Genomic DNA, 57340 nt, shown 5'->3' on the forward strand with positions numbered 1-57340 from the left:
ACTTACACGCATAATAATAAGCAGTATCAGATTCTTACATCAATGCTTGATGTAATGCGTTACCCATCAAAAGAAATAGCTGATTTGTACATGCATCGATGGGAAATAGAAATAGGATATCGAGAAATAAAACAAACGATGCTGCACTCAAACTATATCCTACGCTCAAAAAGGCCGGATATGATAAGGCAAGAGTTGTGGGGGTTACTAATTGCCTACAATATTATAAGAATAGCCATGCGTGAGGCCGCAGAGTTACTGGAAGTATGGCCAAATCAACTGAGTTTTTCTCATTGTTCAAGGCATATCAACGTATTTCTGTTAACTATCCCACTGACCAGTCCGGGAAATTTACCAAAACACTATGAGCATTTATTAGAAACGCTGACGCTATTTCAGTTACCAACAAGGCGTCATGAGCGCAGCTTTCCACGATGTGTGAAAAAGAAACCATCTAAATATCCCTATAAAAAAAAGCCAGTCAGTGTTAACTGACTGGCATTACACTTTTTAGTGCGCTTTTTTTTGCCTTTTTTTTGCCTTTTTTTTGTGAAAATTCCGCTGCAATGAAAAAATTATATTAAGTTTATGTTTTTTATCATTTAAGTATTTAATACTCGTTATCGCTGTCTTTTTATTTGTAACCCTTGCTGTTGCTCACTTCCTGCTTAGAACAAAATTAAATAAATCCCATATTTACGCTAATCCCCTAATATTATTTGATTATTTTTCAAACTAAAACTTGCTAGTTGTTCAATTATTAACTAATTGTTAATGGGCTGGACTAACAATAACTCACAGCTTTAGTTTTGAGAAAATATATTTATATATCCGGCAGCAATACAAAAATAAAAAATAACAAATTGGCATTTAAAGCTTATGTCTTTTTGTTTTGCACTCGCAACAGTATTAAAGGAGCTGTCACATGGGTAAATTGAGCTCTACCTTGTGGCTTATATTGTTTGTTTTTCCGCAGTTAGCATTGGCAAATAGCCAATATAATATGCGCAAAGGCGTAACCGATATAAGTAATAATGTTTATCAACTACACATGACCATATTTTTAATATGCTGTGTAATAGGCGTGATTGTATTTGCCGTTATGTTTTGGGCACTTATTCATCATCGTAAATCTAAAGGAGCAGTTGCTGCTCAATTTCACGAAAGTACCAAAGTAGAAATACTCTGGACAGCAATTCCATTTGTTATTTTAATAGCAATGGCAGTCCCCGCAACTAAAACATTAATAGCGATGGAAGATGCCAGTAAAGCGGATATCACTATTAAAGTAACTGGTTCACAATGGAAATGGCATTACGAATATATGGGGGAAGATGTTGAGTTTTACTCAATACTTGCCACACCGCAAAATGAAATTGCCAACCTAGCCGATAAAAACCCCAACTATTTACTTGAGGTAGATAAGCCTCTGGTATTACCGATCAATAAAAAAGTACGCTTTTTAATGACCTCCGACGATGTTATTCATTCTTGGTGGGTGCCCGATTTTGCTATTAAAAAAGATGCAAACCCGGGGTTTATTAACGAAACGTGGACCAACATAAACGAAGTCGGTATTTATCGCGGTCAGTGTGCTGAGCTATGCGGTAAAGATCATGGCTTTATGCCAGTGGTAGTAGAGGCTAAGTCAGAGGCCGATTTTAAAGTTTGGCTAGCAGATGCTAAACAAGCAAAGCAAAAAGCAGCAGCAGCAGATGCTGCATTACTTGACCAAACACTCCCTAAAGAAGAATTAATGACTTTGGGTGAGCAAGTGTATATGGCCAATTGTGCTGCATGTCATCAGCCCACAGGGTTAGGTTTGCCAGGCGTTTTTCCTGCACTTAAAGGCAGCCCGATAGTGCTTGGCGATATAAAAGACCACATTGATATTGTTATTCACGGAAGCCCCGGCACAGCCATGCAAGCCTTTGCTAAACAGCTCTCTATAAAGCAATTAGCAGCGGTAATTACTTATAAGCGTAATGCATGGGGTAATGATACCGGTGATGTAATTCAACCAAGTGAAATACAGGCAGCACTTGATGCCGATGGGGAGGCGAACTAATGAGTAGCATAGTAGAACAACCTGACATTAATGAAGCTCACCACGCTCATCATCCTGCTAAAGGCTTTAAGCGTTGGTTATATACCACTAATCATAAAGATATAGGTAGCTTGTACTTAATTTTTTCGCTAACTATGTTTTTTATTGGTGGTGCTATGGCTATGGTGATCCGCGCTGAGTTATTTCAGCCAGGATTGCAATTAGTGGATCCTCACTTTTTTAATCAAATGACCACGGTTCATGGGTTGATTATGGTATTTGGTGCCGTTATGCCGGCCTTTACTGGCTTAGCTAACTGGATGGTGCCATTAATGATTGGCGCGCCTGATATGGCCTTACCCCGAATGAATAACTGGAGTTTTTGGATTTTACCATTCGCGTTTTTAATTTTATTATCATCGCTATTAATGCCCGGTGGCGGTCCTGCGTTTGGTTGGACTTTTTATGCGCCGCTGTCCACAACCTACAGTAATGACAATACCGCCATGTTTGTATTTGCTGTGCATATTATGGGTATTAGCTCCATTATGGGGGCAATTAATGTAATTGTAACCATAGTTAACTTGCGTGCCCCAGGCATGACTTGGATGAAGGTCCCTATGTTTGTATGGACTTGGCTGATAACGGCATTTTTATTAATTGCGGTTATGCCGGTACTCGCAGGTGCAGTGACCATGGTGCTCACCGATAAATACTTTGCAACCAGCTTTTTTGATGCAGCTGGTGGCGGTGATCCGGTGATGTTTCAGCACATATTTTGGTTTTTTGGCCACCCCGAAGTATACATAATGATTTTGCCGGCTTTTGGCATTATTTCTACTATAGTTCCTACCTTTTCGCGTAAAAAACTTTTTGGTTATTCCTCCATGGTATATGCCACGGCGTCAATTGCGTTGTTGAGTTTTACAGTGTGGGCGCATCATATGTTTACTACCGGTATGCCGGTGGCTGGCGAGCTATTTTTTATGTACGCGACTATGCTGATATCGGTGCCCACTGGAGTAAAAATATTTAATTGGGTAGCCACTATGTGGCGCGGTTCAATTACGTTTGAAGTCCCCATGCTGTTTAGTATTGCTTTTATTGTGTTGTTTACCTTAGGTGGTTTTTCGGGATTGATGCTGGCCATTACACCGGCTGATTTTCAGTACCATGATACCTACTTTGTAGTGGCACATTTTCATTATGTACTGGTAACGGGAGCGGTGTTTTCTATTATGGCAGGCGCGTATTATTGGCTGCCTAAATGGACTGGCAATATGTATAACATAGCGCTGGCTAAATGGCATTTTTGGTTATCGCTGGTAAGCGTAAATGTATTGTTTTTTCCTATGCACTTTGTAGGGCTTGCAGGCATGCCACGCCGTATACCCGACTATGCGCTACAGTTTGCTGACTTTAACGCCATTATTAGTATTGGCGGCTTTGCCTTTGGATTATCGCAGTTGTTGTTTGTAGCTGTAGTGATTAAATGCGCACGCGGCGGCGACAAGGTTCCTGCAAAAGTGTGGGAAGGCGCAGAAGGACTGGAGTGGGAGGTAGATTCACCTGCTCCGTACCATACATTTTCAACACCACCGGAAATTAAATAATGATACACGCACCGCTACTTAAGCGCTTAGTTGTTATTTGCTTAGCCATGTTCGCATTTGCATTTGCGTTAGTGCCTTTGTATGACGTGTTTTGTGATATTACCGGCATTAACGGTAAGCCATCATTAGAGCAAGCAAAGCAAAGCACGCAAGTAATACAAAATCGCGAAATAAGTGTGAGCTTTACCACGCATGCACAAAGCGGTGCACCCTTTGCTGTGAAGTCTAAAGAGTACAGTGTTGCGGTAAAGCCCGGTGCTATGCGTGAGGTAATGTTTAGCGCCAAAAATAATAGTGACCAAGATAAAGTAATGCAGGCAGTGCCTTCGGTATCACCCGGTAGAGCAGCAAAATACTTACATAAAATAGCGTGTTTTTGTTTTGATCAACAGCCATTAAAAGCAGGTGAAGAACTAGAGTTTACGTTGCTTTTTTATGTTGATACCGCACTACCAAGTGACATTGAAGAGTTAACTTTATCTTATACGGTATTTGATATTAGTGAGCGGCTAGCAGCCAATAACAACTAGCCTAACTAGTGACAACCAGGAGCAAATAAAATGAAGCAAGAATATGAGCATTATTATGTACCAGATCAAAGCCCATGGCCGATTGTTGGCGCAGTAGCATTATTTTTTATTGCAGTAGGTGCAGCTCTAACCGTAATGAGTGCCGGTAAAGAAGGTGACAGTGGCATTTATATTTTGTACGCAGGTATAGCAGTACTGCTGTATATGTTGTTTAGCTGGTTTAAAAACGTGATTGATGAGGCCGGGAAAGGCTTATATTCGGCGCAAATGGATCGCTCTTTTCGACAAGGAATGAGTTGGTTTATTTTTTCTGAAGTAATGTTTTTTATGGCATTTTTTGGCGCACTTTTTTACGCCCGTATGCTTTCTGTGCCTTGGCTTGGTGGTGCCGATAACAATACCATGACTAACGAAGTGCTTTGGCCTACATTTGAAGCTGTGTGGCCATTAATTACCACGCCAGGGGGCGACACTACCCAAGCTATGGGATGGCAAGGTCTACCGCTGATTAACACCTTAATTTTATTGACCTCATCAGTTACTTTGCATTTTGCCCATGTGGCAATAGAAAGTGATAAACGCGGCCAGTTAAAAGTGTTTTTAGGACTGACTATTTTATTGGGTGCAGTTTTTTTAGGCCTACAAGTAGAAGAATATATTCATGCGTATAACGATTTAAACTTAACATTAGATGCCGGTATTTATGGCAGCACGTTCTTTTTACTTACGGGTTTTCATGGCATGCATGTGACCTTAGGAACTATTATTTTATTGGTAGTATTTTTACGAATTTTAAAAGGACACTTTACTAAAGATAAGCACTTTGCTTTTCAAGCGGCGGCTTGGTACTGGCATTTTGTTGATGTAGTTTGGTTATGCTTATTTATATTTGTGTATGTGCTGTAGTTATTAAAGGGGCGTTATTGCCGCTAATAAAGCCAAGTTTTAGTGCGGCAATAACAACTATTAATACCACCACAGAAAATAATACGCGACGACCTAAAAAGTGAGACATAGGTCGTCCTTGGGTTTTTCCAGAGACCATAATAAATAAAGCGCGAAACAAGTTAAAAAGTATAAATAATAACAACAATACAATAAGAATTTTAATCATCACTAGGTTGACCCTTTATGCAGTTAATTAGATGGCGTGAACAAAAGTTTAGCTCAATAATCACCATTTTTATGGTGGTGATTGTAGTTTTGGTGTGTGTGCGTTTAGGTTTTTGGCAGTTAGAACGTGCGACACACAAACAACAGCAGTTAGCTTCTATTGCAACGCTGCAAACGCGCGGTGTAATGAGCTGGCAGCAAATGCTTAAACTGCCTAGTAACTGGAATAAAACAGGATTGTTAGTTGAGTTAACAGGGCATTTTATTAACGATGAATATTGGCTTTTAGACAACCAAGTTTATAACGGGCAGGTGGGTTATGACTTACTGGCACTGTTAAAGCCAAATAACGAAACACATGCCATTTTGGTTAATTTAGGCTGGATAAAAGCTCCCCTATCGCGCGATACATTACCTAAAGTAACCCTACCTAAACACGCTTTTACGCTTACTGCTCAAATAAAAGAAAATAACCTCACTGCTTTTAGCCTCGAGAGTAAAACCAATAACATTGATTTACCAAAGCGAGTGCAAACAATTGAATTAAATAAGTTGAGCGAACAAAGCCAGCAATTATTAGTTAATTTTATGGCGTATCGCCAAGGTAGCGGCGATGCAATAGGTATACCTCACTATACCGCGGTTGTTATGAGCCCACAAAAACACCACGCTTATGCGGTGCAATGGTTTTTAATTGCGCTGGCGTGCGTTTTAGTGGCTATTTTTGCAAGTAAAAAAAGGACACATAATGAAAAATAACCCCCTTTTACTGTTTGTCATTTGCTGCGCTATTCCGCTAATTTTAGCGTACAGCGCGCTTAAATTAGATTGGTTACCTACCGCCATTACTAACAATGGTGAGTTTTTACAGCAACAGGTTAAATATGAAAGTTGGTCGCAAAACAATCATAAGCAATGGACTATTGCCCTAAATTACTCCAATGGATGTACTACGCCTTGTAGTGAGCAATTAGCCGCACTAAATAATTTATACATAGCGCTAGGCAAAAACCAGAATAAAGTAGATGTAGCCGTGATAGGCGAAGTAAAAGCTGCCAACTCCCCGTGGAAAAGTATAGATGCGCAACCAAACTTACAACCGGCTAGTTTGTATTTAATCGACCATATGGGGCTTGTAGTGCTTGAGTATCCATTTAAAACACAGCCACAGGAAAATAGATTAGTACAAAAAGGACTATTAAAAGATCTAAAAAAATTACTGAGTTATTCTCGTTCGAGCTAAGTAGGAAGATGCCATGTATAAAAATTATAAAAACTGGGTATTAGTAACGGGCTTATTGGCTTTGATAGTAGTGGCGTTGGGTGCTTATACTCGCTTAAGTGATGCCGGGTTGGGTTGCCCAGATTGGCCAGGATGTTATGGCTTTTTAACTGTACCCAAACATGAAGCCGATATAGCGCAAGCAGCACAAAGTTATCCCGATATGATGTTTGAAACCGCTAAAGCATGGAAAGAAATGATTCATCGCTACTTTGCCGGTACGCTAGGCTTGCTCATATTAGCCTTATTTGTATATGCTTTTTTAAAACGTCAATCGCCAACAACGCCAGTTAAATTACCATTACTACTGTTATTGTTAGTGATATTTCAGGCTGCATTAGGTATGTGGACGGTTACGATGAATTTACAGCCGTTAATAGTGATGGGCCACTTACTTGGTGGCTTTAGTATTTTAGCGCTGCTCACTTTATTATATTTACGATTAAACGCCAAGCCAATAATGGGGGGAGATGCAGGTGCAAGACGCTATTTTGGTTTAAGCTTAGTGGCGCTTAGCGTACTAATTATACAAATAGCGTTAGGAGGTTGGTTGGCTGCAAATTACGCTGCTCCGCATTGTAATGGCTTGCCTTTATGTAGTAATGCCCAGCCATTTTCGCTTAGTAGTGTGTTTCAGCTCCCGCTTGAGCATGGTAACTACGAGTTTGGCGTCCTGTCGCAGCAAGCACGTATGTCGATTCATTTATTACACCGTATTTGGGCATTAGTTACTTGCATAGTATTGGCATTAATTATGTGGCGAATATACAGCCGTGCCTACTCGCAAAAAATAAAAAGCTGCGCCGTTAGCGTGTTAGTTGTCTTATTTTGCCAAATTGCTTTAGGCCTCGCAGTGGTGCATTGGCATATTCCGTTAAGTATGGCACTGGCACATAACTTAATGGCTGCCATACTGTTATTAACTTTAATTAGATTATGCTATTACCTCAAAGCACGAACTTAAAAGCACGAACCTAAAATTACAAATAGAAAGGAGCGTTGTTATGGCACTTACAATAGATAAAAAAGCAATACAACCTATAAATACACTACCGCTAATTACACGTAGTTATAATTTACTACAAGATTATTTAGCCATTAGTAAATTTAAAGTAGTCGCTATGTTGGTACTGACCGCGTGGGTTGGTTTGGCGCTAGCACCCGATGTAGGCAGAGGCATGGGTGTACAGTTTATAAGCTTACTTGGCATAGGATTGCTTTCAGCAGCAGCAGCGGTAATTAACCATGTTGTTGATAGCGAAATAGACAGCAAAATGGCGCGTACTCGTCATCGCCCAGTAGCTAAAGGCCGCTTAAGTAAGGCACATGCACTGAGTTTTGCAGCAATAATAGGTGTGGCAGGTTTTATTATGCTAATGCTATGGGCAAATACACTTACCGCCATATTAACCTTATTTGCGCTGGTGGGTTATGCCTTTGTATACACCTCTTTTTTAAAGCGCGCTACACCACAAAATATTGTTATTGGTGGCCTTGCTGGCGCTATGCCACCCTTATTGGGTTGGGTGTCTGAAACAGGGCAAATGGCAGCTGCACCTTGGCTACTAGTGATGATTATTTTTACGTGGACCCCTCCGCACTTTTGGGCCTTAGCTATAGCTCGTAAGAGCGATTACGCACGGGCTAAAATTCCTATGTTACCGGTTACGCATGGTATCGATTTTTCTAAAACCTGTGTGGTTGCTTACTCTGTGTTACTGGCAATTGTGTGTATATTTCCTTATTTGATAGGAATGTCGGGGTTAATTTATTTAATCGGCGCATCTGGATTAAATGCAGTCTTTATTTATAAAGCGATTAAATTAAAACTAGCCGCTAACGACGACACTGCTATGGATTTATTTCGCTTTTCAATTATTCATTTAATGGTACTCTTTATCATATTATTTATAGATAAATGGCTACTATTATGAAGCAATTATGGCTAGGGTTAGTTATTGTTTTAACATTGTTTTTATCGGCGTGCTCAGATGATAATGCACCGCCAGACGTTAATGCATTAGTGTACGAAAATGCTAAACCTTTAGCCGACTTTAGTTTAGATGATCAACATGGCGAATTGGTTACTAAGCAGCAGCTTTTAGGGCAATGGAATTTAGTGTTTTTAGGTTACACCAGCTGCCCCGATATTTGCCCGTTAACACTGGCTAAACTAAATGCAGTGTATAAAAATTTACGCAGTGATTACCCAGTGCAAATTTGGTTTGTATCGGTAGATCCAAAACGAGATACCCCAGCAAAACGAAAAGACTATATTGATTACTTTAACCCCGATTTTTTAGCGGTTTCGGGGGAGCACAAACACCTTTTTCCTATGGTAAGAGGGTTAGGCTTAATTTACGCTATTAGTGATAGTAGCGAGTCAGAGTATGCAGTTGATCATAGTGCTTCAGTGGCTATGGTTGATGGCAATGGGGCGGTAAGAGCTATATTTAAACCTGAATTTAAACAAGGTAGCGTGCCGTTAATAAATTCCAAAGAGTTAACTCAAGAATTTAAACAAATAGCTGATTATTATAAAAACTAGTTATTTAAACAGTAAATTAAAAAAGGAGCCCTAGGCTCCTTTTTTACTGCTGTAATTTAAGCTATTCAATAACCCAAGGCTGCGAAAACCAAAAATAGCTACCAGCATTGTTAATTGCAGGGGCGGTACAATTAAAGCGCGAACGACCTTTATTGAGCGCTTTAGGTGAGGTGACTTCTACTGTGTTTTTATTTATCCAGGTTAAATTAGCCTGGCCAACACTCGATACATAACAAGCAAACTGACTTTTATGAAAATCCCCCATAGTAAACTCAATAGTGAGTTTGGGTGGGTTTTGCGCCGTTACACTGTCTTCATAAGTGAGCGCGGTTATATTAAATGCGCGAGAATTCAATTTAGTGATCAGCGTATCTAATTTACTATAAAAGCCCGAAGCCGGAAAACGCGGTAAGCGACTAAAGTTAGAATCTTTATTTACAGCGCCAGAATGCTGACCTATACCAATAAAACCAAGCTCGGTTACTAGGGCTTGTAACTTATTGTTAAACTCGCCATACGGATAAGCTAAATATTTATAATCATGGCCAATTTCTGTTTTTATACGCTGCTGTGAATGTAGGATGTCTTGTTTAATGCGGGCTTGCCATTGTGCATCGCTTTCGTTTGCAAGCATATGGTGTAAGTAATCGTGTTGGCCACTATGATTGGCAATAAGTGCGCCTTTTTTTGCTAGCTCTTGGAGTTTATCCCAGCCCATTACATAGCCTTTACCTTCGTCTATTAGCTTAGGATTGACAAAAATTGTGTACGGATAGCCAAACTTTTCTAAAATTGGCGCTGCTTGCTCGTAATTATTGTTGTAACCATCATCGAAAGTAATAGCGACGGTTTTATCTGGTAAAGTGTGTTTTTGCTGCAACGCAGTTATCAGCTCATCTAAAGGAATAACATTAAAGTTATGCTCTTTTAAATAACTTAAGTGCTCAGTAAAAGTGCTCGCGCTAACACTGGTTACCGCCGGAAGGGTTTCACTAACGTGATGATACTGTAAAATAACGGCTGCTTGAGCGCGCAGTGAAATACTAATAAGGATAAATAATACTAAATGAAACAATTTCTTATACATAATAAAGCACACCATAAAAGCTTGTTGTTGTTAGCGGGTCCGATGATATTATCAAATATTACCGTCCCACTGTTAGGAATTGTTGATACTGCAGTAATTGGCCACTTAGGGAGCGCTCATTATTTAGCCGGTATTGCGCTGGGATCTGCGGTTATATCAATATTATTTTGGCTCGCAGGCTTTTTAAGAATGAGCACCACAGGGTTAGTGGCACAAGCTTATGGGCAAAACGATTTAACCCAATTGGCGGCGTTATTAAAACGCAGCTTAGTGCTTTCTTGCTTTGTTGCCGTATTGCTTATCGCCTTATCGCCTTTAATAAAACACGCCATTGCATTTTTATCGGCGGCCAATAGCGACGTGCTTACGCAAGCGTATCAGTATTTTAGTATTCGTATTTTTAGTGCGCCTGCGGCCTTATGTAATTTAGTACTATTAGGCTGGATGCTAGGTATGCATTATGGCCGTGGGCCGTTTTATTTATTATTAGTGACTAATATTACCAATATAGTGCTCGATATATATTTTGTTGTATACCTAGATTGGGCGGTAGCAGGCGCTGCATGGGCGTCACTTATTGCCGATTACACCGCGTTAGTTTTTGCCGTGGTGTTAGTTATTAAATTAGCTAAAAAACGCGGCATAAAACTAAGCGTACCAGGTTGGTTTAGCATTACAAAAATGGCAAACCTACTAAGCTTAAACCGTGATATTTTTATTCGCTCATTTATTTTACAGCTCTGCTTTAGCTTTATGACCTTTTACGGCGCACGAATTGGCGAAACCACGCTAGCAGCAAATGCAGTATTACTTAACTTTTTAATGTTGGTAAGCTTTGCACTCGACGGCATTGCTTATGCCAGTGAGGCAAAAGTAGGGCATGCTAAAGGTCAACAAAGTGTAAAAAATATTGAGCTTTGGGTAAAAATAAGTGTGTTTTGGGGCGCGCTATTTGCCTTAGCATACAGTTTGTTTTTTGCTATATTTGGCCGCTATATTATTACGCTATTAACTAATGTGCCGGAAGTGATCACCACGGCTACGCTGTACTTGCCTTGGATTATAGCCTTGCCATTATTGGCAATGAGTTGCTTTTTATTTGATGGTGTATTTGTTGGACTTACCCGGGCAAAGGCAATGCGAAATAGTATGTTGCTCTCAGCAAGTGTTGGTTTTTTTGGTGTATTTGCAGTGTTTCATCAGTGGGAGAATAATGGTTTATGGTTAGCAATGAGCTGCTTTATGCTAATGCGAGGAGTAACATTAATAGTGAAATACCAAAAGTTAAAGGCAAATAATCAGTTATTAGATTAAGGTAATTTGGTGGCTTATTTCCATAGGTCGGGGTCGTGGTTTTTAGGCTCAATATTTTTAAGTACTTGTGAAAAGCGATTAGCAAAAATACCGCTGTAGCCCCAAGCAGCAAAAAACAAAGCTGGCACTAAAATAACAACGCCAATAATTTGCAAGCTGTAGTGACTGTAATAGCCTAAAAAAATAAATATCACGGCTAGCACAAACAGTGCTACGCCGCGAAAAAAACGCTTTAAGCTAAGCTTAGGGTTGCTCCCTAAGCTATATATAAGCGACTTTAGCATTAAAAATGCTTATTAATAGTAAGAATGATCGCCCGCTTGGTGCTCAGTAATATCGGCAACACCAGTGATCTCTTCAAACTTTTCGATCATCTCTTTTTCAATGCCTTCTTTTAATGTGACATCGATCATAGAACAACCATTACAACCACCGCCAAACTGTAATACAGCAATACCTGCAGCGGTAATTTCCACTAAGCTTACTTGGCCACCGTGGTTAGCAAGTTGTGGATTTACTTCGGTTTCTAGCATGTGTTGTACGCGTTCGTTTAGCGATGCATCACCGCTAATTTTACGCGCTTTAGCATTAGGTGCTTTTAGTGTTAACTGAGTACCCATTTTGTCGGTAACAAAATCAATTTCAGCGTCTTCTAAAAAGGGTGCACTTTCTGCATCTACAACGCCGTCAAAACCATTAAAGTTTAGGCGAATATCGCTGTCTTCTACAGCGTCTTCTGGACAATAAGAAACACCACATTCCGCTTGTGATGTACCAGGGTTTACAACAAAAACACGAATGTTGGTTTGTTGTGCTTGATCTGCTAATAGTTTAGCAAAATGCGCTTGTGCTGTTTCGGAAATTGAAATCATAAGACCGTCTATACTTGACTAAATTACTCGGATACTGCATATCATACCCCGCTCATCGTGTTGCGGCTAGTGTTGAGCGTAAAAAGTTGGCATCTATTTTAAGCAATGCTAGCGTGCAAACAACAAACATTTTATGAGTAAATTATATGCGTATAATAATAAAAATAACATTAATGATAATGGTGGCAATACTGAGTTTTTCAACTCAAGCTAAACCATTGTCTTACTACTTTGCAGAGGATGTTGAGTTTGATCCAAGTATACCCACTCCAGAGCAAGTGCTTGGTTATCAAGTAGGTGAGTGGCATGTAAGGCACGATCAGTTGGTGCGTTATATGGAAATACTAGCACAAAAAAGTGATCGAATTAATTTTGAAGTAATAGGGCGCACGCACGAACAGCGACCATTAGTGATGCTGACTATTACCGCCGCCAATAAATTAAAAAATATAGAGCAAATTCGCCAAGCCCATTTAGCGCGTTTAACGCCTAGCAACACGCAATCATCAGAGCAGCCTGGTGTTGTATGGATGGGGTACAGCGTACATGGCAATGAGTCGTCGGGCAGTAATTCTGCATTGCTGGTGGCGTATTACTTAGCCGCAGCGCAAGGTAATGAAATAAATGAGTTATTAAATAATACCGTTATTTTACTCGACCCTTCACTTAATCCCGATGGTTTAGCTCGTTTTGCTAATTGGGCTAATAGTAATCGTGGTATGAACTTATCGTCAGACCCCGTTACCCGAGAACACGTGGAAAGCTGGCCAAGTAGCCGCACTAATCATTACTGGTTTGACTTAAACCGCGACTGGTTATTACTACAACACCCAGAATCGCGTGCGCGTATTGCAAAGTTTCATCAGTGGAAACCAAATATTTTAACCGACTTTCATGAAATGGGGCCAAACAGCAGTTACTTTTTTCAGCCCGGTATTCCATCGCGCAAACACCCGATTACGCCTGATGAAAATGTCAGCTTAACTAAAGCAATTGCAAATTATCATGCTAAAACATTAGACGAAAATAATGCGCTATACTTCACCGAAGAAAGCTTTGATGACTTTTATTACGGTAAAGGCTCAACTTACCCAGACGTAAATGGTGGCGTAGGTATTTTATTTGAACAAGCCAGTTCGCGCGGGCATATTCAAGAAACCGTAAATGGGCCTCTCAGCTTTGCTTTTACTATTAAAAACCAGCTGCTTACTAGTTTATCAACATTTAAAGCCGCGATAGACAACCGCCAAGCCTTACTCGATTACCAAGCTAAGTTTTATAACCAGGCGATAGATTTAGCAGCCGATGAAAGCTTTCAAGGTTATGTAGTTGCAGGTGCAGCCGATAACACCCGAGTTAACGACTTTTTAAGCATACTGCAACAGCACCAAATTAACGCTTACCCTTTAACAAAAGAGCTAAAAGCAGGTGGTGAAACTTATTCTAGCAATAGCTATTTTGTGCCTTTAGCACAGCCACAATACCGTTTAGTTAAAGCTATTTTTAGCGAACAAAAAAACTTTGCCGATAACACTTTTTACGATGTATCTGGCTGGACACTAGCGCATGCATTTAATTTACCCTTTGCTAAAGTAACCAGTAGTTGGGGATTAAAAGTTGCTGATAACGCATGGCAACAAGCCGCTACACCGCGCTTTGCACAACTTAATGAAGGGTATGCATTTGGCTTTTCGTGGGATGATACCTTGGCGCCAAAAATGCTCAATAGTTTACTGCAGCAAGGGGTAAAAGCCCGTGTTGCATTAAATTCATTAACGGCTAAGTCAGTAAACAGCGAAGAAGTAAATTTTGCAGCGGGGAGTATTATTATTCCTGCAGGGTTACAAACAAATAGTGATTGGATAGCACAGCTTAATCAGGCGCAAAATGAGTTTGGCATTGCTATTAAGCCAATAACGTCAGGATTAACCAGTAAAGGTGCCGATTTAGGGTCACGCTCAATGGCGGTGCTTAGCGCTCCCAAAGTGCTGCTGTTAGGCGGTAAAGGGGTAAGCCAATATGAAGCTGGAGAAGTGTGGTACTACCTAGACCGTTTTGTAGGTGTTGCTCCAACCATTGTTGAGCTAGAGCGTTTGGGCTCAATTGAGCTAAGTAATTACAGCCATATTGTGCTGGCTCATGGTAACTACAGTGGTTTATCTGACGCTGATAAAGTGGCCATAAAAGGTTGGGTTAGAAAAGGCGGTGTTATTTGGGGTCACAAAGGCGGTGCTAAATTTTTAGCGGATCAGCAACTATTAAAAGCCAGCTACTTGTCTCGCAAAGAAGTAGCCAGTGCGTTTAAAACCGACGGTTTAAACTATGCTGATAAAGAGCATTTAGCTGGGCGTCAGCGTATTGCAGGCGCTATTTTTAATACCCATGTAGATTTAACTCACCCACTTACCTTTTCATTACCACGTAATACGCTACCTGTATTTAAAAATAGCACTTGGTTGCTGGAGACCTCAGAGGCACCGTTTGTTAATGTGCTTACCTATACTGAGCAGCCATTACTTGCGGGCTTTACCGATGCTGTAAATGTTACTCAAGTTGCCGGCGCAGCAGGCTTAATTGCGCACTCTTACGGGCGTGGAGCAGTAATTGGTATGACCGACGATCCGGTGTTTAGAGGTTATTGGTACGGTACGAGTAGGTTACTTAGTAACGCATTGTTTTTTGGCCACACGTTTCGGGTAAGTGGCGACTAACTATTAAAATTTTAAATAGGCGTTAAGCAAGTGGTAAAAGCCCACACTTGTTTAGCGCCTGCCTGTTTTAAAGCCTGGGTGGCTGCATTAAGTGTAGCGCCTGTGGTCATAATATCATCAACAATTGCCACCGTTTTACCACTCATATCTGCAGTACATATAAATGCGTCTTTTAAATTTTTAACCCGCTTAGCTTTAGTTAGCTTAGATTGTGCGTGCGTTTTTTTATTACGTAACAGCGAATCACTAAGTAAATTAAAAGATGATAAACACGGTTGCCATACTTGTGTTACTTGATTAAAACCGCGCTGAAAAAATCGACTTTTATGCAGTGGTAATATAATAAAGGTATCGGGCAGCGGGTAATCAGGAGTAAAAAAAGTACTCAATTGTTTAGTAATAACTTGTTGTAATGCATTTTTATAATGTATTTGATTATTAAACTTAAGTTGCTTCAGCCATTGCTCAAAAGGGGGCTGGTAAAACGCACAGGAAAATAACTTATCAAATTCGCAGTTAGGAAACATTTCAATAATATCAGGGCGATATAGCAAGTTTTTTTGCTCGCTTAAATCAAATAATGGTAAATCTTCTAAGCAATACTCACACAAGCCCAGCGCGGCTGGGACTGGGCCTTGGCAAAGTACGCAATGCGACTCAAACAGCCAATTTATAAATGCGTGCTTCATCGGATAAATATACTCATTACAATCGCCTAGTTAAACGCTATTATAAACTTCAGTTTGGTTAAGGTTTGGCAAATATGCAAAATGAATTAGTGTTACTACATGGTTGGGGTATGAACAAAGGTGTATGGCAATTAGTGCAGCCAGAGCTAGCATTTATTCATAATAACAACGTACGCAGTATTGATTTACCTGGCTACGGTAGTAGTAAAACATGCCCAAACCCTTATACCTTACACAGCGCTGCAGCACTTTTAAGTGAGCAGTTAAAACCACACTCTATTTTAATGGGTTGGTCTTTAGGTGGGTTATTTGCACTATATATTGCTAAACATTGGCCCGAAAAAGTAGCTAAAGTGATACTTGTTGCTGCTAGCCCCTTTTTTGCAGAGCAAGCGCCGTGGCCGGGTATAAAAGCACAGGTTTTAACGCAATTTAAAGAGCAGCTTGTTAATCATGGTGAAAAAACCATAGAGCGATTTTTAGCTATTCAGGCAATGGGCAGCGAATCGGCTCGTGATGACGTAAAACAACTTAAACAATTGCTAAATCAATATAAAGCCCCTGAAAATGAGGCTTTGACTGCGGGTTTAGATATTTTACAAAATGAAGATTTACGAGCGCTATTTACTCATTGCCCTGTGCCTATAAGCGCTATATTTGGTCGTTTAGATGCACTTGTTCCTTATAGAGCAATTGCCCAAATGGCAGCACTTAATACTGAGTTTGAGTATGAAGTATTAGATAAAGCGTCACATGCTCCTTTTATTTCTCATAAAAATGAATTTATATCTGCCGTTAAATCAATGCTTTAAAATAGAGCGACGAATAGCGCTGGTTAAAGCTTTATTTTGCGCATTAGTTGAGCGATAATTAAACAATATTTATTTTAATGGAGATTTAATATGCCAATAGGATCTGCATTTAATAGTGGCCTAGAAGGGTTTAACCGAGCTAGCCAAGGAATTGAAAGAGCCAGCGCAGAAATTAACCGTGCCAGTATTGAACAACAAGACGATGCGCAACTAGCACAGCAGCGCCAACTTACGGCTGCTCGCTCAGAAGAAGCGGTTACTGCGCCAGTAGCAAAACCTGCCCGTATTGATGAAGCTTTGGTAAACTTAAAAGTTGAAGAGTTTAACGCTAAAGCGAATACGCAATCGATTCAAACTGCCGATGATGTGCTCGGCACATTAATTGATATAAACGTTTAAATATTATGAATATTGTCACGCCATTCCCGTCTATTAATATAAACACCGCAAATGTTTATACCGAAACTGCACGGCGTGATAATCAGTTGCGAGAAGTTATTCCCCCGCCAGCATCAAGTACGGCTAGTAGCACCGAAAATAAAGCCCAAAGTGATGCCGAAAAAGCTAAATTACCGGGTAACAGTGACCCAGCTACTTACGACGCTAAAGGAAAGCTGATAGGTGAAAAGTCTGTTGAGGCACGTGACGAAAGTTCAGGCAATTCAGATAATGCTGAGCAAGAAAACGAGCAAGAAAAAAACCAAACAACAGAACAAGAAGCAGCAAAAGAAGAGCAGCAGTTAGCGCAACAAGCACTACAAATTAAAGAGCTTAAAGCGCGTGATACCGAAGTACGTGTGCACGAACAAGCGCATGCAGCAGTGGGTGGGCAACATGCGGGCTCGCCTAGTTATGAGTATCAGCGTGGCCCAGATGGCACTAATTACGCTGTGGGTGGCGAAGTGCAAATAGATGTGGGGGCTATAAGTGGCGATCCACAAGCAACCATAGAAAAAATGCAAACAGTACGTGCAGCAGCACTTGCCCCTGCTCAGCCATCGGGCGCAGATAGAGCAATTGCTGCCGATGCCACGCAAAAAATAGCCACCGCACAGGCTGAACTTGCAAGCCCAAAAAGTAATGAAGACGAAAAAACAACAAGTAAAGCAGCCGCTTCACTTTCAAGTAATGATAGCAGTGAAGAAAAAACAGCAAAAAGTGCAGAGCAAACTCGCGATACACAAGTTGAAGCACGCGCTGGGCGCATTGCTAATTTTTATCAAATGGCGACATCGCCCGCAAGCAACAGCGGTTTTTCAGCGCAAATATAGTTAACCTGAACTCTGGTTAAGAGATTTACTAACGTATTGAATTATAATTATAATTATATTTATATTTAACTTTATTTTCTCTAGCCAGAGATTTTCAGTGAAAATAAGGCGAGTTTACGCGTCAATAGCTGGCCTATTGCAAGTAAATTCAACGCAGTTAGCGCTGAAAATAACTGCTTGAGATAGGTTTATTATCCGGAGATCAGGTTAGTTATGTAGCTTAAGCAATACTGAGCTTAAAGCTCTTATCAAAATACCCAAATAAAAAAACCGCTAACGCGGTTTTTTTATTTTTAGCTAGATTTATTCGGAGCTATATAAGTATTACTTTTTCAGTTTAGCGTTAGCAAATGCATCAGCAAACGCATTGCCCATTAGCGCATTACCATTATCACGCTTTGGCTTAGCAGCTCTTGGCTGTGAGTTGTTGTTAGTGCGTGGCTTTTGCGCAGCAGGAGCTGCTGGCTTATTACTGGTATCAATGTCGTCATCTAGGCGCATGGTAAAGCTAATGCGTTTACGTGCGGCATCAACTTCAACTACTTTAACTTTTACAATGTCACCGGCTTTAACAACTTCACGCGGATCAGAGATAAACTTATTAGTAATTGATGAAATATGTACTAAACCATCTTGATGTACACCTACATCAACAAAAGCACCAAAATTAGCAACGTTAGATACAACACCTTCTAAAATCATTCCTGGTTTTAGATCGCTTATTTTTTCTACGCCGGCTTTAAATTCAGCAGTTTTAAACTCAGGGCGAGGGTCGCGCCCTGGCTTATCAAGCTCGCTAATAATATCGGTAACGGTAGGTAAACCAAATTTATCGTCAATGTAGTCGTTAGCGGCTAACTTATTTAAAAAGTCGCTGTTACCCATTAAGCTATTTACATCAATGCTATTGTGCTCACAAATACGCTTAACAACAGGGTAAGCCTCAGGGTGAACAGATGAGTTATCTAGCGGATCGCTGCCGTTGTTAATACGTAAAAACCCTGCGGCTTGTTCAAACGCTTTTGGCCCTAAACGCTCTACTTTTTTAAGCTCACTGCGTTTTGCAAACGAACCATTAGCATCGCGGTAGTTAACAATATTTTGCGCTAAGGTTTTGTTTAAACCAGAAACACGGGTTAGTAATGGCACCGAGGCCATATTTAAATCTACGCCTACAGAGTTTACACAGTCTTCTACTACTGAGATCAGGCTTTGCCCTAATTGGCTTTGCGATACATCGTGCTGATATTGACCTACACCTATGGCTTTAGGCTCAATTTTAACCAGCTCAGCTAGAGGGTCTTGTAAACGACGGGCAATAGAAACCGCGCCTCTTAGAGAAACGTCTAAATTAGGAAATTCATTAGCAGCAAGTTCTGAGGCAGAATAGACCGATGCACCCGCTTCGCTAACCATAATTTTATTAAGTTTAAGCTCGGCATTAGCTTTCATTAGTTCAGCAATTAACTTATCAGACTCGCGAGACGCGGTGCCATTACCAATCGCAATAAGCTCAACCTTATGTTGACGACAAAGTAGCTCTAAGGTGCGTACAGATTTTTCCCAGTGATTTTGTGGCGCATGTGGGAAAATAGTTTGTGTGGTTAAAAGTTTGCCAGTGCTATCTACAATCGCAATTTTACAACCGGTACGTAGACCAGGATCGAGCCCTAGAGTAGTACGCGGGCCAGCTGGTGCGGCCATGAGTAGGTCTTTTAAGTTTTTAGCAAATACATCAATTGCACCGGTTTCGGCTTTTTCGCGCATAGCCGCTAAAAATTCATTTTCTAAGTGTAAGCCTAGTTTAATTTTCCACGCCCACTGCACCACAGTTAATAGCCAGCTGCTAGCTGCTTGGTTTTTAATATCTAAGCGATAATGATCAGCTATCATTTGAGCACAAAGTTGCGCTGAACTTTCTGAGCTTGGTTCAGGATTAATATTAAGCTGTAAAATGCCTTCATTACGGGCTCTAAGCATAGCAAGCGCACGGTGCGAAGGTACTTTTTTAAGAGCCTCTTGATGCTCAAAGTAGTCACGATATTTAGCGCCAGCTTGTTCTTGGCCTTTAATTAAGCTGCTTTCAATAACCCCATTTTGACTAATGTAGCTTCTGAACTTCGCGAGTAACTTGGCGTCTTCGGCAAAACGCTCCATTAAAATAAACTTAGCACCTTCAAGGGCTGATTTTGTATCTGCTATGCCTTTATCGGCACTTACAAACTGCTCAGCTTGCTGCTCTGGATCTAGGTTGGCATCATTAAATAGTGCATTGGCAAGCGGCTCTAATCCCGCCTCTATTGCTATTTGCCCTTTGGTACGACGCTTTGCTTTATAAGGCAGGTATAAATCTTCAAGCTCAGTTTTACTTTGTGCAGCATTAATATCGGCGCTTAGCGCTGCAGTTAGTTTTTTTTGTGACTCTATAGTTGATAAAATAAAGCTACGGCGCTCTTCAAGCTCTCGTAAATACGACAACCTTTGCTCTAACAACCGCAGTTGCGTGTCGTCTAGTCCGCCGGTTACTTCTTTTCTGTAACGGGCAATAAAAGGAACCGTTGCGCCTTCATCAAGTAACTTTGTTGCTGCAACAACTTGTTGCTGTTGTGCGTTTAACTCACTGGCTAAACGTGCAGAGATATCGCTCATGCAAAAACCTTATAAAACAAAAATAAGACCAGTTAAATTAACTTAACTGGCGGGTCAATTGCTTGAATAATATCACAGGGGAGGGTAATAAAAAGGTCTTAAAGCAAGCTATTTTGCTTGCTTTAAGATGTAACAATCAAAGCGATAACTTTAATTGTTGTAAAGCGCTTTAATGGGGGTGATCTACGCTCTCTAGTACTTCACTAAATGAGTTAGCAATAGGGGTTATGTGCACAGGTATTTGCAGTGTTTTGGCAATTTCGCGAGCTGAAATTAAGCCACATATTTCATTATTAGCAGTAGTCACTAATAAAAACATAGCGCCACGGTGCTCCATTGTTTGTAGTGCATCGCCAATACATGCGTAGCTTAAGCTTTGCATGCTTACACCGAGTAAATTAGTTAACGGGGTCATTAAGTGGTGTAAGTTAACTTCGCTGCGCGGCAAGCCTATACGCTGGGCTATTATCATTGTTTTTGAGCTTTGTAAGTCTGCACTCGAAACAATGCCTATTAGCTTATGCTGCTCGTCGGTGACTAAAATAAAGTTTGAAGGTTGCACACTAAGTTGTTTTAGCGCTTGCTCAATGGTTGTTTCGAATGATGCACGCACTGGTATTTTATTCGTAAAGTTATTAATCATTTTAATAGCAGGAGAGGTTAAATCAATAAGCGGTTGTTCAACAGCAAACGTGTTAGCAATAACGCCATGAGAAATATCTTGAATACGAAGTTCTTTAAAGTTAGACATATTAGTCACCTTATTTAGTTATAAAATTTAATAGTTTGAAAAGTAAGTTATTAAATTAAATAGCTAGGTGGGCCTCGCTGATGCGCGCAGCTAAAAGGTTTGTCTAAAATAGTACTCTGGTAATAAGAGTAGGGGGCTTTAGGGAGTGGTTGCAGTACCCTAAGGCTAATAACATAGGCATGAGAATCAAAGTCTATGTCGGGATTTGTTTGATCAGGAGTGTCACAAGCAATAAAGTGAGGGGTAACTATACTTGAGTCTAGTTGGGTGTTTTTAGGGCTAGCATGCAAGGTCAAACTTACACTCATGAAGAGTGCAAACAATACGGCATTACTTAATATGCGCGATACTATGTTTGACATAAATACGACCTTAATTAACGAGTCTCAAATTAAAATTGTGTAACTTGAGTTAAATCAGTTATAGCTCATTGCATTAAGTTACACAATAAAAAGTTAATATGATCTGAATCAAAGCAGCTTAACTATTTTTTTGATAGCTAATGCTATTTACGTACCACTGTTTTTTGCCTTGAGGGGTGATAACGTCAAACTCGTCATCTACTTGTTTTTTTAACAACGCTCGCGCCATTGGTGAATCAATCGAAATATAGTCTTTACGCTCGTAAATTTCATCGGGACCGACAATTTTAAACTTTTTAGTCTCGCCTTGCTCATTTTCAATTTCAACCCAAGCACCAAAAAACACTTTGCCATCTTGCACAGGCGAATAATCAATAATTTTTAAGTCGGGTATGCGCTTACGTAAGTAGCGCACACGGCGGTCTATTTGCCGTAGAAGCCGTTTATTATTGATATTATAACCTTTTATCTGCATTTTCAGATCTATCTCCTAGGCTGGCCGCCCAGCTTACTATTTTGGTGACTTCAGGGCGTTTTACATTCCATAAATGGGTATGTTCTTGTTGTAATTGTAAGTAGCCTTCGCGGGTAATTAAGTTTGTTTTCACGCCATGTTCTTTTTTAATACTCATACAGAGCAAGGTATTAAAATAACCCAAACTTGTCGAGTGTATTATTAATAAAACACGCGCACAAATGAGTTTGAAATGTTCAGTAACAATCTAAGCGGCTAATAAATTGTTGCTTACAGGTTTTTTCATTTATATTAATGGGTAATAGATTATAAAAATAAGAAACACAATGGGACACGAAACGACAAAAGTATTGGTTGTAGATGATGACATGCGTTTACGCAGCTTACTGGAGCGCTATTTAGTAGAGCAAGGCTTTATTGTAAGAACAGCGGGTAATTCAGAGCAAATGGATCGGCTTATCGAACGTGAAAACTTTCATTTAATGGTGCTCGATTTAATGCTGCCGGGTGAAGATGGTTTGTCTATTTGTCGTCGTTTACGCCAAAAAGAAAACGACATTCCAATTGTTATGCTTACCGCTAAAGGTGATGAGGTTGACCGTATTATTGGCCTTGAATTGGGAGCAGACGACTACATTCCAAAACCATTTAATCCACGAGAGCTGTTAGCGCGAATAAAAGCTATTTTACGACGCCGTGCCAAAGAAGTGCCGGGCGCACCTGCTGCAGAAGAAAACTTGATTGAATTTGGGCGATTTTCGCTTAATTTAGCCACTCGCGAAATGAGCGAAGGCGATAAAACAATTTCCTTAACCAGTGGCGAGTTTGCAGTGCTTAAAGCGCTGGTCTTGCATCCACGTGAGCCGCTGAGCCGTGATAAATTGATGAACCTAGCGCGCGGGCGAGATTACAGCGCACTGGAGCGCAGTATTGATGTGCAAGTGTCGCGACTTCGCCGCATGATTGAGGTAGATGCCGCCAGCCCACGTTATATTCAAACCGTTTGGGGCTTAGGGTATGTATTTGTTCCCGATGGTGAAAAGTAATTTATATGGGACTATTTCCGCGTAGTGCATTTGGGCAAACCGTTTTTTTAGTGGCGGCTTTGCTGTTAATAAATCAAATAGTATCTTACGTAACGGTGAGCTTATACGTAGTAAAACCTACCATTGAGCAAGTTAATTTAATGCTGGCTAAGCAAATTAAAACCGTATTTATTGACTGGGAAGATGGTGTTGAAGTAACCAATGAAGTATCGGATAAGTTTTTTGAAATTACCGGTATTGAAGTCATGACTCAGCATGAAGCAATGCGCAGTGGTTTGGGGCAAAGTCGCGAATATTCGGTATTATCGCGTAGTATGTCTGAGCAGCTAAATGGTTCTGCGCGGGTGCGTATTAGCCAAACCGATCCACTCATATACTGGGTAGAAGCCCCGCAAGCATTAGGTTATTGGGTAAAAGTGCCGCTTAGTGGGTTTAAAGAAAATAACCTCGAGTTTTTAACCTTTTACTTATCAAGTATTGGTTTTTTAAGTGTATTAGGTGGTTGGTTATTTGCTAGGCACTTAAATAGGCCGCTAAAAGCATTGCAACAAGCGGCGGTTAAGGTAGGTAAAGGCGATTTTAGTACTAAGTTAGCCGAACAAGGATCGAGTGAAGTTATTGCTGTAACACGGGCATTTAATCAAATGTCGCGGGGTATTGCTGCGCTTGAAAATGATCGTCGGCTGTTAATGGCAGGGGTGTCTCATGATTTACGCACTCCACTAACCCGCATTCGTTTAGCCACCGAAATGATGGCAGATGAAGATGACTATTTGCGTGAAGGCATTATTTACGATATTGAAGACATGAACGGCATTATCGATCAGTTCATTGAATATTTACGCCATCACAAACGTGAAGAGCTAAGCTGTGAGGACATTAACGCGTTAGTGGCAGAGGTAGTGCACACTGAGCTTAAACACCAGCGAGTAATTACCTTTAAAGGTAATCCTAGTATTGGCAATATACCTATTAGTGCAGTGGCAATTAAGCGTGTAATAACCAATATGATTGAAAATGCGCTGCGTTACTCAGAAGGTGATATTGAAGTGCTCTGCTATTTTAATAGCAATAAAAAGTATGTTGTTATTGCGGTAAACGATAGTGGCCCGGGTATACCAGAGGGCGAACTGGAGTCGGTATTTGAGCCGTTTAAGCAAGGCGATACAGCACGTGGTAGCGAGGGCAGCGGTTTAGGGCTGGCTATTATTAAACGCATTATAGATATGCATGACGGTAAAGTTAAATTATCTAACCGGCCTGAGGGCGGGTTAAGTGCACAAATTTACTTACCAATTAAAGTATAATACCAACCCACTTTACTGCAGCGGGTTGGTATTAAGTTGTGCTGGCCAAAATTATAAATACGCAGTAAGCGATTAAAGTGCTTTAAAACGAATAGCCGTACCGCCACTGGTGGCCAGCTTAAGCGTTAATTTATCGCTTGCAGTAACAAGGCGTTTTTCGATAGTTAAATCGTACGGATTATTTTTCCATGCGGCATTCTTACCATCTTTATAAATATGTGCCTCAAACTGTTTGCCGTTATCTAAAAAGTCTAAACTAATCTCAATAGTACGCGCTTGCTCGTCAGTCACTGCGCCTAAATACCAGTCGTTGCCGGTATATTTGTCGCGCTTTCGCTCTTTTCGCGCAAATACAATAAAGTCACCTACTGCACCATCAAGGGCAATGCTTTGTTGCCAGTCGGTCGGTACGTCTTGAATAAATTGAAATGCATCGGGTTTAGCTAAATAATTTTTAGGTAGGTCGGCCGCCATTTGAATCGGACTATACAATACAACATACAATGCTAGTTGTTTAGCCAGCGTAGTTTGCGGGCGATTAGTATTAGCGCCTAAACCGTTAAAACTTAAATCGAAAATACCAGGAGTAAAATCCATAGGCCCAGCAAGCATGCGGGTAAATGCCAGCATAGCAATGTGCTCGGGTGGATTAGGAGGAGTACCCCATGCGTTAAACTCTTGTCCGCGTGCGCCTTCTCGAGTGATCCAGTTTGGATAAGTACGGCGCAGTCCGGTATCTTTAATCGGCTCGTGGGTGTTAATACTTATTTTATGTTTAGCAGCTAGCTTAACGTTATGTAAGTACTCGTTAACCATAAATTGGCCGTCGTGCCACTCATGGCGAGCTATACCGTTTTTGTCAATGCGCTTAATGTTTCCGCCATCGGCTACGTAACCGGTTTTAACTTGGCTAACGTTAGATTTTTCATACAATGCAAAGGCATCTGCCATTTGCTTGCGATAGTTACTGACGTTGCCGGATGTTTCGTGATGGCCAATGAGTTGCACGCCTGTTTGCTTAGAATATTTTGTTAGCGCTGCTATATCAAAATCATCGTAGGGCTGAGTAAAGCTAAACACATCACCATTAAAAAACCAGTCGCCATCCCAGCCTGTGTTCCAGCCTTCAACTAATACGCCATCAAAACCATATTTGGCGGCAAAGTCCATGTAGTATTTGGTATTTTTTGTAGTAGCGCCGTGCTTGTCGCCGCTGCCCCAAGTGTGTGTGTTTATATGCATACCCCACCAAATACCTATGTATTTACCTGGTTTTACCCACGACACGTCACCGAGTTTATTCGGCTCATTTAGATTTAAAATAATATCTGAGTTAACTAAATCAACGGCTTTTTCGCCAATTTGAATAGTGCGCCATGGAGTATTAAATGCGCCCTGTTTTTTAACGGCAACACCACTCGACCATGGCGTTAAATCGGCTTGAAAAACCCCAGGGCGGCGTTGATTAAGTACCATGGCGGCGTAATCAACAAGGGCGGCTTCATGAATACTAATATGCACACCATCTTGGTTTTTAAAGGTAAATGGGGTATGTACCAATGCGGCATCGTTTAATGGGGTGGTATTATATACATATTCGTAGCGATTCCAGCCGCGGGCAGGGATCCACCAAGCTGTAGCTGTGTGGCTGTTATTAACAGCAAACTCGGTAAGCTCTTTGGTTATTTCAATATTGTTAAGGCCTGCTTGTTTTGGTACTTCGTATCTAAAACCCACGCCACTATCAAACGCTTTAAAGCGCACGCTATAAGTACCGCCTTGAGGTTGTGGCTTAGCAAAGGTTACAGTTACCTCGTTATGCTGATCTACAACCGTTTGTCGCTCGCCCCAAGGTTGTTGCCACTGAGTGTTGGTACTTTGTTGTTGAACTTTGGTTATTTTAAAGCTGTTACTAAACGGTGCATGTTGTTTAAATTCAAACCCGAGAGCAGAATTATTAATGACTGTTTTATTTTTAAAACTAATAGAATAACTAGGTGTACTCTGCTCGTCTGAGATGATTATTTTTATATTACCGTCAGGCGATTGTACGGTAGCTGTTTGAGCAACCGTGATACTTGAAAAAGCCATGAGTAGCAGTGCCAATGTGCGCATAATAGTTCCTTGGGTTAGCGACGTGTTTGGCTATCAAGCATAAAGCGAGAGGGTGGTGAATACGACAGGTTGCATACGTATTCAGGGTGATAAAAAGTGAGCAGTGAGGTTGCTTGTACGCTAAGCAATAAAAAAGGGCTCTGTTGAGCCCTTAATTTAGTATTGCTTAGATTGCGAGATTATTTTTTATCAAAAGCGCGTTGCATAAAGTTTGGCGTAGCTAATGCACCGTGATGAATGCCGTTGTTGTAGTATTCGCTGTTCTTTGCAATATCGGCTGCTGCATCTTCTCTAAAGCCATTAAAGGCTGCAGATTTACGCGCTAAAGTTACTGACCATAAACCACTTGGGTATATAGGTTGCGGGAATGGCAGTGTTTGTAAGTCGTTAAAACCTACCGTTAGCATAGCTTCGCGCATTTCAACTAATAACGGCATATGCATAAGCGGTGATTCGCTTTGTTGTACTAAAATGCCACCTGGGCGAAGTGCGTTTAAGCAGCTAGTGTAAAATGCATGATTAAATAAACCTTCACCTGGGCCTACTGGGTCGGTGCCATCAACAATAACAACATCGATTGATTCGCTTGCGGCTTCGCGCATGTATTTAATGCCGTCGTCAAACATAACTGTTGCACGAGGATCGTTGTTAGATTCACACAGCTCTGGGAAGTATTTTAACGACATTTGCGTTACTACTTCGTCTATATCTATTTGCGTAACGCTCTCTACACCAGGGTGCTTTAACACTTCGCGTAAGGTACCGCAGTCGCCGCCGCCAATAATAACTACATTTTTAGGTGCTGGGTGCGCTAAAAGTGCAGGGTGGCTGATCATCTCATGATAAAAAAAGTTTTCGCGGCTACTTACCATAGTGCAACCGTCGATGATCATTAAATTACCAAAGTCGGTGGTTTCGAACATTTCTACTTTTTGAAAAGGAGACTGTTTTTCATCTAACTTTTTGTTAATACGTAATGAAAATGCGCTGCCATCGCGGTCGCTAATTTCAGTAAACCACTTACTTTGATCTAAATTTGCCATAGTTACTATTACACTTTTTTAAGTTGAGGATGAAAAAGGGGGCAATTTTGCCAGTGCTTGACGTTTTGCTCAATGACATTTTAACTGATTTAACCAATAAAGTTAGTTAGGAATGAGGGAAAGTTCAATTTTTGTTAGCCTAGAGGATAGCGACGTATTAAAATGCGTCATTGTATTTAATTGATTAAAGAAGAATTGCCATGACTTGGGGTTTAGAAACAGCACGTGCCACTTATAATGTTGCACATTGGAGTGAAGGCTATTTTGATATTAACGCACAAGGCGAGTTGGTGGCCTACCCAGATGGCGACCAAGCAAAGGCCGCAATTTCTTTAACGCAATTAACCGAACAATTTAAACAACAGGGTTTAACTTTACCAGTATTGGTGCGCTTTACCGATATATTACAAAACCGGGTAGATACGCTTACCAATGCCTTTACTCAAGCACGAGCAAATCGTGAGTATCAAGGCGAATATACCTGCGTTTATCCAATCAAAGTAAATCAGCAGCGCTCTGTAGTGAGTAAACTTTTAGCGCACCCTAGCGGGCTGGTTGGCCTTGAAGCTGGCTCTAAACCAGAGCTAATGGCTATTTTAGGGGTGGCAAAAGAGCCCATTACTATTGTGTGTAATGGCTATAAAGACAGTGAGTTTTTACGCTTAGCCTGTATTGGTCAGGCTATGGGTCACAAAGTTAAAATAGTGGTAGAGAAGCTCTCGGAGTTAACCACCTTACTGGAAGAAATTGATAATTTAGGCATTGAACCGGCTATTGGTATTCGTATTCGCCTAAACTCAGTGGGCAAAGGTAAATGGCAAAACACCGGTGGCGAAAAAGGTAAATTTGGTTTAACGGCAGGGCAAGTGCTTAGCGCTGTTGAAGTGTTAAAAAAACATAATAAATTGCACTTAATGCAAATGGTGCATTTTCATATTGGCTCTCAAATAGCCAATATTCGCGATATTCACCGCGCTTTGCGTGAATGTGCACGCCATTTTGCTGAACTTACTCAGTTAGGTGTACCACTTAATACCGTTGATGTAGGCGGTGGGTTAGGGGTTGATTACGAAGGTTCGGGTTCACGTAGTGCGTGTTCAATGAACTATACCGTTGCAGAATATGCCCGTAACGTAGTAAATGCGTTTTCTGAGGTGTGTGACCAACATCAATTAACTCATCCGGCCATTATTACTGAATCAGGGCGTGCGTTAACCGCGCACCACGCGGTATTAATTACCGATGTAATTGACGTTGAAAAAGCGCCTAATCACTTAAACCCAGAGGCGCCTGCGCAAAGCAGTACACTGGTATTAGATGAAATGTGGCAATGTTTACAGCGTTTAAGCCCGCGTATGGCGCTGGAAATTTATCACGACGCAATGCACTTATTTAGCGAAGCACACGATCAGTACGTACACGGTTTAGTGAGCATGCTAGAGTGGGCGAAAATAGAGCAACTTTACTTTACTATTTTACATCGGGTGCGCTCATCTTTGAGCAATAATGTGCGTGCGCATCGCGAAGTACTCGATGATTTAAACGAAAAATTAGCTGATAAATTATTTGTTAATTTTTCACTATTTCAATCGTTGCCAGATATATGGGGAATTGGCCAATTGTTCCCAGTAATGCCTATTGAAAACCTCACTCAACCGCTTACCCAGCGCGCTATTATTCAAGATATAACGTGTGATTCTGATGGGCAAATTCGCGAATATGTAGAAGGTGCAGGTATAGAAACAAGCTTACCTATACCTGAATATACACAAGGGCAGCAGTATCATATTGCAATGTTTATGGTTGGCGCTTATCAAGAAATTTTAGGTGACTTACACAACCTATTTGGCGACACCGACTCAGTGCATGTGGAGTTAAACGATGATGGTTATGTACTTACTAACGCCATTAAAGGTGACAGCGTTAAGGATGTATTAAAGTGTGTTGACTATGATAGCGCCATTTTAGCAGACAACTTTGCAGAGCAAATTAATAAGCTCGATGTGTCTGAGCCATGTAAAGCAGGCTATTTAGCAGAGCTTAATGCGGGACTAGAAGGCTATACCTATTTTGAGGACTAACCTCAGCCATTATTAATTAAGTATAAAAAGCGCAGTAATTAGCTGCTGCGCGCTATTTAAAGGAATAGAAACAATGTCAGTTATCCGCAGTGTATTTAGTATTTTGTTGTACTTTATAAATACTCTTATTTGGTTTGTGCCAATTTTTATTTGTGGTGTTATTAAGCTTATACCAATTAAGCCGCTACAAAAGTTAATGAGTTGGGCCGCCAAACAATTTGCCACTATTTGGGTTACCTTTAACAGCTTAAATCAAAAATTATTTACGCCAACTAAAATTAACGTTACTGGGCTTGAAGATATAAAGCTAAAAGATTGGTATTTAGTTATAGCTAATCATCAAAGCTGGGTTGATATTTTAGTATTGCAACGCGTATTAAATCGCAAAATACCCTTTTTAAATTTCTTTTTGAAAAAAGAGCTTATTTACGTGCCTATATTAGGTTTGTGCTGGTGGGCGCTTGATTTTCCGTTCATGACTCGTACGAGTAAAAGTCAGCTTAAAAAGAACCCTAAATTACGCGGTAAAGATTTAGAAACCACGCGTAAGGCCTGCGAAAAATTTAAAGAAATGCCAGTAAGTGTGGTTAATTTTGTAGAAGGTACGCGCTATACGAAGCAAAAGCACGCTCGCCAAAACAGCCCTTTTCCACATTTGTTAAAACCCAAAGCAGGAGGCGTTGCCTTTGTAATGCAAGCTATGGGAGAGCAAATTACTAAAGTAGTTAATGTGACTATTCATTATCCTGAGGGCATTCCGACCTTTATGGATTTTGCCAGCGGTAAAGTAAAAAATATAAACGTACATGTTGAAGTAAGACCGGTCAGTGACGAGCTAATTGGTGACTACACTAACGATCCCGACTTTAGAGTGCGCTTTCAAAGTGAGCTTAATCGGTTATGGAAAGAAAAAAACCAAACATTAATAAACCTTGAACAAAAATAAATGCATAAAAATATGAGCCTACAGTTACGCTAAAAACACTTAGCTATTCACGGTCAATACAGATTAACTTAGGTAGTGTTTTTTAATGTCACTTTGCTTGGCTCTGTTAATTTTACAGCGGGTATTACCCGCTGTAGTTACTATAATTGGTTATGCTGCAATGGCGCTTTTTACTCTAGCTAGCACTGTAATTTTAAACCTAACTCCCGCAAGGAAATAAAAATACCATGACCGATACCCACTTACAGAAGTTAATAGCGCCTTGGTTTGAAAAAGTGCCCGACGCTTTTTTTCTAAGCACTATTACTGCCGTCGCCATTGGGATATTTTCATTATTATTTGTGTACTTATTTACTCGTCGCTTAATGTTTCCTGCGATCCAAAAAATTGTTACTAAAATCTCACCTGAACGCATTGGCTTACTTGCACCTATGCTAAACAAGCTCAATAAGCGCATAGCTTGCTTACTTTGCTGTGCATTGTTTTTAGCCACATTTGATAGTGTGTACCCGGTGAATGAGATTGCAGAGGAAATTTTAAAAACCTTAGGCCAAGCGCTGCTCATTATTTATGCGGGCTTTATTTTTAGTAGCATAGTGAGTATTGCGGGCGCTATTTATAATCAATTAGATTTTGCCCGCGAAGTACCCATTCAGGGATTAATTCAGGTTGTTAAATTAATTACCTTTATTGTCAGTGTTATTTTAATTGTTAGTATAGTGCTAGAAAAATCACCTACTTATATTCTCTCGGGTTTTGGTGCTATTGCCGCCGTCACTTTATTAGTATTTAAAGACACCATATTGGGGTTTGTCGCAAGCATTCAAATTGCAGCCAATAGACTCGTTACGTATGGCGACTGGATCCAGGTAGATAATTATGGGGCCGACGGAGAAGTAATTGATTTAGGGTTAAACACAGTAAGAGTGCGTAACTGGGATAATACTGTAACTACTATTCCTACTTACATGTTAGTAGCAGGTTCATTTAAAAACTGGCGTAGTATGCAAGAGTCTGCCGGTAGGCGCATGAAGCGCTCGCTTAATATTGATATGAATAGTATTTTTTTAGTTGAAGATGATTTTCGCCAGCAAATAGAAGCGGCTATACCTTTGGCCGACTACATTCGTACGTCTTCACTGCCTGATCCTGTGTCTAATTTAGGTTTGTTTCGCCGTTATGCCGAAGGTTACCTAAAGCAACATAAAAAAATCAATACTTCACTGACCTTGCTAGTACGTGAGTTACAGCCGACAAACCACGGCTTACCGATTGAGTTTTATTGCTTTAGTAGCGATAAACGTTGGATATCGTATGAGCATTTACAAGCCGAAATAATGGATCATTTATTGGCTGTGTTACCTATTTTTGGCCTGCGTCCGTATCAAAGTGTGAGTGGCCAATTTAGCCCACCCACAGCCGTGCCTACAAGCGAAAAACCTAAAATTAAAGTGCCCAATAATACTGAGCCAACCCCGTAGCAATAAAGAGTATTAACAGCCACCAAATAGGTGGCTTTTTTAATCTTAGCCAAGCGAATGCTGCAATAACTAGCGCAATGTGCCAAAAATTGTGCACCGCCGATGTCCAAATAGGTGAATACAGCGCCGCGGCTAAAAACCCCACTACAGAGGCATTAAGTGCGGCAATAACACTGGCAAAGCGAGGCTTGTTGGCTAAGTTTAACCAACTTTTTTGAAACGCAAGTATGAGTAAAAACCCGGGCATAAATATAAGTACAGTGGCTACGATAGCGCCTAATAAAGGTTGTTCGGTACTTAGTTGTGCACCTAAGTAAGTAGCAATGGTAAACATAGGCCCAGGCACAGCTTGCGCGCTTGCATAGGCGCTCAAAAACTGATCGCTGCTTAGTGCAGGTACGCTTGCTTGCAATACAGGTAATACTACATGTCCACCACCAAACACCATGGCACCTGCTTGATAAAAGGGGGCAAACAAAGCTAATTCAGTAGTCAAAGGAATGAAACTGAGCGCTAGCAGCAGTGTAAATAACCCTAAAGCGAGCCAATTTATATTACTTTTTGACTTACTTTGCTGTGCGGGTTCAGGATTTAATTTTAATAATGGCCATATTGCACCCACAGCAGCCGCGGTAATTAAAATAGCTATTTGTGTGCCCAGCAGAGGAAAAAGTATTAAGGCTAACGTGCTTAGTACGGCTAATAGCTTTAGGGCTGCGCTAGTGCAAAAGCTTTTTGCCATACTTAATGTGGCATCGGCGACAATAACCACAGCAAACAGTTTTAACCCAGCAATAATGGCAAAATAAACAGCATCAAACTGATGCGCACTTATAGCCAATAGCAACATAATTAAAAATGATGGTAGGGTAAAACCAATAAAGGCAGCAATGCCACCAAGTACACCCGCGCGCTCTACCCCAATGGCAAAACTAACTTGACTAGAGCCAGGCCCAGGCAAGGCTTGGCTTAAGCTTATAAGCTGTGCATAACGGGTGTTAGTGAGCCAATTTAGGGTATCGACAAAATGGCGCTTAAAATAGCCTAAGTGAGCAGCAGGGCCACCAAAACTCATGCAGCCGAGTAAAAAAAACTGTCTAAAAATAGCAATTAACATTACGCCCCAATCCTCGTTATAAATTATAAAATTATCATCCAGTAGTATGACATATTTATGAACTCAGCTATCGATAGAATTTTTGTTGTTATACAGCATAAAACGCTAATTATAATAGATTCTTCATGGCTTGTTCATTCATATATTTGCATAATAGCGCAAAATACTAAATGGATAGGGCATAACATGACTTTAACTAAATCACTTTTAAGCGTAACGGTAGTGGCTGTATTACTTAGCGGTTGTGAAATGAATAACACAGGTAAAGGAGCGGCAATTGGCGCTGCAGCTGGTGGTGTATTAGGTAAGGCTACTGGTAATCATAAAGATAAGCGTATCTTTATTGGTGCTGCAATTGGTGCATTAGCTGGTGCTGCAGTAGGCGATTACATGGATAAACAAGAAACCGCTTTTCGTGACGAATTAGCGGGTTCTGGTGTTGAAGTGGTACGTGAAGGCGATAACTTACGTTTAGTTATGCCGTCAAATATTACCTTTGCAACCGATCAGTCGTATATTTCGTCGGGCTTTCACAATACGCTAAGTGCGATTGCTAAAGTGATGAACAAATACGAAAAAACTTATTTAAGCGTAGAAGGTCATACCGATAGCACAGGTAAAGATAGCTACAATATGAGCCTTTCACAGCAACGCGCTCAAAGTGTTAAAAACTATTTAGTTAATCAGCAAATTATGGCTGAACGAATTAGCACTACAGGTTATGGTGAAACACGTCCAATTTCATCAAACGATAGCGCAAATGGCCGTGCACAAAATCGTCGTGTAGAAATTCAAATAGTGCCTAACACGCAATAAGCACATAAAAATCTAGTCTTTATTGAACTGTAGTTCACATAAGCGCTGGTACAACGGGGAGCTTTGCAGTAATTGCTGATGGCTCCCTGTTGCTATTATTTCCCCGTGTTCCATTACCACAATCATATCTGCATGTTTTACCGTTGCCAGACGATGCGCAATGATCAGCGTTGTTCGGTTTTGCATTAAGTGCTCAAGTGCGGCTTGTACATGGTGCTCGCTTTGTGCATCGAGTGCGCTGGTGGCTTCATCGAGTAATAGTATTTCAGGGTCTTTTAAAATTGCTCGCGCGAGTACAATGCGTTGCTTTTGACCGCCCGATAGTCTCACTCCTTGTTCCCCTAAAAAGCTGTTATAGCCTTGTGGTAGCTGTTGAATAAACTCATCAGCATGGGCATGTTTAGCCGCCGCATAAACCTGCTCGTCGGTAGCATCTGGATTGCCGTAGCGAATGTTATGCATTACATCTGAGCTAAATAAAATAGGGTTTTGTGCCACCATGCCCATTTTATTACGCAGCGTATTGAGTGATAAATCTTTAATATTTACATCACGAAACTTAATAGCACCGCTGGCTGGATCGTAAAAGCGTTGTAGTAATTCAAATAAGGTGGTTTTCCCTGCACCAGAAGGACCCACAATTGCCACTGTTTGCCCTTGCTGTATGTTTAAACTCACATTATTAAGTGCGCTTACATCGGGACGAGATGGGTAATTAAAGCTAATGCTTTCAAGTGTAATGGCAGAGTGGTTAGTGCTACTTAGGAGCTTTTCGTCTTGTGGGGAAATAGGGTTTTCAATTTCGCTTTTTACAGCGAGTAATTCTAGTAGCCTTGCAGCAGCACCCGCTGCGCGCTGCAGCTCACCATAAACCTCTGCCACAGTTGCAACCGACATGGCCACCATAATAGCGTAAAACACAAAGGCACCTAGCTCACCTCCAGTCATAGTGCCGGCTAGTACATCGCTGCCGCCAACCCATAACATAGCGCTGATGGCACTAAAGGTTAAAAATATAACGGCGGCAATTAAAAACGAGCGTTGTTTTATACGGCTTTTAGCGACGTTAAAGGCTTTTTCGACCTCCAGAGCAAAAGCTTGCTGCTCTCGCTGTTCGTGGCTATAGCTTTGCACTACTTTAATATTTTGAATGATCTCACCGGCGTAAGTACTTATATCGGCAATAGCACTTTGGCTGCTACTGGCTAACTTTCTCACTTTGCGGCCAAATACCATCATGGGCACCAGTACTAAAGGTACACAAGCAACGACCACTAAGGTCAGTTTTAAATTGGTAAACAGCAGCATGGCTAAACCACCCACTAGCATTAATGCACTGCGTAGCGCCATTGAAAAAGAAGAGCCAATAATAGATTGCAGCAAAGTGGTGTCGGTGGTTAACCGCGACATTAATTCGCCAATGCGGTTTTCTTCAAAATAACTTGGGTGCAAAGTAACAATACGGTTAAACACCGCTTTACGAATATCGTTACTGACACGTTCACCAATCCACGACATTAAATAAAAACGACTAAAGGTGCCCACCGCTAATAAACTAATTAAGCCTATAAGTACCAACACAGCTTGCTGTAGCTGTGCTTGCGAGCCGGCAATAAAACCATGGTCAATGACAAATTTAACTCCTTGACCCAATGACAGGTTAACCCCAGCAGTAACGAGTAAAGCAATGAGCGCCGCAGTCACTACGCCTTTATAAGGTTTAATAAAAGCAAAGATAGGAATTAAACTACTAAAGGCGGCCTTTTCGGGCTTAGGCGTTGTTTTTGACATAGTGGATTCTTTTTAAAGGTTAAGGTATAGATATGGCACTAAGATAATAAAAATCAATAGTGTTAAAATCATCAATAAGGAAAGGTTATGACTACAACAACCGTAAGTGGAGAATTTAATGTAGATTTAGCTCCAATAGAAGGTTACGCAAGCGGCCAAAATGGCATTAACTTAGGCCGCATGTCGATAGATAAAACATTTAATGGCGCGCTTAGTGCCACCAGTCAAGGTGAAATGCTAAGTGCCATGACGCCCACGCAAGGCAGTGCGGGTTATGTTGCAATAGAACAAGTGATAGGCGAGCTTGACGGCAAAAAAGGCAGCTTTGTACTGCAGCATTTTGGCACTATGGATAAAGGCCAAGACAGTTTAATATTAACCGTTATTCCCGACTCAGGCACCGGTGAGCTGGTAGGGTTAACTGGCAGTATGAAAATTCGCATAGAGCAAGGTATTCATTATTACGATTTTGACTACAGCTTATAAACTGGATGATAGCTAATGCAAAAAATAGTTGAATTTAAAAAGCGCGGCTTTTTTAGTCACGGCATAGATGTAGATGCATTGAACACGCGTATCTATCAATTAAACTAACAAGGCTGGCGAGTTATAAACGTTACCACGGCAACGGGCTTTCAAGGGCAGATAACGGCGTATGCGTTGTTAATAGAAAACAATGAATTAGAAGGGTAGTGAATGCTTTTATCGGTGTGGTTGAGTTTAGCAGTTGTGTGCATGATGGGCGCGATGTCGCCAGGGCCTAGTTTGGCGGTGGTATTAAAGCATACCTTAAGTGGTGGCATGAAAAATGGCATGCTGGCGGCATTGAGTCATGGCTTAGGCGTGGGATTGTATGCAGCGGCATCCTTACTTGGGTTAGGGGCGTTGATGCTGCAGTTTCCTACTGTTTATCAAATGTTGGTGTATTTAGGGGCTGCCTATTTAGCGTATTTAGGGATTAAAATTTTACTTGCTAAAGCGCACGGTAGTGAACTGCAAGTGCAGCACAGTGAGGTAAGTAGTAAAACAGCCTTGCAAGATGGTTTTGCTATTGCGTTTTTGAATCCTAAGTTGGCGATTTTCTTTTTAGCATTATTTTCGCAGTTTATTGACCCACAAAACCTAACCTTAAGCATAGGGATAATTATGTGCCTAACGGTGCTGGTTATTGATACCGGCTGGTACTTGCTGGTGGCATTACTTACCGAGATGTCTAAAAACCGCTTTGGTTTTAACCAGCAAAATGTCTGGCTTGATAAGCTGTTAGGGCTAGTGTTTATTGCGTTGGCTATTCGCGTGGTAGTGAGCTTGTAGTCATCGTTTTTACTCAGTGAGCATAACAAAAGCCGAACATTAACTGTGCGGCTTTTTTAATAATGCATACGCTAAAACTGATAGCTTACAGACAACATGGTGGTGGCAATATTATCGCTATCGACAATTGGTGAATCTTCAATATCAGCGTCTAGCTGAGTATATTTAACGAGGCCATTCAGGTGCCAATTTTTATTCAGTTGATAACGTAATGACAGCCCCGCATTATAATTCACGGTTGAACCGAGTTGGTAAGGCGCATAGCGGGTTGACTCGCCGGCGGCTACACCGTAATAATAATTCGATACATTACTGCTATTAATTACCACGCCTATAAACGGGGTAAGTATTAACTCTTTGCTGAAGATTATGCTGTAGTTGTAGTCACCATTAAACTTCAGGCCATCGCTGTGGCCTAGTATATCATGCGTTACACTTGCATTGAGGCGGCCAAAATTTGCGGCGTAACTCACTTTCGTTCCCGCGTATAATGACATCTTGCGCTCATTAAGTGCTTTTATGGCTGGATTGTCGGAGTCTGATGAGTCAAAAAATTGCCCCGGTGCTAACGTGGCAGACCAGCTAAAGCCGTGTTGTTGCAGTAATGTATAGTCGAGTGTGTAGCCACGTAGCGTTAGCTTTTCACCTTGGTAGTTGATCATAGGTAACGCCATCACTTTCGTGTCGGTATTGGCATAGGGCGAATCAACGGCGATCACGCCGCCAGCCACAGACCATGGCGAGTCAGCATAAGCAGCTGAGGTTGTAACAAGTAAGGTGCTGAGCAATATGGGTAATGGTTGTTGCATATTTTAGTAGCTATAAAGTTGCCTAGTAATTTAATAAGTAAGTTTAACGGCAATCGAAAGCCAGTGTTGTAAGTTACTGTATAAAAGTTTGTCGTAATGTAAAGATGGTAAGCGATTTGGTTACGTGTATGCCTGCGCTGATGCAATGCAGCAGCGATAGCTGCTTGGGTGTGGTTGCATTTAAGCCAAGCTCGGCGAGCGCGCACTCACTGTTCACCGCCATTTTTTGAGCTAATTATATAAGGTCTAGCAAGACACCTTGATTGTAAGCATTTTTACACCATTGATATAGTAATGCTTTTCGCAAACTTGATTATCCCAGCCGCCACCACCAGAGTTACCACCACCAGGGCTACCACCACCAGAGCTACCACCACCAGGGCTTGGCGAAGAAGTGTTTGATGGGAGTGTATGATCTAAAGCATCTTGAAGGCATTGATCTACAGTATTACTCGTTGTTTTTTGAAGCTGATTTAATGCAATTCCATCTAAATAAGTTAAAAAGGGATTCACTGATACGCTTAGTGCGCCAAACTCTCTTATCCACTTTATTGAGAAAACTACGTCGTACAGCCCTGTACTACCTGTAGGAATATCTTGGTTTTGATTAAAACGCACGCTTGTATTAAAGTTTTTACTTACTTTTTTCCAAGTGCCTTGATATGAAATTCCGCCCACACCAATTGAAAAACCTTCGCTACTATATTCCTTGGCATGAAAAAAGCGTTCTGGATCCTCAAAATCTGCTTTAGCTTTATTGTTTAACTTATGCTGTAGTTCGGATGCAGTTCGCCCTTCAAATACTGCTTTTACTGCATCTGTTATATGAGGGGGACAGCTGTTTTCAGTATTTGAATGAATCATATTGAGTGGGAGGTGCTGGCTTACTTGTAGTGGTGATACATTTAGCTCTGCCTGCATTTCTTTTATAAATTTAGAGAAATTTTTGTCAGTTGTTTTTAACCTAGATATTGCGGTTTCATCATTGTTGCTCAAAGACGTTGGTTCTGCATATTTATTGAGGAGAGGCATATTTGAGCCTTGATGATGATGCCCAACCATAAATGCAAAATGCCCATTACCAAGTACATCTGCAACTATAACCTTTTTAGGATTTGAGTAGCATGCCTGATTATCAATTGTGATAATTTCGTTTGGGTCTGATGAGTAGCATTGAGTTAATGGGGGGTTATCTTTTGCCAACTGATAGGCTTCATCGTAATTACAACCCTCGCACATAAATAAAGTAACGTTGTTATTATTTGCTTCTGCAGCATTTGCAAACACAAATAAAAAAGTCAGAAATATGATTATATATTTCATTTATTTCCCTTAAGTATTAATTTTTGTCCCTATTTTAGCTAATTTAAAATTAGCACACCAAATACCAACAGTCAACAATGGTAATAAACACTATTTTAACATCAAGAGAAATAAAGGTTGTAGCGTTAAGGTTGATTGATGGGGGGTTAATGTAGTAGTAAATCCTCTTTGCATTTTTATAAAAAAACAACTTGAAAAATATTATTAATAGGAAAAGCTGAAATAAAAGAAATAATGACGATTGGTAGATGCTTTTAAGTAAAATTTTTTAAACAAAGTTGAGGGCGATCATACCTGATCGCCTAGCTATTTTAACTCAAAACACCTCATGTACTTTTTCTGCTTTACAAGTAATCACAGTTACGTTTTCGTAGCCAACACGAGTGAGTGCTTCGGCGCCAAGAGTAGCGCGGGCTGCACTGGCGCAGTGTAAATAAATTGGCCGTGTAGCGTCTTTTTCGATTTCCATTAATTTCATTTCGAGTAAACCACGAGGGATATTTATCGCGCCAACAGCCGCTTTATTTGCATGCTCTGCTGGTTCGCGTACATCGATAAGTAACCCTTTGTTGCCCTCAAGCTCTTGTTTTGCCTGTTGTGCACCAATACGGCGCTGATTAGGGATAATTGTTTTTAATAAGTCGGGAATGGATGTAAGCATTTGTTATTCCTTAACGCCAAGTTTGCGTAATAGTGTGATCATTGGGCACCAGCAGGTAAAAGCTGATTGCATTAGATTTAGTGCTATAAATACAGTAAACCATATCCAGCGTGGGTCATGAAAGCTTTGTAATAAAACAGAGATAATAATCATGATGCCAGCAATTAAGCGCAGTGCATTATTAAGCTTCATTATAGTCGGTCATTTTAATGAGTATGTATAGCTACTATATTAGGTTTTTATACATTAGCAAGATCTAATGTTAGACATGGCTGTTCTAGCAACCTATACTTACTAACAAATTAAGTATAAGAGCACAGTATGAATATTGACTTTACTGCCATGGCTGCCAACGTAGAAAAAGCAGAGAAATTATTAAAAATCTTAGCCAATAAAAATCGCTTAATGATTTTATGCTCCTTACAAGACACCGAAATGAACGTGTCGCAGTTAAATGAAGCTGTACCTCTTGCACAATCGGCACTCTCTCAGCATTTAGCTGCATTGCGTAAAGCAAATATAGTGGCTACTCGACGCGAAAGCCAAACAATTTATTATCGTGTTATTGATAAAGATGCTGTAACACTGCTGGCAACTTTATATGGGTTGTTTTGTAAGGAATAACACAATGAACGCTATAGATAACGCTGTAAAAAGCAGTTTAAGTGGCCGCGTACCAATTATTATTTTTGTGTTGTCGGTACTGTGTGGGTTATTTGCTTTACAGCAAACGCCGCGTGAGGAAGAGCCACAAATAGTGGTACCTATGCTCGACATTTATGTGTCGGCACCTAATGTAGAAGCCCCTGAAGTTGCTAGGTTAGTCACCGAGCCATTAGAAAAGTTATTGGCGCAACTTAGTGGTGTAAAACATATATATTCAACTACGCAAAGTAGTCGTGCTGTGGTTACTTTGCGCTTTGAGGTAGGGCACGATCGCGAACAAGCCATACTCGATACCTACGCCAAGCTCTATAGCTATCAACATACTATGACTCCTATTATTAAAAGCTGGCAAATACGCCCAGTAGAAGTAAATGATGTGCCTATTGTTATGCTTGGGTTATATAGCAAGGATCCTAAGCTTTATAGTGATTATGAATTAACCCGCTTTGCAAACGAAATAGCCAATAATTTACAACGAATTGAACACACGAGCGAAGTAAAAGTAATTGCGGGGCGTAACCGCGCCATTACCGTTAATTTAAATGCCACCGCTTTGGCTGCACACCAAACCACATTAAGTGATGTTTATTATGCGCTTAGTGTATCTAATCAACTCACCGAGGTAGGTAGCGTGGTAAATGCCCAGCAGCAAATAATTTTGCAAGCGGGCGATGTATTAAGAACTAAAACAGCGATAGAACAACTAGTCGTTAATGTTGTTAATGGTAAAAGTGTTTATTTAACCGATGTAGCCCAGGTTAGTGATGGCCCCGCTGAGGCGCAAAACTATCAATGGCTGGCGCAGTCAAATGAGCAACAGCATTACCCTATGGTAACGCTGAGTATTGCCAAACAAGCAGGCACTAATGCTGTAGCGGTGGCAAGCGATGTACATGCCATGATGGCAGAGCTAAAAACAAGGTTACTACCAGTAGAAATAACGTACTCAGTACTGCGAGATTACGGCCAAACCGCCGACGAAAAAGTAAATAATTTAGCCTCAAGCTTAGTGTTTGCAGTATTTACTGTGGTTATATTTGTGGGCGTATTTTTAGGTTGGCGCCCTGCAATAGTAGTTGGACTTGCTGTACCCATTTGTTATGGCATTACGCTCTCGCTTGATTTTGCCTTTGGCTACACAATTAACCGAGTGACCTTATTTGCGTTAATTTTATCTTTGGGGTTACTGGTTGATGATCCGATCACAGGTATAGATAACATCAGCCGTTTTATAAATAAAAAGGGTGATAAAAAACAGCAAATAGTGAATGCAATGAGTGAAATTCGCACTGCACTATTAATGTCGACCCTAACTATTATGGTGGCATTTATTCCACTGGCTTTTATTACTGGAATGATGGGGCCTTATATGGCGCCAATGGCATTTAACGTACCTGTGAGTGTTATGGTATCAACATTAGTGGCGTTTTTTGTAACCCCATGGCTTGCCATGAAATTACTAAAACCTAATAGTGAAGAGCCCGATCAAGCAAATAACAAAACGAGCCTTTACGAGCGCTTACTAACCCCCTTACTGGCCTCAAAACCACGTGCTAAATGGGTACTGTGGATCACGCTTGCGTTATTTATTATTAGCGCCATGTTACCTGTGATGCGATTAGTACCGCTGAAGTTATTACCGTTTGATAATAAAAATGAACTACAAGTACTTATTGATATGCCAGAGGGCACTAATTTAGAGCAAACAGCTGCTTTTACCCGACAAGTGCAAACGCTCACATGGCAATTAACCGAGGTAAGTGAAATAGCCACTTATGTAGGCCAGCCTTCAAGTATGGACTTTAATGGTATGGTACGCGGTTATTACCGACGAGAAGCACCGAACTTAGCTGAACTAAGAGTGCTACTACTAGATAAAACAGCGCGCGAGCATCAATCTCATGCGGTGGTAATGCGTTTGCGTAAACAGTTAGCACCATTAGTAAATAACGGCATAGTGATTAAAGTAGTTGAAGTGCCGCCAGGGCCGCCGGTGTTAAGTACTTTAGTGGCAGAAGTTTATCGAGATACATTTATAGATAGGCAAACGCATTATTTAGCCGCAGAGCAAGTTGCAACGCGCTTAAAACAAGAACCTCATGTGGTAGAGGTTGATACTTCAATGGTTGCAGCAGCCCCTTTGCAACGTTTTATTACTGATAAAACGAAAGCGGCGCATAGTGCTATATCTACCGAAAATATCACGCAAACACTTAGCATAGCGTCACAAGGGCAAACGGTTGGGCAGCTTTATGTCAGCAACGAAACTCAGCCTGTGCCAATAAAACTGCAGTTATCTTATAGCGAACGCAATCAATTTGCACAATTGCTAGCATTACAACTAAGGGGCGACAGAGACATAGCTAAAAATGCGAGTAAATTTGGCTTAAGTAGTGCGCCGCGGCCTTTAGTTGCGCTTTCTGAGCTTGGAGAGTTTACTCAATTAAATGTAGCGCAAACTATTATGCGCAAAGATCAGCGCGAAGTTATTTATGTTATGGCAGAGCTAAATGGGAGAACTCCCGCAGCAATAATTGCCGATGTAACTGCTGATTTAAATATATCAACAGACGATTTTGTAAAAACGCCTTGGTTAGCGCGGCACTTTTTTAATAATGGTGGCACTGCACCTTGGCAATTACCGCCAGGTACGCAAGTAACATTTAGCGGTGAAGGAGAGTGGCGTATTACCATAGATGTATTTAGAGATATGGGGATTGCCTTTGCATTTGCACTTAGCGCCATTTTTATTATTTTACGGCTACAAACACGCTCAGTAAGCTTGTCGCTTATTATTATGTCTGCAATACCACTCACTGTTATTGGTATTATGCCTGGTTTTTGGTTACTTAATCAGTTTGGTGAGCGCAGTATTGGCGGCGCTCCCGAGCCGGTTTTATTTACTGCCACTGCGATGATAGGCATGATTGCCTTGGCGGGTATTGTGGTGCGTAATTCACTTATTTTAGTTGAGTTTATTAATCAAGCACGCGCCCAAGGCATGGCAATAAAAGCAGCGTTAATTGCAGCAGGAACAGTGCGCATGCGCCCCGTGCTACTAACCGCAGGCACCACATTATTAGGTAACTTAGTGATTACACTGGATCCGGTATTTAGTGGCTTAGCAATTGCGATTATTTTTGGCATTGTGGCATCAACGTTGTTTTCATTATTTGTAGTGCCGCTTGTTTATTACTTAGTATTTGCAAACACAGAAACCACTGCGGGAGAAACGCATGCAAGGTAAATCAAAACTAGTTGGCTCGTTACTCGCTTTATTAGTGGTAATAGGCGCCGTATTGTATATGGCTGGCAGCTTTTCAAATAAGCAAGTTGCTGGTTTAAAAACGACCAATGCTAACAATTACCACGGTAAGCGGGAAACTGTTTTGCTGCAAAAAATATCCCGTAGTGAATGGGTGCCAGGCAGTATTATTGCGAAACAAAATACCCAAATTTCATCGCGAGTTATGGCGCAAATTGAGCGTTTAAATGTACGCGCAGGCGATAACGTAACCCAAGGTGATTTACTCATTACCTTACAACAAGATGACTTTAAAGCGCAATTAGCACAAAGTGAGGCGCAAATTAATGCTATTCAAGCCACATTAACCCAAGCTACAAAGCAACTTAAACGTATTGAAAATGTGTATGCGCAAGGCTTAGTATCGTTAAGTGAGTTAGATAATGCGAAGGCAAATTTTGATAGTTTATCGGCCAATTTAATTGCCGCTAAGCAGCAGCAAACACAAGCCAAAGTTGCGCTGAGTTACACTCGTATTACAGCGCCTATTTCGGGGGTTGTAGTAGAGCGGTTAGTCGAACCGGGTGATACAGCTACGCCTGGGCAGGCTTTATTAGGATTATATAATCCGCAGCAGCTACAAGTTGAGTTTAATGTGCGTGAAACGCAAGCGGTTAAATTGCAGTTGGGGCAAAATTTAACCATAAAGCTGCCTGCGCTTAATTTAACCTTGCCAGCCACAGTAGCCGAAATAGTTCCGGTTGCCGATAGCGCCTCACGTAGTTTGTTAATTCGCTTAGACTTTGACTCTTCTGTAGGGGTAATGCCCGGCTTGTATGCGCAATTAGAGTTAGTATTACCCGATGAACAAGGAATATTGCTAGATAGTAGCTGGATACATGAGTTTGGCCAATTAACTATGCTGTATGTGATTAATAGTGACAATGAGCAAATAGAACGCCGGTTTGTGCGCTTAGGTGAAATAATTGGCGCAAAGCAGCATGTAGTTACTGGGCTTAACCCCGGCGATATTCTAGCGGTAGATTACTTACCTAACTTAGCGCATACAGCTAGGTAACGCTTAGCTTGTTATTATTGATAGCTTTAGAGAGCCGTATTTACTACGGCTTTTTTGTGTTTCTAAATCGTATTAGCTCATTGGTTAGTCAGCTATTTGCGGTTAACTTAGCACCACTGCTTAAAATTACCGTGTAGGCTTTACCACTCCATGAACTTTTACTAGCGAGATTATTAATGAAGTCGTCGGCTGTTTTTGCATAACGTTTAGCTTTACGGTATTTCATGGCTAAATGCTCGGCGGCTTCTTTGCTAGTATGTTCATCGCCATTGCGGATAAAAGTGGCGTTGCTGTTGCTAATAAAGGTAATTAAATGCTGCACTTCTTGGTCGGGTTCTCGATTGGGTTCTTGATTAGGTAATTGGTTGGGGTGTGCAGCTAGGCTTATTTGGCTAAAAAAGGTGAATAATATGGTCAGTAGCCAAGCAGAATAAATACGAGTTTTTTTCATGTTATACATCATCAACTTTTAAAGTGGCTAAAATAGGGTTGTGATCAGAGCTGTTATATTCGCTTACTAAAGTATCAGAAATAACAACACCACGAGCCCACACTTGATCCAGGGCTAAACCAAATGCTTTTGTACGCTTGTCATCTACGTATATAGCTTCTTTAAGGCCCAGTTTAGTCAGCGCGTCATTAACTAGCTTTTGGCGTGCATCGCTCCATGCGTTTAAATCGCCCGCAAAAAGAATTGGCCCTTTGTGTTGTTGCATTATTTTTATACTGGCTTGTAACTGTTGCGCGTAGGCTTTAGTACCAAATGTAAAGTTAATGCCGTGCAAATTAACGCTCAATAAGCGTTGTTGGTTAGCCATTGCATATTCAACAATGTTAGTTGCTTTTGGGCTTCGTAACCATGGCTCTTTATGAATAAAAGTACAATGTACAGTTGCAGGCCAGCGGCTAAGCGTCATTACACCAGATTGTACATTGCCACTTTTATAACCGGGCGAAAAACGCCAAAAAGGTTTAAGGCTAGTAAGGCGTGTATCTACAATAGCCTCTTGTAATAAAACAATATCAGCACTTTCATTAAGGTGAGTTAAATCTTTATATAGGCCTTGGTTTTGTGCCTTATAAATATTCCATGAGAGTAACCTAGCTTGTTGAGGAACAATAAACTTACGGCTGTATGTTTTTTGCCTACTTGCCTGTAGTTGCTGATTACAACGCAGAGGAGTATATGCGGTTTCGGTTATACCTTGCGCTTCATCTGATGGGTTTAGTTGTGCTAGCGCCAAGCTAGAGTTTATAGTTAAAAAAGAGCATGCAGCAATAATGCAACGTATTAGCTTTTTGTGCATTTAATACCTTATTTAAAATTAGCCGTGAGCAATATCAATAGTGTGTACTTTGGGTGGTTTAAGCGTTAAAAGTTCATTTTTTAAGTGGTGTTTAAGTAGGGTAATACTTTGTGCTTGAAGTTTAAAGAGAGTTTTAATCACTGTGTTAATTATGTACTAGGCTTACATCCTTGTAAGCAACTACAATGCTATTGTTACTCGTAACGCAGTGCATCTATAGGGTTGAGCCTGGCGGCTTTAATGGCTGGGGCTAAACCAAACACTATGCCAATTAATGAAGTAAAACCAAACGACAACATTACCGCCCATGCCGGAATATACGCATCTGGCATGCTAGGAACCATAAACGAAATAAGCCCCGCTGCACCATAACCAATGGCAAGCCCAATCAACCCGCCAAATAGCGATAACACCACAGCCTCAACTAAAAACTGCAACATTATAAAGCCGGGTGTAGCGCCTAGCGCTTTAAGGGTGCCAATCACGCGGGTGCGCTCAGTTACCGACACTAACATAATATTCATTACACCTATGCCACCAACTAATAAGCTAATACCAACAATACCTGCGGTTATGGCAGTGGCACTACCGGTAAATTTATCTACTTGGGCGCGGGCTTTTTCAGCAGTTTCAAATTCAAAGTCATTGTCGTCGCCGTCTTTAAGTTTATGTAACTGGCGCAGTATACGAGTAATTTTTGCTAGTACCTGCTCTTCGTTAGCGTTGTCTTCAAGCCTAAACATAATTTGTACATTACTTTGCGTATTGCCTCCCTCTAACGCACTCATAGTGCTAATGGGAATATTAATATAATCGTCTTGATCAAAGCCCAAAAAGCTACCTTGTTTTTCGGCTACACCAATAATTCTAAACCATTCGCCACCTAGCTTTATGTATTCACCTACCGGATTGCTGGGTAAGTTTAATTTTTCGATAATTGACGGCCCAATAAAAGCTACGCGGCGGCGTTTTTCGTCGTCTTCAGCGCGAATAAAACGGCCTAGATCGGGGTAGGTACGGTATGCTTTTTGATAGTCTTGCTCAGTACCCATAACCCGCGATGAATGACTTTTATTACCATACTCAGCTCCGCCCGAAAAACGCCAAGTAAACATTAGTGCGGTGAGTGTTTCTGCTTCTTTTACTCGTGCTTTTAAGGTTAAAAAATCGTCGTAGCTAAGTTTTGCATTTTTACCAACCATTTCTAGCTCAATACTGGTATACGCCTTAATAGTAGTTACATCGGGCGACATATCAGCGAACTGATCGTTTATTTGCTTGGTAAAGCCTTGCATTACAGCAACCACAGTTACTACTGCGGCCACGCCAATAATAATACCTAAACAGGTGAGGGCAGAGCGCATAGCATTTGCTTTAATTGCCGAAAATGCGGCTTTAGTGCCTTCCATAGTGGCCAGTGCAAGTTTAAACATGCTGCCTTGCTCCTTGGTTTTTAGTTACGTCACTCACTACTTTACCATCCGCTAAGCGAATTACCCGCTGACAGTGGTCGGCAATTTCTTGCTCATGTGTAACCAAAATAATGGTATGCCCTTCGTTATGCAGCTCATCAAATAAGGCCATAATTTCGCGGGTGGTTTTACTGTCTAAGTTACCGGTTGGCTCATCACCTAATAATATATGCGGTTTAGTGACTAAAGCACGAGCAATAGCAACTCGTTGACGTTGCCCGCCCGACAGCTGGCTTGATAAGTGATTTACTTTGTCGGCTAAGCCCACGCGCTTTAGCGCCTCAAGGGCTTGTTGTTTGCGTTGTTTGCTAGGGGTAAAGCGGTAAACTAAAGGCTGCATTACATTTTCTAGCGCCGATGCGCGTGGTAATAAGTTAAAGCTTTGAAATATAAATCCGACGCTTTCGTTGCGTTGGTGCGCAAGCTCGGTTTCGGTCATACTTTTTACTAACTTATCTTTTAAATAATACTCGCCGCTGGTGGGGGTATCTAAGCAGCCTAACAAATTCATTAGGGTAGACTTGCCAGATCCTGAGGGGCCAATAATGGCCACATATTCATTGGGCATAATGCTAATGTTTACATCATCAAGTGCTTTAAATATCTCAGCGCCCATTTTGTATTGTTTATTAATATGCTCAAGCTTGATCACCGCAGTCATTAGTTGTTTTCCTTCGCAGCGGCTTTTACTTTTACTGTGTCGCCTTCTTTTAAAGTACTAATAGGGCGAGCCGGGCCAATAACTATTTTGTCACCTTCATTGAGCCCCTCGGTAATTGCTTGTTCAATATCTGATGATATACCAACAGCTACGGTTACTTTACTAACGCTGTTGTCGTTATTTAGGCGCCAAACAAAGGTGCTGTCGTCTTGTTTTTGAATTGCTTCTATTGGTAACTTTAAACCATTTTCGGCAATGCTGGTGGCAATTTCTGCTCTACAGCTCATTCCGGCATATAGTTGACGATCGGTAGCATCGAGTAATACTTTTACCTTAAATGATAACCCTTGTGAGCCAGGCTGATTTTTAGCCGAGGTACCAATGTTTATTACTGTGCCAGTAAAAGGATTGTTAGGATAAGCAGCGGCATAAATATTTGCTTTTTGGTGGAGTTTAATACTGGCTATGTCGGTTTCATCAACCCGCAACTCAGCTAAAATAGCACTGGGGTCAGCAACCAGCATTAAATCAGAGCCTATTATATTGGTCGTTCCGGCAATAACCGTTTCGCCTTCTTTAATATTAACCGAAGCCAATAGGCCACTCATAGGCGCTTTAAAAACACTTTTATTTAACCGATCTTGGGCAATTTGCAACGACGCATGAGCTTGGTTAAACGACTCTTTACGAGATTCAATATCTATTTTAGCTAAGTCGCGGGCACTTGCTAGGTTTTCATAGGCTTCTTCATTGCCCAAACCGACATCGTAAAGCTCTTTTTGTCTTTTTAGTTGGCGCTCAAAGTTAACTAAGCGAATTTGGCTATGTTTAATTTCTATTTCGGTGGCACGTAGTAGTGCTTTATTGCGGGTTACTTCAGATTCAAATGCAGTGGTATCAAGGCGCATTAAAATATCGCCTTGTTTTACACTTTGGCCTTCTTCGACAAATACTTTATCTACTCGGCCGGTAACTTCAGAGCGCAGCTGAACTTGAGTATTAAATACTAAGTTACCAGACGCCATTATTGAGTCGGCAATATTGCCTAGTTCAACATGGGCGATATTTACCTCGGGCTGTTTTTTATCACCAGAAATTTGTTTTGATACAATTAACGCTATAAAAGCGGCAATAGCGAGTGTGATGATAATGGCTTTTTTCATTTTATCGGTCCGTGAGTGAAAATGTGCAGAGGCTAACTTGCCTCTGCATAATAATTAAAGTGCGGCTATAATCGCCCAAACACTAAAAATAATAATACTTGGTAAGGCTGCAAACAGCAGCGCTTTATTAGTTGAGAAATTAGTCCAGCATTTTAGCCCAACCATGCCCAGCGCAATGCTCCAAATAGTGAACAGGTTAATTGATTCTAGTAAGGTATAAAAAGTATGTGTGGCATCAAGCCCAACAATGAGCTGATTGATAGAAGCGTAACTAAACACCGCTTGTTGCGAAATTTGATCTGTGTTGGCCATTAATACTAAGGCGATAGTGCCAAGGCTTGAAATAACCGTAGGCATCATTGTCCATAATGAAAAGCCATACCAAGCACCGTAACTATGTTGTGAGTTAGGATCGAGTTTAGCTATCAGCATATAATAAAGTGCAACTAAAGCATTCATTATTACTATGCCAATAATACCGCCGATCATGCCAAACCACATTTGGTTTGGGGCATTTTGTTCAATCGCTTGACGAATCATTTTTTGCTCGCCAATAGTGGCATCAACACTTGAAACGGCTACTTGCTCATTAATTAAAAACTGTATATCAACACTATTATAAAAAACAAACATACTCGCGGCGGTGGCAACTGCTATACAAATAAGGGCCAACCATGACCAGCCTTTTGCTTGCTCTATACCATTAAACGCTTTACTTGGGCTGATATAAATATCGATTAGTGCGCTTAGCGCGTTAGGTGACTTCATTATTATTCCTTAATAACCTAATTTGGGGGGAATTACTGGCTATAGCATAAGGCAAAATGAAGATAAGGTGATTATTTTATTGTAACGGTTTGTTAACGTAGTTTGTTTAGTGGCCAGGTTATTTATGCTGCTAAAACTAAAAAAGAGCCTTTCGGCTCTTGGGTTGCAGCAATTACAGTGTAATTTTTAAAGTGTAAAGTCTACTGAATAAGCAACATAGGCTTTTACGTCAGAGCCATCTATATCGGTATCAGATAAACCAAAAGTGAAACCATCTTTAGATACTGCTATGCCATAATCAATAATATTGTCATCACCTATAAAATCACCAGAGTAGTGGCCTAAATGAAATGCTATTTCGGTGCCGTTATTGCCAACAGCAAAAGCATAATCTGCCGTTAGGTAAAGTGAGTCAGCAAAGTCTGTACCGTCACCACTTGCTGCAGAGGTTGCTAATACAGCAGCACCAAAGGTGAAGCCTTTTACACTTATACTGCCGTAAATCTCAGAAAAGTCAGCATCAGCCGTGGAAGCTGCATCTGGGTATGCATAATAAATGTAACCAACATCGTAGCTCACGCTTTCATTAATAGCGCCACCAAAGCCTGCATACAAGTCTAATTCATAGGTCATCTCATCGGCCCAAGAGGCATTTGATGCCCAAGCACCGGCATAAAAACCAGACTCGTTGGTGTAGTCAATGCCGCCTGAAATGGCAGCATCACCACTGGTTTGTTCTTGTCCGCGCCATAAATAGTTTGATGTTGCTGCCGCATTAGCGGTTACTTCAGCATAGGTTGCTGTTGATGCGACACTAACTAAAGAGAGTGCTGCTATTGTTATGACTTTTTGTAGTTTTAGCATGTTTTAGTTCCTGTTATATGATTGCATGCCAAAGCTTTAAGGCTTATAGCTTGGCAGCATTTTATTATTTAACAGAAAAGAAGATTGCACGGGGTATGCCAGCTTCACTTTATTGCAGTGAATATGGTTTTAGGTGTTTTAAAACAATAGCTTATAATTAGTAGAGGGAGAGGTGCAGAGATAAGATTTTAAGGGGGTTTACATTTGTGGTGCATAAATTAACCTAGCTGCACCAAATCGGCGCTGCTAGGTTAGTTATTAATAATTAACCAAAAATAGTACGCATTAAGCTAATTGTTTCGTTAACTCCACGACCTTTTTGTACTTCATTAATAATAGAATCACGTTTGCTACGAATATGCTCAGGAATATCGTCAGCTGCAAGTGCGCGGTCTACTAAAATTTCTGCAGATTCTTTACCTCTACGCTTAGTTTTACCTGTACCTGAAGTACTGCGCTTTGGCTTGCTTAGCAGCTTGATGTAATTAGAGCTATCGGCTGTTGTGGTGTCTGCATAGTAAAAAAAGCACGGAATAAGCGCTTTAATGCTTACCAGCTGCTCTTCTAATTCGTTGTCTGCTTTAGCCATTTTAAACCAAGACAGAGTTTGAATTTTCTGTACTATGTCTTGCCAGTAACGCTCAAAGTCAGTGTTTTTTAGCTTGCTAACACCCAGTGCGCCACATAAAGCATCTAATCTATTATTGCTAATAGGAGTAAATACGTCAGGACGACGCATCGCTAATAAGCGAGTCGCTGGAGCGAGCGTTGGCTTTTCGTTACCATCGCTAAAAGCTTTTAAGTAAGCAGCAACAAATTGCTGGTACTCATAATGAGTAATATTACCTTCCAACGGAATATTGCTAAGTGCATCATCAAACGCATCAGGCATATCAGCCAGTAGTTGATGAAACGCTTTAGCGCTTTTAGTTGATGCAAACCATTCAACATCAAAGTTGTAAGTGCTTGGATCAAGCGATGCCATGTGCTTACCACTAAACGCAAGTAAGTCTTCTGGGATCATATCTTTAAGTGATTGCGGGCGAATGCTTGCAATGTAGCTTGTTAAGCGAAGCTGCTCATCAAGTGCAATAAGATCTTTGTGCTGCTCAATAAATGTAGTTACTACAGGCCAAGGCGCTACACGTAACGTTTTAACTTGTAAAAAGCTAATAGCAGAAATAAGTTGGTCGTGCAGTTTTTTTAGTACTGGTAACTGTTGCGGCTCTAGCAAGTCGTAATTCATACGATCTTTGCTTGCGTTAAGCAGTTCATAGCACCAAAGTAAAAAATCATCTGGGTGGTTTTCTACTTTCACGGCCATTAGATTTAGGCTGAGTTCTGAGGATTGCTTCAGAATGTTTTGGTATATTTGGTTTTCTTGCTCGCCTAGCGACATTTGTGACGGTGAAATTAGCAGTTTTTTCATGCCTTGTAGAACCTCGAGTTAGATGCATTTTTTAGCTGGTCTATTTTAGCGCAAATCTTGCAATAACAACAGAGGCATATACAAGCCTTAAGAATACAACAGTTAAAGTGCTCATAATTATTAATTTATTAAAACAATAAAATAGTTAACTTAAGTGACGAAAACTCAATTAGTTTAGATTGTTTGAAAATCATACGACAGTGTGTTTTTCATGTCTTACTTGTTGAAAAGTAATGATTTGTTGTTTTTTATAAAGCGTTCATGTGTTGTTTGTTAATATTTAAATAGTGTTGATATTATTAGCGCGTAGATTCATCATTAAAAAATAAATTAGTTGAAAGTTATTTTTTTTAGTACTGACAATGATTTTAGTGATAACTCTCGCTATGATATGAGTATTATTTGCACATTTGAAAGGACGATCATGAAAACCTTATTTAAAATTATAGGTGTAATACTGCTGTTATGTATTGCACTTATCGTTGCAGCACCCTTTTTAATTCCTACTGATGCTATTTTTAATAAAGTCTCTGAGCAGGTAGAACAAACCACAGGACGTACATTAACTATTAAAGGCGATAAAACGCTGAGTGTATTTCCTGCATTAAAATTAGAACTTAATGATGTACATTTTGCCAACATGAAATCGGGCTCTCGCGCCGATATGGCAAGTATGCAGCAGCTTGCAGTACACATCCCTTGGCTATCGCTATTAGATGGTGAATTTAAACTCGATAAGTTTGTTATTAACGAGCCTGATATTTTATTAGAGACCGATAAAAACGGTAAAGCTAACTGGCAGCTATTTGATGCGGTAGCTGAGCAGCCTAAAGAGCAAACAGGATCTGCGGAAGCTATAAAATTACCTGAGAACTTTGACATTGAGCTAGGGGAGGTTGCCATTTATGGTGGTACCTTTACTTATTTAGATGGTAAAACCGGGGTTAAACAGCAAATAAGTGATTTAGAGCTGGCTATTTTACTTCCATCACTGCGTAAAACATTAGAAGTAAAAGGCGCAATAACTTACATGCAAGAGCGCTTTGAGCTTGATGTAAAACTAGATACGCCAGCAAAAGCGATCGAAGGCACTACTTTTAATATTCAGCAGAGTTTAGATTCACGTTTAGTTGATTTAACCTTTGAGGGAACTATTGCTAAACAAGGCCAAGATATAAAAGGTCAGTTAGCGCTAAGTGGAGACTCGGTAAAAAATATAGCCAAATGGCAAGGTGTAGAGTTAAACGCCAAAGATAACGCCTTTAATGCTTTTAGTGTAAATGGCAAAATGCATTTAGCGGGTGAGCAATTTAAGCTTGAAGAGCTTATTGCCACATTAGATGCACTGCAAATAAAAGGTAAAAGTGAGCTTAATTTAGGTAAACGACTTGCTGTAATGGCAAACATTGACTTAGGTATGCTTGACTTAAACCCATACTTACCAGAAGCCGTAGCTAAAAAAGAGCAGCCAACTACAGACGAAACTAAACCAGCAGAGCCTATTGTATGGGACGACACTAAAATAGACTTAAGTGCCTTAAATACGCTTGATGCTAATGTAGTAATACGCTCAAGCGGTTTAAAAGCTAACGATATTAAACTCGGTGCAAACCAATTTACAGTAGCGTTAAAAAATAGTGTCGCTAAATTAAGCTTAGATAACTTTGCAGCCTATGAGGGAACAGGGAAAGGGGCAATTAATATTAATGCCCAGCAAATACCTTATAAAATAACCACTAATTTTGATTTGGCAGGTATTGATGCACAACCGTTATTAACCGATGCCGCAGGATTTGATAAATTAATGGGTAATGGCTCATTAAATTGGAACTTAACCACAAATGGGCAAAGCCAAAAAGAGTTTGTTAACGCACTCAATGGTGAGTTAGGGTTTGAGTTTGCTAATGGCGCAGTACAAGGCGCAAATGTAGCTGAAATGATTCGCAAAGGTAAAGAGTTGCTTAAAGGTAATGTAGGGGCTGTATCAGAAGGACTAGATACTGGCTTTGATAAGTCACAGCAAACCGACTTCTCAGCATTAACGGGTAGCTTTAAGTTTACTAATGGGGTGGGCCATAATAACGACCTGTCGTTAATCAGCCCACTGATCCGTATTTCAGGCGAAGGTGATGTGGATTTACCTAATACTATTATTAATTACCGACTAGTAACCGGTATAGTCGGTTCTATTGAGGGGCAGGGTACAACCGATGATAGTACCGGCTTTAAAATACCACTGCGTATTAAAGGGCCATTCCATGATGTAGGCATTAAGCTTGATTTTGGTAATGCGCTTAAAGAAGAAGCAAAAGAAAAGCTCAAAGAAAAAGCAAAAGACAAACTTAAAGATAAATTGAAAGGTTTGTTTGGCTAAAACCCTGATAAATAATCTACAAGGCACTAAGATAGTGCCTTGTTTGTTTTGTAACCATATGTAAAATAGCTAGATAGCCGTAATTACTCAATATTAATTAGCTTTCCCTCATAATTAATTAAAAAATAACCTACCGCTCCCCCCGTAATGCTGGTACAATTGCCCGCCCTTAAGAGACAACTAGCTTGTTTTTTGAGTGGATTTCAATCGAAATGTCTTGATTTTAAACGAATTTAAGACAAGTTGTAATTACTACACCGGAGGTCATTAACATGATCCAAATGCAAACTCAGCTGGAAGTTGCTGATAACAGCGGCGCTCGCAAAGTGCAGTGTATAAAAGTCCTTGGTGGTTCTCACCGTCGCTATGCAGCGATTGGCGACATCATTAAAGTTTCTGTAAAAGAAGCTATTCCTCGCGGTAAAGTGAAGAAAGGTGATGTTAAAAACGCGGTAGTTGTGCGCACCAAAAAAGGCGTTCGTCGTCCAGACGGTTCTTTGATCCGTTTCGATAGCAATGCAGCTGTTATCTTAAATGATAACTTGCAGCCTATTGGTACTCGTATCTTCGGCCCTGTGACTCGTGAACTTCGTAATGATAAGTTCATGAAAATCGTTTCACTAGCCCCAGAAGTACTGTAAGGAGTCTATCATGGCAGCAAAAATCCGTCGTGATGACGAAGTAATCGTTCTAGCAGGTAAAGACAAAGGTAAGCGCGGAAAAGTGCTTTCAGTTGTTACTGAATCTGGAAGATTATTTGTCGAAGGCATAAACTTGATCAAAAAGCACCAAAAGCCGGTTCCACAATTGAACCAGCCTGGCGGTATTGTTGAGAAAGAAGCGTCTATCGACGTATCAAACGTTGCGATCTACAACTCGGAAACGAGTAAAGCAGATCGTGTAGGTTTCAAGATTGAAGATGGTAAGAAATTACGTATCTTTAAATCTACTGGTAAAACTATTTAATAGTTGGAGTAGAATGATGGCGAAACTGCATGAAGTATATAAAGACAAAGTAGTAGCTGAACTTCAAGAGAAGTTTGGTTTCAGCTCTGTCATGCAAGTCCCTCTGATCGAAAAGATCACATTGAATATGGGCGTGGGCGAAGCCCTAGCTGACAAGAAAATTCTAGATAACGCTGTTGCGGATCTAGCTGCAATCTCTGGTCAGAAACCTCTAATCACTAAAGCACGCAAATCTGTTGCTGGCTTCAAAGTGCGTGAAGGTTACCCGATAGGTTGTAAAGTAACCCTACGTGGCGAACGTATGTGGGACTTTTTTGAGCGTTTGGTATCAATCGCTATCCCACGTATTCGCGACTTCCGTGGCGTAAGTGCTAAGTCTTTTGATGGACGTGGTAACTACAGCATGGGCGTACGTGAACAAATCATCTTCCCAGAAATCGATTACGATAAAGTAGACCGTGTACGCGGTATGGATATTACTATCACTACTTCTGCGAAATCTGATGAGGAAGGCCGTGCGTTGTTAGAAGCGTTTAACTTCCCATTCAAGAAATAAGGGTAGGGTTATGGCAAAGAATTCTATGAAAGCGCGCGAAGCAAAGCGCACAAAACTAGTTTCTCAGTTCGCTGAAAAGCGCACAGCACTAAAAGCTATCATCAGTGATGTTAATACATCTGAAGATGATCGTTGGGACGCGGTACTTAAGCTACAAGCTTTACCACGTGATTCTAGCCCTGTACGTCAGCGTAATCGTTGTAACATTACGGGCCGCCCACATGGTTTCCTTCGCAAATTCGGCATGAGCCGTATTAAAGTTCGCGAAGCAGCTATGCGCGGTGAAATTCCTGGCCTTAAAAAAGCTAGCTGGTAAAAGAATCACGGGAGTAAGACTATGAGCTTGCAAGATCCTATCGCGGATTTGTTTACACGAATCCGTAACGGTCAGTCAGCGAAGAAAGTATCTGTAACGATGCCTAATTCAAAACTGAAAGTAGCAGTAGCTAAAGTATTAAAAAATGAAGGTTACATCGCTGATTTCGCAATCAATGGCGACGTAAAACCTGAGCTTTCTATCGAATTGAAGTACTTCGAAGGCAAAGCTGTTATTGAAAATATCCAGCGTGTTAGCCGCCCTGGTTTACGTATCTATAAGAGACGTGACGAATTACCAAAGGTAATGGGTGGTCTAGGTATCGCTATCGTATCAACTTCTAAAGGCCTAATGACAGACCGCGCAGCACGTAGTGCAGGCGTTGGTGGTGAAATCATTGGTTTTGTAGCTTAATCGGAGGGGAACTATGTCTCGCATAGCAAAGGCACCAATTAGTGTTCCTGCCGGTGTAGAAGTTACATTAAAAGGCCAGGAAATCA

At 40.8% G+C, this 57340-nt stretch carries 57 protein-coding genes and 1 pseudogene (1 of these 58 cut by a window edge); 33 read left to right on the forward strand and 25 right to left on the reverse strand.

Annotated features, from left to right (window positions below; translation table 11 throughout):
* The 5 genes from HC000_RS08820 to HC000_RS08840 form a co-directional block, all read left to right on the forward strand.
* Positions 1-495: transposase (locus tag HC000_RS08820; RefSeq protein ID WP_179807471.1), on the forward strand; the 495-nt coding region annotated here is incomplete at its 5' end.
* A 430-nt stretch (positions 496-925) separates the two neighbouring features.
* Positions 926-2068 carry a cytochrome c oxidase subunit II gene (gene coxB, locus HC000_RS08825; protein WP_011329500.1) on the forward strand — a complete coding sequence of 381 codons (1143 nt, stop codon included), beginning with the start codon at positions 926-928 and terminating at the stop codon, positions 2066-2068.
* Entirely contained in the window at positions 2068-3660 is a 1593-nt protein-coding gene (gene ctaD / locus HC000_RS08830) for a cytochrome c oxidase subunit I (protein WP_011329499.1), read from the forward strand. The genes coxB and ctaD overlap by 1 nt, the downstream gene beginning before the upstream one ends.
* The gene (locus HC000_RS08835; protein WP_086997121.1) at positions 3660-4190 is read left to right on the forward strand and encodes a cytochrome c oxidase assembly protein; all 531 of its coding nucleotides are present in this window, start codon (positions 3660-3662) and stop codon (positions 4188-4190) included. The genes ctaD and HC000_RS08835 overlap by 1 nt, the downstream gene beginning before the upstream one ends.
* Positions 4191-4220: 30 nt before the next feature.
* Entirely contained in the window at positions 4221-5096 is an 876-nt protein-coding gene (locus tag HC000_RS08840; protein ID WP_179807472.1) for a cytochrome c oxidase subunit 3, read from the forward strand.
* Here HC000_RS08840 and HC000_RS08845 read toward each other — a convergent pair.
* Positions 5074-5304: a DUF2909 family protein gene (locus HC000_RS08845; protein ID WP_179807496.1), complete on the reverse strand. Its 231-nt coding sequence runs from the start codon at positions 5302-5304 to the stop codon at positions 5074-5076. The two genes, HC000_RS08840 and HC000_RS08845, sit on opposite strands and share 23 nt — an antisense overlap.
* Positions 5305-5321: 17 nt before the next feature.
* Here HC000_RS08845 and HC000_RS08850 point away from each other — a divergent pair, with 17 nt between their 5' ends.
* Genes HC000_RS08850 through HC000_RS08870 form a run of 5 tightly spaced genes read left to right on the forward strand, consistent with a single transcriptional unit; the run spans position 5322 to position 9133 of the window.
* Positions 5322-6062, forward strand: coding sequence for an SURF1 family protein (locus tag HC000_RS08850; protein ID WP_179807473.1), 741 nt, complete (start codon positions 5322-5324; stop codon positions 6060-6062).
* Positions 6052-6546 (forward strand): hypothetical protein, encoded by a 495-nt coding sequence (locus tag HC000_RS08855; protein ID WP_011329495.1) that lies wholly within the window; start codon positions 6052-6054, stop codon positions 6544-6546. The genes HC000_RS08850 and HC000_RS08855 overlap by 11 nt, the downstream gene beginning before the upstream one ends.
* A 13-nt stretch (positions 6547-6559) precedes the next feature.
* Positions 6560-7549 (forward strand): COX15/CtaA family protein, encoded by a 990-nt coding sequence (locus HC000_RS08860; RefSeq protein WP_179807474.1) that lies wholly within the window; start codon positions 6560-6562, stop codon positions 7547-7549.
* A gap of 40 nt (positions 7550-7589) precedes the next feature.
* The gene (cyoE, locus tag HC000_RS08865) at positions 7590-8519 is read left to right on the forward strand and encodes a heme o synthase (protein ID WP_011329493.1); all 930 of its coding nucleotides are present in this window, start codon (positions 7590-7592) and stop codon (positions 8517-8519) included.
* Positions 8516-9133 (forward strand): SCO family protein, encoded by a 618-nt coding sequence (locus HC000_RS08870; protein ID WP_179807475.1) that lies wholly within the window; start codon positions 8516-8518, stop codon positions 9131-9133. Before cyoE ends, HC000_RS08870 begins: the two co-directional genes overlap by 4 nt.
* 61 nt (positions 9134-9194) lie before the next feature.
* Here the strand turns inward: HC000_RS08870 and HC000_RS08875 are convergent, their stop codons facing one another.
* Entirely contained in the window at positions 9195-10220 is a 1026-nt protein-coding gene (locus tag HC000_RS08875) for a polysaccharide deacetylase family protein (RefSeq protein ID WP_011329491.1), read from the reverse strand.
* Between the two features lie 42 nt (positions 10221-10262).
* Here HC000_RS08875 and HC000_RS08880 point away from each other — a divergent pair, with 42 nt between their 5' ends.
* Positions 10263-11534 (forward strand): MATE family efflux transporter, encoded by a 1272-nt coding sequence (locus HC000_RS08880; RefSeq protein ID WP_011329490.1) that lies wholly within the window; start codon positions 10263-10265, stop codon positions 11532-11534.
* A 14-nt stretch (positions 11535-11548) separates the two neighbouring features.
* On the opposite strand, the gene HC000_RS08885 is transcribed toward HC000_RS08880, so the two are convergent.
* Together HC000_RS08885 and nfuA are read right to left on the reverse strand one after the other, a co-directional pair.
* Positions 11549-11818 (reverse strand): hypothetical protein, encoded by a 270-nt coding sequence (locus HC000_RS08885; protein WP_011329489.1) that lies wholly within the window; start codon positions 11816-11818, stop codon positions 11549-11551.
* A 12-nt stretch (positions 11819-11830) separates the two neighbouring features.
* Positions 11831-12406, reverse strand: coding sequence for a Fe-S biogenesis protein NfuA (gene nfuA / locus HC000_RS08890; protein WP_011329488.1), 576 nt, complete (start codon positions 12404-12406; stop codon positions 11831-11833).
* 179 nt (positions 12407-12585) lie between these two features.
* On the opposite strand from nfuA, the gene HC000_RS08895 reads away from it, so the two are divergent.
* Positions 12586-15117 carry a M14 metallopeptidase family protein gene (locus HC000_RS08895; protein ID WP_179807497.1) on the forward strand — a complete coding sequence of 844 codons (2532 nt, stop codon included), beginning with the start codon at positions 12586-12588 and terminating at the stop codon, positions 15115-15117.
* 11 nt (positions 15118-15128) lie between these two features.
* Here HC000_RS08895 and HC000_RS08900 read toward each other — a convergent pair whose 3' ends face one another.
* The gene (locus HC000_RS08900; protein ID WP_011329486.1) at positions 15129-15806 is read right to left on the reverse strand and encodes a ComF family protein; all 678 of its coding nucleotides are present in this window, start codon (positions 15804-15806) and stop codon (positions 15129-15131) included.
* Between the two features lie 74 nt (positions 15807-15880).
* Between HC000_RS08900 and bioH the strand changes: the two genes are divergently transcribed.
* The 3 genes from bioH (at position 15881) to HC000_RS08915 (ending at position 17889) form a co-directional block, all read left to right on the forward strand.
* Positions 15881-16618: a pimeloyl-ACP methyl ester esterase BioH gene (gene bioH / locus HC000_RS08905; protein WP_011329485.1), complete on the forward strand. Its 738-nt coding sequence runs from the start codon at positions 15881-15883 to the stop codon at positions 16616-16618.
* A gap of 90 nt (positions 16619-16708) precedes the next feature.
* Positions 16709-17017 carry a hypothetical protein gene (locus tag HC000_RS08910; protein ID WP_011329484.1) on the forward strand — a complete coding sequence of 103 codons (309 nt, stop codon included), beginning with the start codon at positions 16709-16711 and terminating at the stop codon, positions 17015-17017.
* 5 nt (positions 17018-17022) lie between these two features.
* Positions 17023-17889, forward strand: a complete 867-nt coding sequence (locus tag HC000_RS08915; protein WP_179807477.1) for a putative metalloprotease CJM1_0395 family protein — start codon at positions 17023-17025, stop codon at positions 17887-17889.
* 324 nt (positions 17890-18213) lie between these two features.
* Here HC000_RS08915 and HC000_RS08920 read toward each other — a convergent pair whose 3' ends face one another.
* The 4 genes and pseudogenes from HC000_RS08920 to greB all read right to left on the reverse strand — a co-directional run bounded on the left by HC000_RS08920 (position 18214) and on the right by greB (position 22259).
* The gene (locus HC000_RS08920) at positions 18214-20538 is read right to left on the reverse strand and encodes a Tex family protein (protein ID WP_179807478.1); all 2325 of its coding nucleotides are present in this window, start codon (positions 20536-20538) and stop codon (positions 18214-18216) included.
* 169 nt (positions 20539-20707) lie between these two features.
* The gene (locus HC000_RS08925) at positions 20708-21289 is read right to left on the reverse strand and encodes a CBS domain-containing protein (RefSeq protein WP_179807479.1); all 582 of its coding nucleotides are present in this window, start codon (positions 21287-21289) and stop codon (positions 20708-20710) included.
* A 50-nt stretch (positions 21290-21339) separates the two neighbouring features.
* Positions 21340-21651, reverse strand: coding sequence for a hypothetical protein (locus HC000_RS08930; RefSeq protein ID WP_011329480.1), 312 nt, complete (start codon positions 21649-21651; stop codon positions 21340-21342).
* A gap of 118 nt (positions 21652-21769) precedes the next feature.
* A pseudogene (gene greB, locus HC000_RS08935) lies at positions 21770-22259 on the reverse strand (transcription elongation factor GreB).
* A gap of 193 nt (positions 22260-22452) precedes the next feature.
* Here greB and ompR point away from each other — a divergent pair.
* Both ompR and envZ read left to right on the forward strand, forming a co-directional pair.
* Positions 22453-23172, forward strand: coding sequence for a two-component system response regulator OmpR (gene ompR, locus HC000_RS08940; RefSeq protein ID WP_058374346.1), 720 nt, complete (start codon positions 22453-22455; stop codon positions 23170-23172).
* Between the two features lie 5 nt (positions 23173-23177).
* The gene (envZ, locus tag HC000_RS08945; RefSeq protein ID WP_086998926.1) at positions 23178-24479 is read left to right on the forward strand and encodes a two-component system sensor histidine kinase EnvZ; all 1302 of its coding nucleotides are present in this window, start codon (positions 23178-23180) and stop codon (positions 24477-24479) included.
* Between the two features lie 72 nt (positions 24480-24551).
* Here envZ and HC000_RS08950 read toward each other — a convergent pair whose 3' ends face one another.
* Both HC000_RS08950 and speE read right to left on the reverse strand, forming a co-directional pair.
* A complete protein-coding gene (locus HC000_RS08950; protein WP_179807480.1) occupies positions 24552-26594 on the reverse strand; it encodes a glycoside hydrolase family 97 protein in 2043 nt (680 codons plus the stop codon).
* A gap of 179 nt (positions 26595-26773) precedes the next feature.
* On the reverse strand, positions 26774-27637 hold the full coding sequence (gene speE / locus HC000_RS08955; RefSeq protein ID WP_011329475.1) for a polyamine aminopropyltransferase: 864 nt from the start codon (positions 27635-27637) through the stop codon (positions 26774-26776).
* Positions 27638-27837: 200 nt separating this feature from the next.
* Here speE and speA point away from each other — a divergent pair, with 200 nt between their 5' ends.
* The 3 genes from speA to HC000_RS08970 all read left to right on the forward strand — a co-directional run bounded on the left by speA (position 27838) and on the right by HC000_RS08970 (position 32145).
* Positions 27838-29718: a biosynthetic arginine decarboxylase gene (speA, locus tag HC000_RS08960; RefSeq protein WP_179807481.1), complete on the forward strand. Its 1881-nt coding sequence runs from the start codon at positions 27838-27840 to the stop codon at positions 29716-29718.
* Between the two features lie 73 nt (positions 29719-29791).
* Positions 29792-30664 carry an acyltransferase gene (locus HC000_RS08965; RefSeq protein ID WP_011329473.1) on the forward strand — a complete coding sequence of 291 codons (873 nt, stop codon included), beginning with the start codon at positions 29792-29794 and terminating at the stop codon, positions 30662-30664.
* Positions 30665-30891: 227 nt separating this feature from the next.
* A complete protein-coding gene (locus HC000_RS08970) occupies positions 30892-32145 on the forward strand; it encodes a mechanosensitive ion channel family protein (protein ID WP_011329472.1) in 1254 nt (417 codons plus the stop codon).
* Here HC000_RS08970 and chrA read toward each other — a convergent pair.
* Entirely contained in the window at positions 32111-33262 is a 1152-nt protein-coding gene (chrA, locus tag HC000_RS08975) for a chromate efflux transporter (RefSeq protein WP_179807482.1), read from the reverse strand. The two genes, HC000_RS08970 and chrA, sit on opposite strands and share 35 nt — an antisense overlap.
* Positions 33263-33448: 186 nt before the next feature.
* On the opposite strand from chrA, the gene HC000_RS08980 reads away from it, so the two are divergent.
* The gene (locus HC000_RS08980; protein WP_011329470.1) at positions 33449-34078 is read left to right on the forward strand and encodes an OmpA family protein; all 630 of its coding nucleotides are present in this window, start codon (positions 33449-33451) and stop codon (positions 34076-34078) included.
* A gap of 12 nt (positions 34079-34090) precedes the next feature.
* On the opposite strand, the gene HC000_RS08985 is transcribed toward HC000_RS08980, so the two are convergent.
* Complete coding sequence (locus tag HC000_RS08985) at positions 34091-35869, reverse strand: ABC transporter transmembrane domain-containing protein (protein ID WP_179807483.1); 1779 nt, start codon at positions 35867-35869, stop codon at positions 34091-34093.
* 87 nt (positions 35870-35956) lie between these two features.
* Here HC000_RS08985 and HC000_RS08990 point away from each other — a divergent pair, with 87 nt between their 5' ends.
* The gene (locus HC000_RS08990; RefSeq protein WP_179807484.1) at positions 35957-36355 is read left to right on the forward strand and encodes a DUF3224 domain-containing protein; all 399 of its coding nucleotides are present in this window, start codon (positions 35957-35959) and stop codon (positions 36353-36355) included.
* Between the two features lie 210 nt (positions 36356-36565).
* The gene (locus tag HC000_RS09000; protein WP_179807485.1) at positions 36566-37183 is read left to right on the forward strand and encodes a LysE family translocator; all 618 of its coding nucleotides are present in this window, start codon (positions 36566-36568) and stop codon (positions 37181-37183) included.
* A gap of 71 nt (positions 37184-37254) precedes the next feature.
* Here HC000_RS09000 and HC000_RS09005 read toward each other — a convergent pair whose 3' ends face one another.
* The 4 genes from HC000_RS09005 to HC000_RS09020 all read right to left on the reverse strand — a co-directional run bounded on the left by HC000_RS09005 (position 37255) and on the right by HC000_RS09020 (position 40168).
* Positions 37255-37992 (reverse strand): MipA/OmpV family protein, encoded by a 738-nt coding sequence (locus HC000_RS09005; protein WP_179807486.1) that lies wholly within the window; start codon positions 37990-37992, stop codon positions 37255-37257.
* 246 nt (positions 37993-38238) lie between these two features.
* Positions 38239-39315 (reverse strand): hypothetical protein, encoded by a 1077-nt coding sequence (locus HC000_RS09010; protein WP_179807487.1) that lies wholly within the window; start codon positions 39313-39315, stop codon positions 38239-38241.
* A 316-nt stretch (positions 39316-39631) separates the two neighbouring features.
* The gene (locus HC000_RS09015) at positions 39632-39976 is read right to left on the reverse strand and encodes a rhodanese-like domain-containing protein (RefSeq protein ID WP_179807488.1); all 345 of its coding nucleotides are present in this window, start codon (positions 39974-39976) and stop codon (positions 39632-39634) included.
* 3 nt (positions 39977-39979) lie between these two features.
* The gene (locus tag HC000_RS09020; protein WP_086998941.1) at positions 39980-40168 is read right to left on the reverse strand and encodes a DUF2892 domain-containing protein; all 189 of its coding nucleotides are present in this window, start codon (positions 40166-40168) and stop codon (positions 39980-39982) included.
* Positions 40169-40297: 129 nt separating this feature from the next.
* Between HC000_RS09020 and HC000_RS09025 the strand changes: the two genes are divergently transcribed.
* The 3 genes from HC000_RS09025 to HC000_RS09035 are packed head-to-tail and all read left to right on the forward strand — an operon-like array spanning position 40298 to position 44964.
* Positions 40298-40600 carry a metalloregulator ArsR/SmtB family transcription factor gene (locus tag HC000_RS09025; protein ID WP_011329463.1) on the forward strand — a complete coding sequence of 101 codons (303 nt, stop codon included), beginning with the start codon at positions 40298-40300 and terminating at the stop codon, positions 40598-40600.
* 4 nt (positions 40601-40604) lie between these two features.
* The gene (locus tag HC000_RS09030) at positions 40605-43889 is read left to right on the forward strand and encodes an efflux RND transporter permease subunit (RefSeq protein ID WP_179807489.1); all 3285 of its coding nucleotides are present in this window, start codon (positions 40605-40607) and stop codon (positions 43887-43889) included.
* Positions 43879-44964 (forward strand): efflux RND transporter periplasmic adaptor subunit, encoded by a 1086-nt coding sequence (locus tag HC000_RS09035; protein WP_179807490.1) that lies wholly within the window; start codon positions 43879-43881, stop codon positions 44962-44964. Before HC000_RS09030 ends, HC000_RS09035 begins: the two co-directional genes overlap by 11 nt.
* Before the next feature lie 88 nt (positions 44965-45052).
* Here the strand turns inward: HC000_RS09035 and HC000_RS09040 are convergent, their stop codons facing one another.
* From HC000_RS09040 to HC000_RS09075, 8 genes are all read right to left on the reverse strand, one after another.
* Positions 45053-45415, reverse strand: a complete 363-nt coding sequence (locus tag HC000_RS09040; protein WP_257025475.1) for a YfeK family protein — start codon at positions 45413-45415, stop codon at positions 45053-45055.
* Between the two features lies 1 nt (position 45416).
* Positions 45417-46271, reverse strand: a complete 855-nt coding sequence (locus HC000_RS09045) for an endonuclease/exonuclease/phosphatase family protein (protein WP_011329459.1) — start codon at positions 46269-46271, stop codon at positions 45417-45419.
* 194 nt (positions 46272-46465) lie between these two features.
* Positions 46466-47704 carry an ABC transporter permease gene (locus HC000_RS09050; protein ID WP_011329457.1) on the reverse strand — a complete coding sequence of 413 codons (1239 nt, stop codon included), beginning with the start codon at positions 47702-47704 and terminating at the stop codon, positions 46466-46468.
* Positions 47697-48404, reverse strand: coding sequence for an ABC transporter ATP-binding protein (locus tag HC000_RS09055; protein ID WP_179807492.1), 708 nt, complete (start codon positions 48402-48404; stop codon positions 47697-47699). The genes HC000_RS09050 and HC000_RS09055 overlap by 8 nt, the downstream gene beginning before the upstream one ends.
* Entirely contained in the window at positions 48404-49567 is a 1164-nt protein-coding gene (locus HC000_RS09060) for an efflux RND transporter periplasmic adaptor subunit (RefSeq protein ID WP_089368841.1), read from the reverse strand. The genes HC000_RS09055 and HC000_RS09060 overlap by 1 nt, the downstream gene beginning before the upstream one ends.
* Before the next feature lie 54 nt (positions 49568-49621).
* Complete coding sequence (locus HC000_RS09065) at positions 49622-50335, reverse strand: YIP1 family protein (RefSeq protein WP_011329454.1); 714 nt, start codon at positions 50333-50335, stop codon at positions 49622-49624.
* A gap of 186 nt (positions 50336-50521) precedes the next feature.
* Positions 50522-51199, reverse strand: coding sequence for a TorF family putative porin (locus HC000_RS09070; protein ID WP_179807493.1), 678 nt, complete (start codon positions 51197-51199; stop codon positions 50522-50524).
* Between the two features lie 265 nt (positions 51200-51464).
* Positions 51465-52628: a hypothetical protein gene (locus HC000_RS09075; RefSeq protein ID WP_086998963.1), complete on the reverse strand. Its 1164-nt coding sequence runs from the start codon at positions 52626-52628 to the stop codon at positions 51465-51467.
* Between the two features lie 424 nt (positions 52629-53052).
* Between HC000_RS09075 and HC000_RS09080 the strand changes: the two genes are divergently transcribed.
* The 7 genes from HC000_RS09080 to rplF all read left to right on the forward strand — a co-directional run.
* Complete coding sequence (locus HC000_RS09080) at positions 53053-55002, forward strand: AsmA family protein (protein WP_179807494.1); 1950 nt, start codon at positions 53053-53055, stop codon at positions 55000-55002.
* Positions 55003-55274: 272 nt separating this feature from the next.
* The gene (gene rplN / locus HC000_RS09085) at positions 55275-55643 is read left to right on the forward strand and encodes a 50S ribosomal protein L14 (RefSeq protein ID WP_011329449.1); all 369 of its coding nucleotides are present in this window, start codon (positions 55275-55277) and stop codon (positions 55641-55643) included.
* Between the two features lie 10 nt (positions 55644-55653).
* Entirely contained in the window at positions 55654-55968 is a 315-nt protein-coding gene (gene rplX, locus HC000_RS09090) for a 50S ribosomal protein L24 (RefSeq protein WP_011329448.1), read from the forward strand.
* Between the two features lie 16 nt (positions 55969-55984).
* Positions 55985-56524 (forward strand): 50S ribosomal protein L5, encoded by a 540-nt coding sequence (rplE, locus tag HC000_RS09095; protein ID WP_011329447.1) that lies wholly within the window; start codon positions 55985-55987, stop codon positions 56522-56524.
* A gap of 10 nt (positions 56525-56534) precedes the next feature.
* Positions 56535-56840, forward strand: coding sequence for a 30S ribosomal protein S14 (gene rpsN / locus HC000_RS09100; protein WP_179807495.1), 306 nt, complete (start codon positions 56535-56537; stop codon positions 56838-56840).
* 21 nt (positions 56841-56861) lie between these two features.
* A complete protein-coding gene (gene rpsH / locus HC000_RS09105) occupies positions 56862-57254 on the forward strand; it encodes a 30S ribosomal protein S8 (protein ID WP_011329445.1) in 393 nt (130 codons plus the stop codon).
* A 13-nt stretch (positions 57255-57267) separates the two neighbouring features.
* A protein-coding gene (gene rplF / locus HC000_RS09110) for a 50S ribosomal protein L6 (protein WP_011329444.1) crosses the window boundary here: on the forward strand, positions 57268-57340 show its 5' portion. The gene runs 461 nt beyond the window's last position; the window shows 73 of its 534 coding nt (coding positions 1-73); the start codon lies at positions 57268-57270; its stop codon lies off the right edge, out of view.

The organism is Pseudoalteromonas sp. MIP2626, from assembly GCF_013414205.1.
GTDB classification, from domain to species: domain Bacteria; phylum Pseudomonadota; class Gammaproteobacteria; order Enterobacterales; family Alteromonadaceae; genus Pseudoalteromonas; species Pseudoalteromonas nigrifaciens.

What these genes read in the sequence shown, in the direction of transcription:
- coxB (WP_011329500.1), top strand. Translation starts at nt 926, where the DNA reads ATGGGTAAATTGAGCTCTACCTTGTGGCTTATATTGTTTGTTTTTCCG.
- ctaD (WP_011329499.1), top strand. Translation starts at nt 2,068, where the DNA reads ATGAGTAGCATAGTAGAACAACCTGACATTAATGAAGCTCACCACGCT.
- HC000_RS08835 (WP_086997121.1), top strand. Translation starts at nt 3,660, where the DNA reads ATGATACACGCACCGCTACTTAAGCGCTTAGTTGTTATTTGCTTAGCC.
- HC000_RS08840 (WP_179807472.1), top strand. Translation starts at nt 4,221, where the DNA reads ATGAAGCAAGAATATGAGCATTATTATGTACCAGATCAAAGCCCATGG.
- HC000_RS08845 (WP_179807496.1), bottom strand. Translation starts at nt 5,304, where the DNA reads ATGATTAAAATTCTTATTGTATTGTTGTTATTATTTATACTTTTTAAC.
- HC000_RS08850 (WP_179807473.1), top strand. Translation starts at nt 5,322, where the DNA reads ATGCAGTTAATTAGATGGCGTGAACAAAAGTTTAGCTCAATAATCACC.
- HC000_RS08855 (WP_011329495.1), top strand. Translation starts at nt 6,052, where the DNA reads ATGAAAAATAACCCCCTTTTACTGTTTGTCATTTGCTGCGCTATTCCG.
- HC000_RS08860 (WP_179807474.1), top strand. Translation starts at nt 6,560, where the DNA reads ATGTATAAAAATTATAAAAACTGGGTATTAGTAACGGGCTTATTGGCT.
- cyoE (WP_011329493.1), top strand. Translation starts at nt 7,590, where the DNA reads ATGGCACTTACAATAGATAAAAAAGCAATACAACCTATAAATACACTA.
- HC000_RS08870 (WP_179807475.1), top strand. Translation starts at nt 8,516, where the DNA reads ATGAAGCAATTATGGCTAGGGTTAGTTATTGTTTTAACATTGTTTTTA.
- HC000_RS08875 (WP_011329491.1), bottom strand. Translation starts at nt 10,220, where the DNA reads ATGTATAAGAAATTGTTTCATTTAGTATTATTTATCCTTATTAGTATT.
- HC000_RS08880 (WP_011329490.1), top strand. Translation starts at nt 10,263, where the DNA reads ATGATATTATCAAATATTACCGTCCCACTGTTAGGAATTGTTGATACT.
- HC000_RS08885 (WP_011329489.1), bottom strand. Translation starts at nt 11,818, where the DNA reads ATGCTAAAGTCGCTTATATATAGCTTAGGGAGCAACCCTAAGCTTAGC.
- nfuA (WP_011329488.1), bottom strand. Translation starts at nt 12,406, where the DNA reads ATGATTTCAATTTCCGAAACAGCACAAGCGCATTTTGCTAAACTATTA.
- HC000_RS08895 (WP_179807497.1), top strand. Translation starts at nt 12,586, where the DNA reads ATGGTGGCAATACTGAGTTTTTCAACTCAAGCTAAACCATTGTCTTAC.
- HC000_RS08900 (WP_011329486.1), bottom strand. Translation starts at nt 15,806, where the DNA reads ATGAAGCACGCATTTATAAATTGGCTGTTTGAGTCGCATTGCGTACTT.
- bioH (WP_011329485.1), top strand. Translation starts at nt 15,881, where the DNA reads ATGCAAAATGAATTAGTGTTACTACATGGTTGGGGTATGAACAAAGGT.
- HC000_RS08910 (WP_011329484.1), top strand. Translation starts at nt 16,709, where the DNA reads ATGCCAATAGGATCTGCATTTAATAGTGGCCTAGAAGGGTTTAACCGA.
- HC000_RS08915 (WP_179807477.1), top strand. Translation starts at nt 17,023, where the DNA reads ATGAATATTGTCACGCCATTCCCGTCTATTAATATAAACACCGCAAAT.
- HC000_RS08920 (WP_179807478.1), bottom strand. Translation starts at nt 20,538, where the DNA reads ATGAGCGATATCTCTGCACGTTTAGCCAGTGAGTTAAACGCACAACAG.
- HC000_RS08925 (WP_179807479.1), bottom strand. Translation starts at nt 21,289, where the DNA reads ATGTCTAACTTTAAAGAACTTCGTATTCAAGATATTTCTCATGGCGTT.
- HC000_RS08930 (WP_011329480.1), bottom strand. Translation starts at nt 21,651, where the DNA reads ATGTCAAACATAGTATCGCGCATATTAAGTAATGCCGTATTGTTTGCA.
- ompR (WP_058374346.1), top strand. Translation starts at nt 22,453, where the DNA reads ATGGGACACGAAACGACAAAAGTATTGGTTGTAGATGATGACATGCGT.
- envZ (WP_086998926.1), top strand. Translation starts at nt 23,178, where the DNA reads ATGGGACTATTTCCGCGTAGTGCATTTGGGCAAACCGTTTTTTTAGTG.
- HC000_RS08950 (WP_179807480.1), bottom strand. Translation starts at nt 26,594, where the DNA reads ATGCGCACATTGGCACTGCTACTCATGGCTTTTTCAAGTATCACGGTT.
- speE (WP_011329475.1), bottom strand. Translation starts at nt 27,637, where the DNA reads ATGGCAAATTTAGATCAAAGTAAGTGGTTTACTGAAATTAGCGACCGC.
- speA (WP_179807481.1), top strand. Translation starts at nt 27,838, where the DNA reads ATGACTTGGGGTTTAGAAACAGCACGTGCCACTTATAATGTTGCACAT.
- HC000_RS08965 (WP_011329473.1), top strand. Translation starts at nt 29,792, where the DNA reads ATGTCAGTTATCCGCAGTGTATTTAGTATTTTGTTGTACTTTATAAAT.
- HC000_RS08970 (WP_011329472.1), top strand. Translation starts at nt 30,892, where the DNA reads ATGACCGATACCCACTTACAGAAGTTAATAGCGCCTTGGTTTGAAAAA.
- chrA (WP_179807482.1), bottom strand. Translation starts at nt 33,262, where the DNA reads ATGTTAATTGCTATTTTTAGACAGTTTTTTTTACTCGGCTGCATGAGT.
- HC000_RS08980 (WP_011329470.1), top strand. Translation starts at nt 33,449, where the DNA reads ATGACTTTAACTAAATCACTTTTAAGCGTAACGGTAGTGGCTGTATTA.
- HC000_RS08985 (WP_179807483.1), bottom strand. Translation starts at nt 35,869, where the DNA reads ATGTCAAAAACAACGCCTAAGCCCGAAAAGGCCGCCTTTAGTAGTTTA.
- HC000_RS08990 (WP_179807484.1), top strand. Translation starts at nt 35,957, where the DNA reads ATGACTACAACAACCGTAAGTGGAGAATTTAATGTAGATTTAGCTCCA.
- HC000_RS09000 (WP_179807485.1), top strand. Translation starts at nt 36,566, where the DNA reads ATGCTTTTATCGGTGTGGTTGAGTTTAGCAGTTGTGTGCATGATGGGC.
- HC000_RS09005 (WP_179807486.1), bottom strand. Translation starts at nt 37,992, where the DNA reads ATGCAACAACCATTACCCATATTGCTCAGCACCTTACTTGTTACAACC.
- HC000_RS09010 (WP_179807487.1), bottom strand. Translation starts at nt 39,315, where the DNA reads ATGAAATATATAATCATATTTCTGACTTTTTTATTTGTGTTTGCAAAT.
- HC000_RS09015 (WP_179807488.1), bottom strand. Translation starts at nt 39,976, where the DNA reads ATGCTTACATCCATTCCCGACTTATTAAAAACAATTATCCCTAATCAG.
- HC000_RS09020 (WP_086998941.1), bottom strand. Translation starts at nt 40,168, where the DNA reads ATGAAGCTTAATAATGCACTGCGCTTAATTGCTGGCATCATGATTATT.
- HC000_RS09025 (WP_011329463.1), top strand. Translation starts at nt 40,298, where the DNA reads ATGAATATTGACTTTACTGCCATGGCTGCCAACGTAGAAAAAGCAGAG.
- HC000_RS09030 (WP_179807489.1), top strand. Translation starts at nt 40,605, where the DNA reads ATGAACGCTATAGATAACGCTGTAAAAAGCAGTTTAAGTGGCCGCGTA.
- HC000_RS09035 (WP_179807490.1), top strand. Translation starts at nt 43,879, where the DNA reads ATGCAAGGTAAATCAAAACTAGTTGGCTCGTTACTCGCTTTATTAGTG.
- HC000_RS09040 (WP_257025475.1), bottom strand. Translation starts at nt 45,415, where the DNA reads ATGAAAAAAACTCGTATTTATTCTGCTTGGCTACTGACCATATTATTC.
- HC000_RS09045 (WP_011329459.1), bottom strand. Translation starts at nt 46,271, where the DNA reads ATGCACAAAAAGCTAATACGTTGCATTATTGCTGCATGCTCTTTTTTA.
- HC000_RS09050 (WP_011329457.1), bottom strand. Translation starts at nt 47,704, where the DNA reads ATGTTTAAACTTGCACTGGCCACTATGGAAGGCACTAAAGCCGCATTT.
- HC000_RS09055 (WP_179807492.1), bottom strand. Translation starts at nt 48,404, where the DNA reads ATGACTGCGGTGATCAAGCTTGAGCATATTAATAAACAATACAAAATG.
- HC000_RS09060 (WP_089368841.1), bottom strand. Translation starts at nt 49,567, where the DNA reads ATGAAAAAAGCCATTATCATCACACTCGCTATTGCCGCTTTTATAGCG.
- HC000_RS09065 (WP_011329454.1), bottom strand. Translation starts at nt 50,335, where the DNA reads ATGAAGTCACCTAACGCGCTAAGCGCACTAATCGATATTTATATCAGC.
- HC000_RS09070 (WP_179807493.1), bottom strand. Translation starts at nt 51,199, where the DNA reads ATGCTAAAACTACAAAAAGTCATAACAATAGCAGCACTCTCTTTAGTT.
- HC000_RS09075 (WP_086998963.1), bottom strand. Translation starts at nt 52,628, where the DNA reads ATGAAAAAACTGCTAATTTCACCGTCACAAATGTCGCTAGGCGAGCAA.
- HC000_RS09080 (WP_179807494.1), top strand. Translation starts at nt 53,053, where the DNA reads ATGAAAACCTTATTTAAAATTATAGGTGTAATACTGCTGTTATGTATT.
- rplN (WP_011329449.1), top strand. Translation starts at nt 55,275, where the DNA reads ATGATCCAAATGCAAACTCAGCTGGAAGTTGCTGATAACAGCGGCGCT.
- rplX (WP_011329448.1), top strand. Translation starts at nt 55,654, where the DNA reads ATGGCAGCAAAAATCCGTCGTGATGACGAAGTAATCGTTCTAGCAGGT.
- rplE (WP_011329447.1), top strand. Translation starts at nt 55,985, where the DNA reads ATGGCGAAACTGCATGAAGTATATAAAGACAAAGTAGTAGCTGAACTT.
- rpsN (WP_179807495.1), top strand. Translation starts at nt 56,535, where the DNA reads ATGGCAAAGAATTCTATGAAAGCGCGCGAAGCAAAGCGCACAAAACTA.
- rpsH (WP_011329445.1), top strand. Translation starts at nt 56,862, where the DNA reads ATGAGCTTGCAAGATCCTATCGCGGATTTGTTTACACGAATCCGTAAC.